56 protein-coding genes, 1 pseudogene and 1 riboswitch (2 of these 58 running past the window's edge) are annotated in these 57671 nt (G+C 44.8%); of the genes and pseudogenes, 29 read left to right on the forward strand and 28 right to left on the reverse strand.

Going from position 1 to position 57671, the window contains the following annotated elements; all coding sequences use genetic code 11:
• Positions 1-503, reverse strand: partial view of an adenosine deaminase gene (locus tag L1D37_RS01610; protein WP_239846638.1) — the beginning only. 511 nt of this gene lie to the left of the window's left edge; only the first 503 of its 1014 coding nucleotides appear in the window; it begins with the start codon at positions 501-503; its stop codon lies off the left edge, out of view.
• 88 nt (positions 504-591) lie between these two features.
• Positions 592-691, reverse strand: a riboswitch (purine riboswitch).
• A gap of 188 nt (positions 692-879) precedes the next feature.
• Between L1D37_RS01610 and L1D37_RS01615 the strand changes: the two genes are divergently transcribed.
• Positions 880-1662 (forward strand): LuxR C-terminal-related transcriptional regulator, encoded by a 783-nt coding sequence (locus L1D37_RS01615; protein WP_239846639.1) that lies wholly within the window; start codon positions 880-882, stop codon positions 1660-1662.
• Positions 1663-1811: 149 nt separating this feature from the next.
• Here L1D37_RS01615 and L1D37_RS01620 read toward each other — a convergent pair whose 3' ends face one another.
• Both L1D37_RS01620 and L1D37_RS01625 read right to left on the reverse strand, forming a co-directional pair.
• Positions 1812-2306, reverse strand: coding sequence for a GNAT family N-acetyltransferase (locus L1D37_RS01620; RefSeq protein WP_239846640.1), 495 nt, complete (start codon positions 2304-2306; stop codon positions 1812-1814).
• Between the two features lie 161 nt (positions 2307-2467).
• The gene (locus L1D37_RS01625; RefSeq protein ID WP_239846641.1) at positions 2468-3460 is read right to left on the reverse strand and encodes a DUF2860 family protein; all 993 of its coding nucleotides are present in this window, start codon (positions 3458-3460) and stop codon (positions 2468-2470) included.
• Positions 3461-3663: 203 nt separating this feature from the next.
• Here L1D37_RS01625 and L1D37_RS01630 point away from each other — a divergent pair, with 203 nt between their 5' ends.
• Positions 3664-4161 carry a fasciclin domain-containing protein gene (locus L1D37_RS01630; RefSeq protein ID WP_176679803.1) on the forward strand — a complete coding sequence of 166 codons (498 nt, stop codon included), beginning with the start codon at positions 3664-3666 and terminating at the stop codon, positions 4159-4161.
• Positions 4162-4290: 129 nt separating this feature from the next.
• Here L1D37_RS01630 and L1D37_RS01635 read toward each other — a convergent pair whose 3' ends face one another.
• The 7 genes from L1D37_RS01635 to L1D37_RS01665 all read right to left on the reverse strand — a co-directional run bounded on the left by L1D37_RS01635 (position 4291) and on the right by L1D37_RS01665 (position 7703).
• Positions 4291-4587 carry a hypothetical protein gene (locus L1D37_RS01635; protein ID WP_239846642.1) on the reverse strand — a complete coding sequence of 99 codons (297 nt, stop codon included), beginning with the start codon at positions 4585-4587 and terminating at the stop codon, positions 4291-4293.
• Positions 4588-4784: 197 nt separating this feature from the next.
• Complete coding sequence (locus tag L1D37_RS01640; protein WP_048660305.1) at positions 4785-4985, reverse strand: hypothetical protein; 201 nt, start codon at positions 4983-4985, stop codon at positions 4785-4787.
• Positions 4986-5078: 93 nt separating this feature from the next.
• Entirely contained in the window at positions 5079-5546 is a 468-nt protein-coding gene (locus tag L1D37_RS01645) for a GNAT family N-acetyltransferase (protein ID WP_239846643.1), read from the reverse strand.
• Positions 5547-5628: 82 nt separating this feature from the next.
• Positions 5629-5847: a hypothetical protein gene (locus tag L1D37_RS01650; RefSeq protein WP_017632721.1), complete on the reverse strand. Its 219-nt coding sequence runs from the start codon at positions 5845-5847 to the stop codon at positions 5629-5631.
• Positions 5848-5914: 67 nt separating this feature from the next.
• On the reverse strand, positions 5915-6229 hold the full coding sequence (locus L1D37_RS01655) for a cupin domain-containing protein (protein WP_239846644.1): 315 nt from the start codon (positions 6227-6229) through the stop codon (positions 5915-5917).
• 66 nt (positions 6230-6295) lie between these two features.
• A complete protein-coding gene (locus L1D37_RS01660) occupies positions 6296-6799 on the reverse strand; it encodes a YgjV family protein (RefSeq protein ID WP_132762861.1) in 504 nt (167 codons plus the stop codon).
• 103 nt (positions 6800-6902) lie between these two features.
• Entirely contained in the window at positions 6903-7703 is an 801-nt protein-coding gene (locus L1D37_RS01665; protein WP_239846645.1) for a PhzF family phenazine biosynthesis protein, read from the reverse strand.
• Between the two features lie 393 nt (positions 7704-8096).
• On the opposite strand from L1D37_RS01665, the gene L1D37_RS01670 reads away from it, so the two are divergent.
• A complete protein-coding gene (locus L1D37_RS01670) occupies positions 8097-9128 on the forward strand; it encodes a spermidine/putrescine ABC transporter substrate-binding protein (protein WP_239846646.1) in 1032 nt (343 codons plus the stop codon).
• A gap of 3 nt (positions 9129-9131) precedes the next feature.
• Positions 9132-11567: a bifunctional diguanylate cyclase/phosphodiesterase gene (locus L1D37_RS01675; protein ID WP_239846647.1), complete on the forward strand. Its 2436-nt coding sequence runs from the start codon at positions 9132-9134 to the stop codon at positions 11565-11567.
• Between the two features lie 385 nt (positions 11568-11952).
• Here the strand turns inward: L1D37_RS01675 and L1D37_RS01680 are convergent, their stop codons facing one another.
• Both L1D37_RS01680 and L1D37_RS01685 read right to left on the reverse strand, forming a co-directional pair.
• Positions 11953-12978, reverse strand: a complete 1026-nt coding sequence (locus tag L1D37_RS01680; RefSeq protein ID WP_239846648.1) for a GGDEF domain-containing protein — start codon at positions 12976-12978, stop codon at positions 11953-11955.
• 9 nt (positions 12979-12987) lie between these two features.
• On the reverse strand, positions 12988-13443 hold the full coding sequence (locus tag L1D37_RS01685) for a hypothetical protein (protein WP_239846649.1): 456 nt from the start codon (positions 13441-13443) through the stop codon (positions 12988-12990).
• Between the two features lie 399 nt (positions 13444-13842).
• On the opposite strand from L1D37_RS01685, the gene L1D37_RS01690 reads away from it, so the two are divergent.
• The 6 genes from L1D37_RS01690 to L1D37_RS01715 all read left to right on the forward strand — a co-directional run bounded on the left by L1D37_RS01690 (position 13843) and on the right by L1D37_RS01715 (position 19380).
• A complete protein-coding gene (locus tag L1D37_RS01690; protein WP_176679814.1) occupies positions 13843-14229 on the forward strand; it encodes a cytochrome c in 387 nt (128 codons plus the stop codon).
• Positions 14230-14272: 43 nt separating this feature from the next.
• Positions 14273-15697, forward strand: coding sequence for a cytochrome-c oxidase, cbb3-type subunit I (ccoN, locus tag L1D37_RS01695; protein WP_239846650.1), 1425 nt, complete (start codon positions 14273-14275; stop codon positions 15695-15697).
• Positions 15698-16312 (forward strand): cbb3-type cytochrome c oxidase subunit II, encoded by a 615-nt coding sequence (locus tag L1D37_RS01700; RefSeq protein WP_239846651.1) that lies wholly within the window; start codon positions 15698-15700, stop codon positions 16310-16312. It abuts the gene before it with no gap.
• Entirely contained in the window at positions 16309-18465 is a 2157-nt protein-coding gene (locus tag L1D37_RS01705; protein WP_239846652.1) for a c-type cytochrome, read from the forward strand. The genes L1D37_RS01700 and L1D37_RS01705 overlap by 4 nt, the downstream gene beginning before the upstream one ends.
• A gap of 221 nt (positions 18466-18686) precedes the next feature.
• Positions 18687-18914, forward strand: coding sequence for a PAS factor family protein (locus L1D37_RS01710; RefSeq protein ID WP_239846653.1), 228 nt, complete (start codon positions 18687-18689; stop codon positions 18912-18914).
• A 283-nt stretch (positions 18915-19197) separates the two neighbouring features.
• The gene (locus tag L1D37_RS01715; RefSeq protein WP_004730424.1) at positions 19198-19380 is read left to right on the forward strand and encodes a hypothetical protein; all 183 of its coding nucleotides are present in this window, start codon (positions 19198-19200) and stop codon (positions 19378-19380) included.
• A gap of 123 nt (positions 19381-19503) precedes the next feature.
• On the opposite strand, the gene L1D37_RS01720 is transcribed toward L1D37_RS01715, so the two are convergent.
• The 7 genes and pseudogenes from L1D37_RS01720 to L1D37_RS01750 all read right to left on the reverse strand — a co-directional run bounded on the left by L1D37_RS01720 (position 19504) and on the right by L1D37_RS01750 (position 29104).
• The gene (locus tag L1D37_RS01720; protein ID WP_239846654.1) at positions 19504-20796 is read right to left on the reverse strand and encodes an alpha/beta fold hydrolase; all 1293 of its coding nucleotides are present in this window, start codon (positions 20794-20796) and stop codon (positions 19504-19506) included.
• A gap of 400 nt (positions 20797-21196) precedes the next feature.
• Positions 21197-21934, reverse strand: a complete 738-nt coding sequence (locus tag L1D37_RS01725) for a DUF3726 domain-containing protein (protein ID WP_048660319.1) — start codon at positions 21932-21934, stop codon at positions 21197-21199.
• Positions 21931-23735: pseudogene (locus L1D37_RS01730) on the reverse strand (hypothetical protein). Before L1D37_RS01730 ends, L1D37_RS01725 begins: the two are co-directional and overlap by 4 nt.
• A 277-nt stretch (positions 23736-24012) precedes the next feature.
• Positions 24013-25608, reverse strand: a complete 1596-nt coding sequence (locus L1D37_RS01735; RefSeq protein ID WP_239846655.1) for a BCCT family transporter — start codon at positions 25606-25608, stop codon at positions 24013-24015.
• 232 nt (positions 25609-25840) lie between these two features.
• A complete protein-coding gene (locus tag L1D37_RS01740; protein WP_239846656.1) occupies positions 25841-26836 on the reverse strand; it encodes a membrane dipeptidase in 996 nt (331 codons plus the stop codon).
• A gap of 210 nt (positions 26837-27046) precedes the next feature.
• On the reverse strand, positions 27047-28507 hold the full coding sequence (locus L1D37_RS01745) for an aldehyde dehydrogenase family protein (protein WP_061017242.1): 1461 nt from the start codon (positions 28505-28507) through the stop codon (positions 27047-27049).
• Positions 28508-28705: 198 nt separating this feature from the next.
• Entirely contained in the window at positions 28706-29104 is a 399-nt protein-coding gene (locus L1D37_RS01750; RefSeq protein WP_004741170.1) for a RidA family protein, read from the reverse strand.
• Positions 29105-29261: 157 nt separating this feature from the next.
• Here L1D37_RS01750 and L1D37_RS01755 point away from each other — a divergent pair, with 157 nt between their 5' ends.
• The 10 genes from L1D37_RS01755 (at position 29262) to L1D37_RS01800 (ending at position 37860) form a co-directional block, all read left to right on the forward strand.
• Positions 29262-30146 carry a LysR family transcriptional regulator gene (locus tag L1D37_RS01755; protein ID WP_017632750.1) on the forward strand — a complete coding sequence of 295 codons (885 nt, stop codon included), beginning with the start codon at positions 29262-29264 and terminating at the stop codon, positions 30144-30146.
• Positions 30147-30962: 816 nt separating this feature from the next.
• Positions 30963-31364: a hypothetical protein gene (locus L1D37_RS01760; protein WP_017632743.1), complete on the forward strand. Its 402-nt coding sequence runs from the start codon at positions 30963-30965 to the stop codon at positions 31362-31364.
• A gap of 1 nt (position 31365) precedes the next feature.
• Positions 31366-32136: a F0F1 ATP synthase subunit A gene (atpB, locus tag L1D37_RS01765; protein WP_017632742.1), complete on the forward strand. Its 771-nt coding sequence runs from the start codon at positions 31366-31368 to the stop codon at positions 32134-32136.
• Positions 32137-32182: 46 nt separating this feature from the next.
• Entirely contained in the window at positions 32183-32419 is a 237-nt protein-coding gene (gene atpE / locus L1D37_RS01770; RefSeq protein ID WP_004730405.1) for a F0F1 ATP synthase subunit C, read from the forward strand.
• Positions 32420-32474: 55 nt separating this feature from the next.
• On the forward strand, positions 32475-32945 hold the full coding sequence (locus tag L1D37_RS01775) for a F0F1 ATP synthase subunit B (protein WP_017632741.1): 471 nt from the start codon (positions 32475-32477) through the stop codon (positions 32943-32945).
• Between the two features lie 11 nt (positions 32946-32956).
• Entirely contained in the window at positions 32957-33505 is a 549-nt protein-coding gene (locus tag L1D37_RS01780; protein ID WP_017632740.1) for a F0F1 ATP synthase subunit delta, read from the forward strand.
• A 9-nt stretch (positions 33506-33514) separates the two neighbouring features.
• Positions 33515-35056 carry a F0F1 ATP synthase subunit alpha gene (gene atpA, locus L1D37_RS01785; RefSeq protein WP_017632739.1) on the forward strand — a complete coding sequence of 514 codons (1542 nt, stop codon included), beginning with the start codon at positions 33515-33517 and terminating at the stop codon, positions 35054-35056.
• 47 nt (positions 35057-35103) lie between these two features.
• Positions 35104-35973, forward strand: a complete 870-nt coding sequence (atpG, locus tag L1D37_RS01790) for a F0F1 ATP synthase subunit gamma (RefSeq protein ID WP_017632738.1) — start codon at positions 35104-35106, stop codon at positions 35971-35973.
• Between the two features lie 43 nt (positions 35974-36016).
• Positions 36017-37402 (forward strand): F0F1 ATP synthase subunit beta, encoded by a 1386-nt coding sequence (gene atpD / locus L1D37_RS01795; protein ID WP_176679823.1) that lies wholly within the window; start codon positions 36017-36019, stop codon positions 37400-37402.
• A 14-nt stretch (positions 37403-37416) separates the two neighbouring features.
• Positions 37417-37860: a F0F1 ATP synthase subunit epsilon gene (locus L1D37_RS01800; protein WP_102290737.1), complete on the forward strand. Its 444-nt coding sequence runs from the start codon at positions 37417-37419 to the stop codon at positions 37858-37860.
• Between the two features lie 157 nt (positions 37861-38017).
• On the opposite strand, the gene L1D37_RS01805 is transcribed toward L1D37_RS01800, so the two are convergent.
• Positions 38018-38980: a nitrilase family protein gene (locus tag L1D37_RS01805; protein WP_239846657.1), complete on the reverse strand. Its 963-nt coding sequence runs from the start codon at positions 38978-38980 to the stop codon at positions 38018-38020.
• 106 nt (positions 38981-39086) lie between these two features.
• On the opposite strand from L1D37_RS01805, the gene L1D37_RS01810 reads away from it, so the two are divergent.
• Positions 39087-39974 carry a LysR family transcriptional regulator gene (locus L1D37_RS01810; protein WP_239846658.1) on the forward strand — a complete coding sequence of 296 codons (888 nt, stop codon included), beginning with the start codon at positions 39087-39089 and terminating at the stop codon, positions 39972-39974.
• 136 nt (positions 39975-40110) lie between these two features.
• Here the strand turns inward: L1D37_RS01810 and L1D37_RS01815 are convergent, their stop codons facing one another.
• From L1D37_RS01815 to hisD, 4 genes are read right to left on the reverse strand one after another with little or no spacing between them, the layout of a single operon-like run.
• Entirely contained in the window at positions 40111-40827 is a 717-nt protein-coding gene (locus L1D37_RS01815) for an alpha/beta hydrolase (protein ID WP_176679826.1), read from the reverse strand.
• On the reverse strand, positions 40827-41831 hold the full coding sequence (locus L1D37_RS01820; protein WP_176679827.1) for a cupin domain-containing protein: 1005 nt from the start codon (positions 41829-41831) through the stop codon (positions 40827-40829). Before L1D37_RS01820 ends, L1D37_RS01815 begins: the two co-directional genes overlap by 1 nt.
• A 17-nt stretch (positions 41832-41848) precedes the next feature.
• The gene (locus L1D37_RS01825) at positions 41849-42580 is read right to left on the reverse strand and encodes an SDR family oxidoreductase (RefSeq protein WP_176679828.1); all 732 of its coding nucleotides are present in this window, start codon (positions 42578-42580) and stop codon (positions 41849-41851) included.
• A gap of 1 nt (position 42581) precedes the next feature.
• Positions 42582-43874: a histidinol dehydrogenase gene (gene hisD / locus L1D37_RS01830; RefSeq protein WP_017631601.1), complete on the reverse strand. Its 1293-nt coding sequence runs from the start codon at positions 43872-43874 to the stop codon at positions 42582-42584.
• Between the two features lie 341 nt (positions 43875-44215).
• Here hisD and L1D37_RS01835 point away from each other — a divergent pair, with 341 nt between their 5' ends.
• The 8 genes from L1D37_RS01835 (at position 44216) to L1D37_RS01870 (ending at position 53622) form a co-directional block, all read left to right on the forward strand.
• Positions 44216-44965, forward strand: a complete 750-nt coding sequence (locus L1D37_RS01835) for an aldolase/citrate lyase family protein (protein WP_239846659.1) — start codon at positions 44216-44218, stop codon at positions 44963-44965.
• Between the two features lie 152 nt (positions 44966-45117).
• Positions 45118-46083, forward strand: coding sequence for a substrate-binding domain-containing protein (locus L1D37_RS01840; RefSeq protein ID WP_239846660.1), 966 nt, complete (start codon positions 45118-45120; stop codon positions 46081-46083).
• Between the two features lie 314 nt (positions 46084-46397).
• Positions 46398-47393, forward strand: coding sequence for a TRAP transporter substrate-binding protein (locus tag L1D37_RS01845; RefSeq protein WP_239846661.1), 996 nt, complete (start codon positions 46398-46400; stop codon positions 47391-47393).
• Positions 47394-47555: 162 nt separating this feature from the next.
• Positions 47556-48119: a TRAP transporter small permease gene (locus tag L1D37_RS01850; RefSeq protein WP_008217103.1), complete on the forward strand. Its 564-nt coding sequence runs from the start codon at positions 47556-47558 to the stop codon at positions 48117-48119.
• Positions 48116-49396 carry a TRAP transporter large permease gene (locus L1D37_RS01855; protein ID WP_239846662.1) on the forward strand — a complete coding sequence of 427 codons (1281 nt, stop codon included), beginning with the start codon at positions 48116-48118 and terminating at the stop codon, positions 49394-49396. The genes L1D37_RS01850 and L1D37_RS01855 overlap by 4 nt, the downstream gene beginning before the upstream one ends.
• 512 nt (positions 49397-49908) lie before the next feature.
• Complete coding sequence (locus L1D37_RS01860) at positions 49909-50883, forward strand: nuclear transport factor 2 family protein (RefSeq protein WP_239846663.1); 975 nt, start codon at positions 49909-49911, stop codon at positions 50881-50883.
• A 17-nt stretch (positions 50884-50900) separates the two neighbouring features.
• Positions 50901-51896 carry an ester cyclase gene (locus L1D37_RS01865; RefSeq protein ID WP_239846664.1) on the forward strand — a complete coding sequence of 332 codons (996 nt, stop codon included), beginning with the start codon at positions 50901-50903 and terminating at the stop codon, positions 51894-51896.
• The gene (locus tag L1D37_RS01870) at positions 51889-53622 is read left to right on the forward strand and encodes a sodium/solute symporter (RefSeq protein WP_176679835.1); all 1734 of its coding nucleotides are present in this window, start codon (positions 51889-51891) and stop codon (positions 53620-53622) included. Before L1D37_RS01865 ends, L1D37_RS01870 begins: the two co-directional genes overlap by 8 nt.
• A 102-nt stretch (positions 53623-53724) precedes the next feature.
• Here the strand turns inward: L1D37_RS01870 and L1D37_RS01875 are convergent, their stop codons facing one another.
• From L1D37_RS01875 to L1D37_RS01890, 4 genes are all read right to left on the reverse strand, one after another.
• Entirely contained in the window at positions 53725-54282 is a 558-nt protein-coding gene (locus tag L1D37_RS01875; RefSeq protein WP_239846665.1) for an RNA-binding S4 domain-containing protein, read from the reverse strand.
• 117 nt (positions 54283-54399) lie between these two features.
• On the reverse strand, positions 54400-56022 hold the full coding sequence (yejF, locus tag L1D37_RS01880) for a microcin C ABC transporter ATP-binding protein YejF (RefSeq protein WP_239846666.1): 1623 nt from the start codon (positions 56020-56022) through the stop codon (positions 54400-54402).
• A 9-nt stretch (positions 56023-56031) separates the two neighbouring features.
• Positions 56032-57054: an ABC transporter permease gene (locus L1D37_RS01885; protein WP_048608646.1), complete on the reverse strand. Its 1023-nt coding sequence runs from the start codon at positions 57052-57054 to the stop codon at positions 56032-56034.
• 31 nt (positions 57055-57085) lie between these two features.
• Positions 57086-57671 carry the 3' portion of a microcin C ABC transporter permease YejB gene (locus tag L1D37_RS01890; RefSeq protein ID WP_239846667.1) on the reverse strand. Its footprint extends 503 nt past the window's final position, so the window shows 586 of its 1089 coding nt (coding positions 504-1089); the start codon falls outside the window, past its right edge — the gene reads right to left on this strand; the stop codon is at positions 57086-57088.

Below are 57671 nucleotides of genomic sequence, written 5' to 3' on the forward strand. Positions count from 1 at the left end.
GAAGAATCGAGTCCAACGCCAATGATTTTATCTTTATGCTTTAACACATCGGCGAACGTTTGAATCGCACTCTCTTCAGACAGGTGACGCAAGAAACAGGCAATAATCTGCGACGTAATACCCAGCTCTTTTTGCCCCCGCTCGAGCGCACGATGAATACCGTTAATGACCGTGTCGAATGCAATACAACGATCGGTATGTGTCTGAGGATCAAAGAAGATTTCGGTGTGTATGACATTATCAGTTTTGCAGCGCTCTAAGTACGCCCATGTTAGGTCATAGAAGTCTTGTTCAGTGCGCAGCGCATCAGCACCTTGATAATAGATATCGAGAAACGACTGCAAGTCATCAAATTCGTACGCGCGCCTTAACTGCTCTGGGGATGAATAAGGCAGCTCAATACCGTTGCGTTGAGCGAGTTGAAAAAGCAACTCAGGTTCGAGTGAACCTTCAATGTGTAAATGTAGCTCTACTTTTGGAAGCCCTTGAATAAATGCGTTCATATTTCACCTACTATGGATTTTAGGTGTGCACTTACTCTGAATAATAGACAGGATGTTTTTGAACGCCATTACAAAGAGTAAGAACACAATCGTGATCTAAACCCTTCGTAATCAGCACTTTGCGGGAGCTGGTAGAGACCCCCAAACCATATCATTGGGGTTATACGAAGCAAACGGTTGCTACTATACACCGTTCAACAGAGCTTTACAGGGTTCGACGGAGAATTACATCGCTCAGCTGGGATTTCACTAACCAATGACTCAATAAAGTCTTGAGGCTACATACCCTGTTTATTCAGAACAACATTCGACGCTTGGGTTGACAGACTTTAGCTGTTACCGCTATTTTTGTCTTAAACCCCCAATGATGGTCAATATGAAAGACAACCAATTCGATAGCTTTGAAGAGCTGCTCTCTCACCAAACCAACATTTTGACCGCTTGCCAGCCCAAAGATTTCGACAGCACTTTTGCCTTGCTGGCAAGAGAAGCGCTGACTTGGTTTAAGCTCGACAGGCTCACCCTATTTCCAAACTCTATGATTCTTTTGGACACAGGTAAGAGCATTTCAGTGTCTAAAACAGATACCCCACCGCTTGAAATGGAACGCTTTCTAAAAGGTAACTATCTTGATTACCTTAAGCTTTTACGTTCAAAAGAGTGTTGGCAATTGTTTCCAGAAGAGACACTTAAGAACCACAAACTCGACCCGTTACGTGTACTTTATGAAGAAGGTGCACATTGGCACGGCATTGTGAGCCTTTCGTTATTTGGACAACAATGGGGCGCTATCGGCTTCTCACGTTTCAACCGCTACGATACACCCATTGAAGCGGCGGATATGAAGCGCATCAAATTGCTCAGTGATATTTGGCTCTGCTTTTGGCAGCATTCTAAAATGACACGCAGTGTCACCAGCGATGAAGAAAACAACATCAATGAAAGTGAAAAGCTGCTGTTACTGACCAAAAAGCAATGTACCGTTCTGACTCAACTAGCCCAAGGCTATACAGCAAAACAATGTGCGGAGATTCTGTTTCTGAGCCCAAGAACCATTGAATCACACAAATACCGCATGTTAGATATTCTCGAGCTCGATAATCACACTGAACTGATTCAATTTGCGCTACGCAACGGTTTTGGGATCGACAATAAATAAGTCTATCATCAAAAACAGCCCTGTCATCCAACGTACCTTCCCCAGCAATAAACGCCCGAGATAACATAAAGCCCTAAACCATGAACAGTTTAGGGCTTTGAACTATTGCTATTCTATTCGCCATTTCAAATCAGACGATTCACTAATAATCAACGGTAGTCAGGTCTGATTCTCGACATCAACAACATATCAATATATTTCCCGCCTTTGAATGTGCTCAGCCTTTTGGTGCCTTCTAATTGAAAGCCAACGCCTTCATAAAGAGCAATCGCACCGTGATTATCGGCATGTACTTCTAATTCAAGTCGGACGAGGTTAAGCCAGTTATCGGCCTGATTGATCGCTTCTTGCATTAACGCCTTACCTACCCCTTGACCGTGGTTGTCTGGGTGAATCGCGATCCCGAGGCCTGCACAGTGTCTGTCTCGAACCTTGGTCGTCATAAATAAGGTAATGTGGCCCACGACTTTACCTGACACTTCAGCGACTAAAGTGAAATGGTCTGAGTGACCAAACAGTCGCTCCACTTGATCAGAGCTGAGGAAAGGTTTTTGTGAAGTGTTTTCTGATACTGATGGATGACGATAAATATCAAAAATATCTTGGTTGTCTGTGAGTTCTAGGTGTCTAATTTGTATTTCCAAAGCGCTTCCTTACTATCTGATCTTTTTAACTGAACGACTTTCATACTACGGATAGCAACGAGCACCTACAACCTTAAAGATTATAAGTGCTCGAAATAATTAAACAGATAATAAACTCAACGAAATCTTAGTGTTATACAACGCTTCGGAATAGCTAACCCTTAGAACTTATAGTCGACACCGACGCTCGCGAGTACCTGCTCAGAATTATAGAAGTCGATATTGGAATCTATCGTTCTTAGACCCAGTAAGGTGATAAACGACCAATCTTCATAACCCATCAATCCGCCAAATTCATACGCTAAGAAGGCGCCGTATTCGTTCTCTTCACGCGTTTTACCATAAATCGGATTGGCTTCATCATACTGACGATCACTGGCATCCAATGTAACAACAAAGCCATGACGGCCAATTCTCTTCGCATAATTCAATTCGATACCGTAGCTATCAAAGCTGAGTGCACCGCCTTCCGCATCTGAATTGAAATACACCATAGAAGGTACTAGCAAGCCGGATTGGTTTGGCAATATAAAGCGATAACCTGCTTTAGCGTACAGATAGCTTCTTTCCCTATCTAACAGCGCTGCGTCTTGTGCCGCTATGGGTTGAGTACCTAGAGTGCCCGATAATTCATCATCAACATCAGATTCACCAATCGCGAAATCCGTTTGAAAGGCCGTTCCGCCAATGTTGGTCAGTTGTAGTCGTCCTACATTACCTTTCACATCGGTTTCGTTTCGATTGACACCAACGGCGTAAGGATCCGACCAAGCCTTACCAGAGATAAGCGTTGGCAACACAGAGACATCTAAGATGGTGCCGCCAGACAGTTGATGTCTGTAACCAATCTCAAACGCTATGGTACCGGTGGCGATATCCTCTCGCGTCGTACCGGCATAAACTTGGTGAGTTAAAGATTCACCAAAGGTGTATTGAACGGTTCCAAGAAAGCCAAGTAAGCCTTGGTTTTCACTGTCTCCTTCCATGGTATTGGTTGCTTGATTCGAGTTTTGCTCGGTACTCAGATTACTGCTGTCTGAATAGAAACCGGCCAAAACACTGAAGTTACCGCTGAAACCTTCACTCGGAGCAAGGCCACTATAAGCAGGCATTGAAGCAAATGCCGAAAACACAACTGGTAAAACAAACCTCATATTCACATCCGTTATTTGAATAATCACCCACTAACTATAAGTATCAAAATTGAATTACAACAAGTATTTAACGTGTATTTTTTATCCATCTGATGACTTTGGCTGTTGAAGTAAGTGTCACCAAGGTGCAATAAGTTGATCTATCGCTTTTAGGCTTTCGTAATACCTCTCGGAAATAACAGACAAACTCAAAGGACTACAATATGTTTAATCATTTAAGCAAGACTCTGTCAGTATTGGTTGCAACTCTTCTTTTCACAGCTTTTGCGCATGCGAATCATCATGGTATGAAGAAAGATATCGTTGATGTGGCAGCAGAAAACGGCTCGTTCACCACACTCGTTGCAGCGGTAAAAGCAGCAGGCTTAGTGGATACATTGAAAGGCGACGGCCCATTTACCGTGTTTGCTCCAACCGATGAGGCTTTTGCAGCATTGCCAGAGGGAACGGTCGACATGCTGTTGAAACCAGAGAATAAAGACAAGTTAGTCGCAGTACTGACTTATCATGTCGTACCCGGGAAAATTATGGCGGCTGAAGTAATGAAACTGAACAGTGCAGTCACAGTCCAAGGCGAAGCTGTAATGGTAGGGATTGATCATGGCAGTGTGATGATCAACAAAGCTAAAGTTGTGATGCCAGACGTTGAAGCAAGCAATGGTGTCATCCACGTGATTGACGCGGTACTACTACCAAAATAACCAATAGTTAAAGTTAGTAGCAAGCCTTCAGAAATTCTTTAAAGGGTGTGACTCGTTCACACCCTTTTCGTGTTTAGAGCTAACTGAGTTTCGTCATCAAAGAAGGCGAACTTTCTTTTGCGTGTACAGCTAGACAAACAAACGTCCGAATATCAAAAAAGCCGCCATCGACACGACCTTGGTAAACACCACTACCCAAATACAGTCACCAATACTCGCGTGCGTTGCCTTCCCGAGAAGGAATACGAAAAGGATCAACCCTAAAGCCCACCCTACAGTTGGAATCAACGACACTAGAGCAACGATAACAGCGATGGTCAGAAGGGATTTAAAATCGGCAACAACAAAAGACATTTTCGAGGCAACGAACATGCAACATGCCGTGATTAAAGCGTCCATTGCAAACGCCAAAGCTTCTATTCCCACTTGGATTCCTTAATTAAACTAAATCAGCCTGCATACTATATGCAACCTGGAAAAAGTTCTTAAGAACATGGTAAAAAAGCCACCAACAAATGTCGCAAATTTGAGAATAATGAGAAATAAAATCCGGTCATTCATGTCGGTTATTTCTTATGTTTTTCAAACCCTCTGGTTAATGCTTCGGGACGAGCTGTATTAGCTTATTGATAGGAATCGGAGACATCTTTCTCTTCTCGACTGATACACAGTAAATACAAATTGATAACGACAGAAAAGAAAGAAATAACGACGACAAAGATCGGGAATAACCCTTCGAAGCCGAACTTCAAAGCCAATATCCCTGCCGCCAATGAGAGAGAGGAAATTAAGACGAGGATCTTATTACTAAGTACAATATTCATGAGCCACACTCCATGTAGTCTTATTAGTTTAGATTAGACCAATAAAGATGCACATAACTCGAAGTCGCCGACACTATTGATGGTTAGCTCAAGCTATTGAACCACTTTCTCCATCACGTAGTTTGTCAGTTTTACGCCTCGCATATCGACTTCTTGCTCATTCACAACCTTGAAGCCAAGGTGTTCATAGAAAGGTCGGGCGGTAATGCTCACCTCTGAAAAGTATCGAGAAACACCGCGCACTCTTCCAACTGAAAATACGTGCTCCATCAAAGCTCTTCCTACGCCTTTGCCTTGATATTCATGATGACAGAAAAAATGGTCAATCAGTCCACTCGGTTGAAGGTCAGTATACCCAACAACGCGCCCGTCTAATTCGGCCACAAAGGGCTGTATGCGACGAAGACATTTCTCCCACAGTTCCGAATCAAAGTCACTTGGCGCCCAAGCTTCGACTTGTTCTTGAGAGTAATCGCGAACGTTAATGTTACGAACGGTATGAAAATAGATCTCCCATAGCGCTTTGCTATCACTAGGTTGGTAATTTCTAATTCTAACCACGACATACTCCTCTCATGTCTTTAGTGTTTTAAATGCATTTACGTATCGAACTGAATTGGTCATTGATAAGTGAATATCGACGCTAAACCACGCGTGTCACTGATGGGTACTTTTCAGAGGCAAACTCATGATAAATATCTGCCAAATAACGCGCGAGCTCTTCCTCAGCTAAGTCCGATGGGATCACCACATCATAAACTCGAGAGCGTATCGACGTATCTGATTCACGATAAAGTAACCACTCTTCGCCTTTCCGTTGTATCGACATACTTTGATGGAAGACCTGAAATTTTAAAAACATGCGTGTTCCTTTGGCCAAAAAGATACATAGCTAGACAGCTAAATAGATTACTGCCTACATTCACTAACTAACGATAAAATACAGCTAGCCAGATAGTAACGGCGTCTTTGTCGGTTCCTTGAACCTTATGCTTTTCTCTTGCAGCGATGTTGATGTAATCCCCTTTAGACAAGGTAACAACACGTCCATCTTCGAACTCTATTACGCCTTGCCCTTCGATCACCATCACCCACTCGTGTTCGTCTTGGTCATACCAACCTTCTTCTGGGGAGCTGTGTCCATGTGACAGAATGCGCTCAATTCGAACATTGTCGTTACTAATGAGATCTGTGAACACCTCATTGGGTAACGATGAAGGGATATTAGCGTGGATATTGGCCATTGAGCTCTCCTCGTTCTTTAATCATTGTCATACGGTGGGTTTGTTGCGTTACAACAGGCTAAAACTCTAAGCTATCGCATTCTTTTTGAAGTAAAAGCGGTAATAGCCGACCAAGTTACTGCAAATAAACAGGGCTTCCATGACCACCGCCGTTGGAGAGCCAACCAGATAGTTATGAATCAACCAAAAGCTGGTTCCGATGATCATTAGCTCTCTTAATCGACGGTCATCCTTATTAAACGCAGCAAAGGTTTGAAACACAGAAGCAAAGCAACTCAGTATGCTGGTCAGCCCAGAGTATGTGACTGCTGTCGCCACCACAGACATCGAACAGAACAAATACTTAAACTTGGACGAGGTAGAAAACACACTCGTCAAATAACGAATCGTGGCAATCGTCATTAAGCTTGCCGCCGTCCATTGCTCCAATAGAATAAAGTGACTTGAAATTAGCACGCCCGCAAAGAACAAACACGTGACGATTTTCTTCCTTTCCTTGAACTGGAATGACAGAAGATCGAAGCAAATCGCAATGGCGACTAAAACTTGAGATAGATAAAACGCTGACACAATGATTCCTTCAATAATAACTCACACCCTAGCAACCTCGTTCAATCATGAATAATCGAACAGACTTGCTTGATGCGCTCAAACAGATACAACCAATAACGCCTTAAACCTTTAACACACCACTGATCACCGTCGTAGCAGAGCCAATCAGCTTTATACGTCCGTTTTCTAGTAGTTCGGTCGACATGTGGCCACCACGGCGTGATGCCTGATATGCACTGAAACTGCGCTTGTTTAACTTCTCAGCCCAATGCTGCGTGAGTGTGCAATGCGCCGAGCCTGTAACCGGATCCTCATTAACACCCACCCAAGGAGCAAAGTAACGAGAAATAAAGTCGATCTCAGGGTCCGACGACAGTGCCGTCACAACAACACCTCGCCCATTCATACCTTTCAAAGCATCAAAGTTGGGTGCCAGCGCCAACAACACGTGTTCGTCAGTCACTTCAATTAACTGCTTAGAATCAAACTCTCTAAACGAAACCACTTGGTCTAGTGATAGGCCAAGATGCTCTAACAATGCGAGGTTAGGTTCAGAGTTCGAAAATAATTGGGTGCTAGGGAAATCAAGCTCAATAGAGGATTCACCAACTGTGGCAGATAACTCTCCAGACAAAGTGTTAAACGCTACACTGTCACCTGTCTTTACCAAGCCCTGCTCTTTCATTACATGGACAGTCGCTAAGGTGCCGTGCCCGCACAGCTTCACCTCCACTTCAGGCGTAAACCACTTAAGTGTCATGCTGTTAAGCGCAAGAAAAGCCGTTTCTGAAACCGCCATCTCTTCTGCAATCGAAAACATTAATGACTCATCCAGTAGCTCAGGAGAAATGCAAACCCCTGCAGGGTTCCCTTTGAACGCTTGAGTTGTAAATGAATCTACTTGGTATATCTCTAAACCCACAATGATTCCTTGTGCTGACAGGACTTATATATTGTTCACCACAATAAGCACAAACACTCTGTGCCACAAGTCATTAGCCGTGACTTTATCGATACTTTTCAATAAAGAACAGATTACTAAACAAATAGTTATAGAACACCTTATGGTTAAAAAGAAAGACAATGAACCAGAGATAAGCTTGAGAAGCATACCAAATGACAAACGCTATCTAACTATTTGTACTGAATTAATAAATCTTGGGTTATGTCTCTTTTATCTCTTAGTCTCAAAGATGAGCACTAGTGATTCGCATGCAATGCATTAGGTTGTACTAAAATAAGAAGCGTAAATTTGAAGCATGTCGCAATTTTTGGGCTACGATTTAGTTAAGCAAGACAGGAAAGGAATCCGTCAGTGAAAGCATTTTATGTTTCAGTTCTAGCGTCATCATCCTTTTTAGCTAGCACCGCCTACAGCCAACAGAATGAAATCTATCTCTACAACTGGGATGAGTTTCTGTCTGACAGTGTGATTGAGAAACTCAACGATACCTACGGGATTTCTCTCAAGCAGCAATATTTTTCTAACGAGTCCATTCGTGATGAAGTGCTATTGAGTGAACGACGAGGTGCGTTTGAATTGGTTGTCATTGAAAGTATGAAACTGAAAGCACTGGCTAAGCAGAACTTATTCCACAACCTGGGTGACTTACAGCAATCCCTTTCAAGTAACTTTGACTCAAGATGGGTGGACGGATGTGGCGAATATGGCATCCCCTACGCTTGGGGGACATCCGGCATCTTATATCGAAGCGGAAAAGTTGAGACGCCCAAGTCTTGGGGTGCCCTTTTAGATCCTGAAACCAAAACCAGCGGTCGAATTAGCATGTATTATGAACCCACTGATTTGGTGAGTGCTGCGCTGCTGATGAATCAATTTGAGCCATTTACCAACAACGAACAAGAACTCCGAGTCGCTTACAAAACGCTACAAGCACAGAAGCCTCACCTTGAAAGTAATGAATACGTTGTCGATTATATTCGTCACCCCGAACACTTAGCCAACATCGACCTCGCCTACGGGTACTCTGGCGACAGCTACATACTGAATGACATCGACCCAGATCCAACATGGGCTTACATCGTTCCTGAAGAAGGGACAACGTTGTGGCTAGAGTGTATTGCGGCAATCAACAACGGTGAATTATCTCAACAAGCCACCACGATTTTATCTTTCTTATCACAGCCTGAAATCGCCGCTCAAAACGCCATGGATTCTTGGTTTGCGACACCCAACTCAAAAGCAAGAGCGCTCACTTCTCAAGAATATCAAAACGATCCTGAGCTTTTTCCTAGCCAAGAGGTACTAGAACGTAGTTATCTATATCAGCCACTTGAACTCAACAGTATTCAAATTCGTAACCGTATCGTCGATAGTTTGAGATAGTCAATGCCAGTACTCAAGAAGCTCTATTTTGTGCTCATGCCAACGCTATTATTTGCATTTACAATAGTGGGGGTTATCACCTACAACTTCGCCTCAAACCATGTGAAGCACATGTATTTAGACGAAGTGCAGTCAGACGTGAATACCGCTTTGGTTGCCGCCGAATATGAACAGCTCGGGCTGTCTCTATTGGTGAAAGATATTGGCTCTTCGCTGCAATTCTTGCGTTATATTCAAAACCCGAGCGACTACACCACCCTATCTTTGTTGGAAAAACGCGTACTTCAGGTTTTAAACCAAAACCTCGTGAATCAATTTGGCCAGCGCAATATTTACATCGTTGACCCTCAGTTCAATCTTACACTCTCGACCTTACGCGCTGACCCATTCGAAGGACTAAAGATCCCCGACAACATCTACGAGCGCGTGTTCGACATTTATACCGCCTTAATCAAACGCGATGGGCTTTCTCATCAGGGCTTCTCTTATGTTTCCATCAGTGGCGAACTCAGATATGCCTATGTCGCGGCTATCGACCCTTATTTACTTCCTCAAGACAAACGCGCGAATGACAGTCAGAATCGATATATGTTGATTGCTGATGGCCCACTTAAACAGCTTTCGAGCTTACTGATCAAGTACAACGATGACGACAACATGCAGCTTTTGATCGAACCAACGGAAGAAGAAGGCAGCATTGAAAGTACCCAGTTCGTTATCAAGTCATTCGAACAAGACAAAGAGAGCATCAAGGTTCAAATGACCAGTCGTCACCTACTCGCTCAGGTCAACATTCGAGAACAGAAATTCAACCAAGAGAAAAACATCATTGCTCAGCAAACCTTCTTTGGCTGTTTAACGACGCTATTTATTATTATGTTGATCGTCCACATGGTCGTTCGCTACCAATTGGTCAGCCCGCTCAAAGATCTATTGCACGAAATCTCCATCGGAGGACTTAAGCTTAGGTACTTCAAGCGCTCATCCGGGCAAAGTGAAATAGATGGCCTTAAGAACGCCTACATCGACTCCTTAACGGAGCTAAAATTCGAAGCCGAATTCGACCAACTGACCAAACTTGCTAACCGACGTTCCTTCATTCGACACCTCGATGTTCGCTTAAAAAGCTCAGTAAGCCCATATTGTTATCTCGTCTGTTGGGACATTATCGACTTTAGAAAAATCAATGACTTGTATGGCGCAAAAGTCGGTGACAATGTTTTGGTCAGCCTAGCTAAAGCCCTGAGAGAGACATTACAAAACCAGCAATCATCTTTAGGGTTTAGTTGCAGTGACTACTCGTTGGCAAGGCTTGGTGGAAACCAATTCATTGCTATCCTAGAAATCGCTCCACACCAATCAATCAACGAAGAAATAGAGAACATTAATAACACCCTGACTGGCACAAACTTCCTTGATTACTATGGTTTCAGGCTCTCTATTGCAACTGGCGTACTGCCTGTCGACACGCCCAAGTTTGAAGAGATCTGGCACCGCTGCATTGATGAAATGCTGATAAATGCCAAGGCGCACAGTGATGGAGAGAGTCGAATCGTTTATGGCGAAGAATTACTGCATACCTTCGAAAGACACGATGCGCTTGAGAAAAGGCTACTGGAATGTTGTGAGAGCGACAATTTTGAGCTGCGCTTTATGCCGATCTTCAACGCTAAGACGCTGCATATTGATGGTGCAGAATGTCTGATTCGTTGTCCTGCCCTGTTTGATATAAACGCAGGGCCTGAAGAGTTCATTCCAGTTGCAGAGAAAAGTAACTTAATCTCTCGAATCGATATGTGGGTAATTGCGACGGCCATCAAGTGCTATAAGGAGCTCTCTGAGATCCACAATTACGAAGGCACCCTATCGATCAATATCTCCGCGATGGAGCTTTATAATCGCAATTTCGCTGACAACATTCGAAAAGTGATCGAGCGGTATCAAGTGCCTGCTGGCAACATCATCATTGAGATCACTGAAACCAGTTATGTGAAAAGCACCAAGCTGACGGTACAGACCATTGAGAGCATCAGAAGCTTGGGTTTAAAGGTATCACTGGACGACTTCGGGACTGGCTATACTGCCTTTAATCAGCTACTTCACTACCCTGTTGATGAGCTTAAAATAGATAAGAGCTTTATCGACAAAATTGTAGACGACAAGGCCGATCGTAGAATGGTCGACTCAATGGTTAACCTTGGGCACTCCTGTAACACCTTGGTGGTCGGCGAAGGTGTCGAATCTATCGAGCAGTACCAGTATTTAAGAGAAGCCAACTGTGACTTGATACAGGGGTATCTGTTCAGCGAACCGTTGACCTACATTCAATTCATTGAGTTCATCCGCGATCACAACCCTCAAACGATTCTGGACCAGACAACATCGCTAAGCGACGATGATTCTGACGAAAGAATAGTGGCTCTAAACCAGAAGAAATAGGCAATATTCTTTGCCTTTCTTTTGACCACTAGCCTCGCTTATGACACTTTACCTATAACTCGTCACCTATCTACGGCTCAACAGCACAAACCCCGATCTCCACGAGTCTCGATGTCCACTGGTCTCGATTTCCATTGGTCTCAATTTCCACAAAACTCAGCAGCTCTTCAACACATCAAGCTTTAATACCCATCAATATATATGTAGGTGGTTCGAAGCCAAATTATACGGAGCTTGTTTGTTGAGAGAGATTACTTGAAGAGAGACCATATAAAGCGAAGGTGTGTTACCATTTAAGTAGGGTTTGGTTGTGAGCATTAAAAATCTGAGGTTAAACGGATTGGAATGAGAGAAGGTTCTAAAGAAAAGCTCGCGAGAGCGAGCCTTAGCCTTGTATCGTAGTAAGTAGCTCCATCATATCCTTTGAGCTTATATTCTTCTTGTGACGTACGACAGCGTCTATCATGAGCTCTAAATTGCCCGCCGAGATGTAATCACTCAACACTTCATTAAACTTCTCATGAATCTCATCACTCGCGTACAAATGCTCGGGGATGAAGAACAAGAATTGGCTACCGCTGCTTCGGAATGAAATCGTGCTATCTGGGATCTTAGACGTGAGCGATTTCGCCGCTGAACTCACCACTAAGTCTCCGTATTCAGGGCCATATTTCTGGTTAATTTCACTTAGATTTCTGATTCGTACAAAGTACAAATCAAAGTTGTTGTCTTTGGGGTAATTGTTTTTCACAAACTTCATTAAAGAAACACGGTTTCGAAAGCCAGTAATGAAGTCTGTCGTGTAAAGCTTTCTTTTGATTGAGAAATCGACGTAAAAAATCGCACCTGTCACAAGCAGTAGCAACACCAGAAATACACTGCTTATCCGATGCATCATCACCAACTTGTCGACCATTGTGGTATTTTCTTCAATAACCGGGCTTTGGAGTCGAAACTTTTCGTTAATAAAATCTACCAGTGTGTTGTAGCAGATATCAATTTTCTTCTGCAGTGATTCTTTAGGCAAGGCGCCTTGATTAACCAACTTAATTGAGGATTCTAACGACTTAAACTTGTCAAATTCAGCCGTAAAATAAGGTTTGAAGTTAGCTGAGCGAATGAAATTGGAAGACTCAGTGCTATTAATCAGAATATCAAATCGGCTCCACGTAATATCATAAGCTAACCACAGTTCGTCATAATTGATCTTATCTGAGCGACTGACCATTAAGAAATTGGCGTACTCCTTTACCAACTGAAAAACAAACCATGTCGCCTCATTTTGACGGCTAGAAAAACTCTTATTGATATCGTTAATTCGGGTAACACTATAAATATTTACGGTCAGAACAATCGCCGCCAAAGCTAGCACGACGACTTTAATCACAGCCAGTGACAACAGCTTTTTCATAGAGAACCTCTATAGGTGGATATCGCGTATCTGCCAGATCATCTTGGCATGAAAGTCTGTGTTATCAATGTCTGGGCGAGTCGACAATGGGTAGATCAACCAATAAGGTCCCTTGTCTCTCACCGACATAAACTCACCATTTTGCTTTATCGCAATAATAGGCTGATAGTCATAAAAATCTTCCTTTGGCACTGCAACTTTATAATCGTTTAACGCGACAAAGGTGACCTGAGCTGACACAGGCAAATCCATGCTTTCAAGTACCGCGAGTAACGTAACCCCGCTATATACAGATTCTCCATCGACCCAAGGTAAGGTGGTGGCGATTTCTTGTTGAGGAAGCGACAACAATTGCTCTCGGCTGAACTCATGCTTTTGCCCTAAATGGTCAAATACCGTTAATTCTGACGCAGCAAAAATAGAAAATGAACAGAATGAAAATATCAAAAGAAGTGCAGTTCTCATTTTTAACTCCGTTTTAAAAAGGTCACTAACTTGAGTCTAGTCCATATTAGCCATTTGACTTGCCTAGGGCGTGTTTATCTTTCGAGCTGATTTTTCAACCACCTCAGCCCCACAATACGCACTCCAAAAATCCATCAATAGAAACATGACAAATAAAAACACCGTGTTTTAAGCACAAGGAGTAATCCAATTCCTCTTGTGAATACGTAGTGACCAATAAAATTGACAATAAAAATGAGTCTGCAAGTAGCGAGATTGCCTGTCGCTGCATAACCTTTAATCGTACGTAAGCGGTTTTAAGCGCTTTTTAAATTGGTATTCATCGTTTTGAAGTCCACCAGCTTACATACGTTGCGCTCTAAGAAAGGTTTACTCACTTCATAATCAAGGGAATCGATAATGAGTTTAAATAAGCGAAGATTTAACCCCATGACGGCACTTTCTACCTTAGTAATGACGCTGGTCATGTTTCCTGTTTCTGCTGAAGTTAACAAAGAGCAATTTGAATTGGGTAAGCAGAAAGCCAAGGTGTGTATGACTTGTCATGGCATTGATGGTATTTCAACACAAGACCCCTACCCGAACCTTCGCGGTCAAAAAGTGGGTTACCTGATCTCTTCACTGAAAGATTATCAGACACGTGAAAGAACCAGTGGCTTGGCGATTCTCATGCAGCAGCAGGCCGACACGCTTTCAGACCAAGATATCCGTGATATTTCCTATTTCTATTCAATGCTGGGCAACGACTCAAGCTCGCTCGGCGATTCAAACGAAGTCAGCGATTAAAATTAAGTCAGCGGTTCAAAACCTCTAGGCAAGGAGCCTTGTTATGGAACAAGTGACAACGCAATACAGCATTAAGGTCGTGAAGTACTTCATCGTCGCATCCTTAGTGTGGGCGATTGTAGGTATGATCATCGGCGTGATTCTCGCCGCGCAACTATATTGGCCAGTCTTAAACTTCGATTCCCAATATTTCCAATTTGGTCGACTGCGCCCGCTACATACCTCTGGTGTGATATACGGCTTCGTCGTGAATATTTTAATGGGTACTTCTTTGTACATAGCCCAGCGAACGGGCCATTGTGACCTATTCAACAAAAGCCTTTCATGGATGGTATTTTGGGGCTGGCAATTCATTCTTTTACTTGCGGTCATTTCCCTACCCGCAGGCCACACCACCTCAAAAGAGTATGCAGAGCTTGAATGGCCAATCGACTTAATGATTGTGCTGGTTTGGGTGCTTTATGCGGTGTTGTTCTTTGGCACGCTTGCCAAGCGGAAGGTCAGCCATATCTTCGTGGCAAACTGGTTCTTTGCTGCTTTCATCATCGTCGTTGCCATGATTTTCATCGTCAACAACCTTGCGATACCAGTGCTAGCGATGAAGTCCTACTCTGTATTTGCAGGCGCTCAAGATGCGATTGTTCAGTGGTGGTGGGGACACAATGCCGTCGGTTTCCTACTGACCGCGGGTATCATTGGTATGAATTACTATTTCATACCCAAAGCGGCGGATCGACCTATCTATTCGTACCGCTTGTCAGTGATCCACTTCTGGGGCTTGGTCGGCTTCTACACATGGGCCGGGACACACCATCTCGTTTACTCTTCCGTTCCCATCTGGATTCAGAACATCGGAATCGTGATGTCATTGATCCTATGGCTCCCTTCTTGGGCTGGTGCGTTCAATAGCGCAATGACCCTTCTACAAAACAAAGAAAAGCTGAAGTCTGACTACATTCTTTTATTCTTTTTCTCAGCGATTCTTTACTACTGTTTGGCGACATTCGAAGGCCCGCTGCTTGCCATTCGCTGGTTCAACATGGTGGCACACAACACCGAATGGATTATCGGTCACGTACATTCCGCAGCACTTGGATGGGTTGGGATGTCAGGGATAGCCGTCTTTTACTACTTCATTCCACGCTTATGGGGCCAAGCCGATCTTTGGTCACCACGACTGATTAAGTGGCACTTCTGGCTCGCCCATGCCGGCGTCGCTCTCTATGCGATAGCACTTTGGGTCGCAGGCATCGGTGAAGGTTATATGTGGCTCGCTCAAAATGAAAACGGCGAACTGATTTACAGTTTTGTAGAGGCAATGGACTTCAAAGCACCTTGGTTGTTCTTACGATTCTTTGGTGGCGCGCTGTTCGTCCTCGGATTGTTCTTAATGGCGTTCAACTTGTACAAAACGGTTCGTATGCCCGCCGTACACGACGCTAAACACACCGTTAATGAGGGGGCTTAAATGATGAGTAAAGACTTTACACATTCAATCGTCATTTTGATTTTGACTACCGTTGTTGTCGCCTCCTTCTCTTTATTGGTTTGGGTAGTGCCAAGTATCGTCCGTGGAGACGATATTGCCAAAGGCAGCTTAGCCATGCCGCTCACACCTATTGAGTTAGCAGGGCGAGACATATACATCAGTGAAGGCTGCCATGTTTGCCACACTCAGATGGTTCGTCCTCTCGAACCAGAAGTGAAACGTAATGGTCGCCCGAATCAAGAAGCAGATGATATTTATGAATTCCCTAACTTGTGGGGTTCAAAACGTACCGGGCCTGACCTAACAAACTTAGGCCGAAAATATTCTGACCAATGGCATGTCATTCACCTCGTGAACCCGCGCAGAGTTGTTCCTACCTCAATCATGCCCTCTTACCCGTGGCTATTTGAGCAAACTTTAACTGGGGATGATATCAGCGCCAAAATGGAAGCCTTACGTACGTTAGGCGTGCCTTATACCGACAAAGAGATTGGCGATGCGAGATTGCAAATAAGAGGTAAAACCAAAGGTGAAGCGCTAATTCGTTACCTGCAAAGCCTTGGTAAAGATACGTCACAGGAGGTATCACAATGAGCACTTTTTGGAATTTATGGGCGGTATTATTAACCTTAATATTCTTTGTTCTGATGGTATCGGTTGTCGTTAAATACTGGCGAAGCAATCACAAGGCCGATCATGACCATACCATTGGTACCTTTGATGGTATTGAAGAAAAAGACGCACCGCCACCTAAACTGCTGTTTGTCAGTTATGCGGTCGCGTTCTTACTCTCTGCAGGCTATTTGGTGCTCTACCCTGGGCTTGGTGAATGGGAAGGCTTAGTCGACTGGGAGCAGAGCGATGATAAGCTGAGTTCACCATCCACCACTCTCAATGAGCAATTTGCACAAACTACTGAAACCACGCTAGAGGGGTTGGCTGCTATTCCTGAGATCGTTAACAGCGGTCAGATTCTGTTCCAAACTCACTGCGCAGCGTGTCACCGAGACAATGCACAAGGCCAGAAGCACTTCCCGAACCTTATCGACCAAGACTGGTTATATGGCGGCAGTGATGAGGCTGTGATCCATTCCATTGCCAAAGGGCGAAATGGTGCAATGCCGGGTTGGAGCGAAATCATGCGTCCTGATGAAGTGGCGAAGGTTTCCTACTACCTAGCGTCTCTTAACCAGCGTCATACCGATGTGCCAGAGGTTAAGGTCGAGCTCGGTAAGACCTTATTCGTCAAATATTGTTCGTCTTGTCATGCCGATGGTACGGTCGCCAACCCAGCGATTGGGGTACCCGACCTGTCCGATGATACTTGGCTGCACGGGGGCAGTATCGAAGAGATCCAACACACCATCAACTATGGTTTGAACAATCTTATGCCCGCATTTGATAGTCAACTGACCGAAAACGAGATACTCGCACTCGGTGCCTACATTCGACATGCAGGTGAAGTTGAACAGCAAAAACTGGCCAGCCTGAAAGCAGAATCTGTTGAACGCGGAGAGTATTTAGCGCATGCCGGTGACTGCGTGGCTTGTCACAGTGCAGAAGGTGGTGAACCCTTTGCTGGCGGCTTACCGTTCGTGACCCCTTTCGGCACCGTGTATTCAACCAATATTACGCCTCATACTACCGAAGGTATCGGGACCTATGACTTTGATGATTTCAGAGCTGCGCTAGTCGATGGTAAAGGTAAGAACGGTTACTTGTACCCTGCAATGCCCTACACCTCTTATCAATATCTGACTGACCAAGACATGGTCGACTTGTGGGAATACATGCAGTCGATTACCGCTGTCCCTCGACGCAATGACGACAACAGCATGATGTTCCCATCGAATATTCGCCTAGGGCTGCTTGGCTGGAATATTGTGTTCATGGACACCGACCCAGTCGATTATCAAGTGCCAGAGGAACTCACAGACAAGGTCGATAATGTTGAGAAATGGCAACAAGGTAAATACTGGGTTGCGGGTCTTGGTCACTGTTCTGAGTGCCACACACCACGAAATATTGCCCAAGCCCTGATACCAGAACGTATTTTCCAAGGTAACTTAATTGATGGTTGGAATGCGCCTGATATCACAGCCAATGAGCTTTATATCGATGGTTGGGATGAAGCAACACTCACCGATTTCTTACACACAGGTCACTCAGACAAAGGCACCGCTTTTGCAGGGATGGCAGACGTAGTGAAAAACAGTCTAAGTTTGATGACACGTGAAGATATTGAGTCGATGTCCTACTACTTGCTGAGCGGTGACATCAACAACACCATTAGCAGCGATGCCGTGCCGTTGCAGCCTAAAGGATTTGATGAAGAGTCTTATGCGGCAGAAATCTACACCACTTATCGCCAGACGTGTGGAGCATGTCATGGAGACGACGGTAAAGGACGCGATCCTATCGCCCCTACTCTGTTGAATAACGGCATCATCATGCACAGTGACCCGTTCAACACCATTGCGGTAACGGTGCGCGGCCTACAACCGACCTATCTCGACAAGGATAGAAACTTCATGCCAATGGCAAGCTTTGAAGATGTCCTATCGGATCAGAGATTGGCTGAGTTGATCACCTTCGTGCGATTGCACCTTGGAGACAGGCAAGAGCCGGTAACCGCGGAGCATGTTCGTGAAGTAAGAGAGACGCTTGAAGCAGCTGGTTACGCAGGTGGTTTACATACCACACCGGACATGTATGACCGCAGAGATAACACCATCAACATCCGATAGCGGACATATCAGTGAGACCGTGAATTACAATAAACTAAAGGAGGCCAAAGTGCCTCCTTTCTTTTTCGACCGTCATTTCCACCCTTGCTCATACAACACAATTATAACTAACTGATTACACAATTAAGCAGATCTGCACATAATGCGATCAATCTCGCAGAACAAAGATGACACCAAGTGCATAATGTGCAAAATTTTTCAAAGATGTACGAAGGACAGATATGGATACAACTACACTCATCTACGATACGTTGGAAGGCCTGACGAGCGCAAAGCCACAGCAACACGCTCAAATCCGCCAGAATCTATATAACCAATTAGATTTATCATTTGAGAAGCAGTTGGCTTTGTATTCATCAGTTCTTGGTCCAGCAAGTGCTGGTAGATTGACCGATTTGGATAGTGCAGTCATGTCTGCACGCAAGATTGTTGGTTTAGAAAACAGCTAATCTAGCTTCAACCTATCTCCATTTTAACGCTGCCATTGTGCAGCGTTTTTTTGTGCGAGCTATTTACGATAAGTACGGCTATTAACGATAAGTACGTCTATTCACGATAAATACAGCCGTTTGCGATAGGTATGACTCTTTACGATAAGTGCAAGTTGCTGCAATTTTCAAGTTGCGGCCGTTCTCATTTGGTTAATCTTATGTTCCATTTTTAACAGGTGTGTAACCTCAACAATGGCGCTAATGTTAGTAGCACGTTAACCACACATCGGATGGAAGAATCATGAGAGTACTTATTGAATATACACAGACAGGCAAATATCGTGACCATGCGTGGGAAGCACTAACGATTCGTTCAAAAGGCGAAATTCAAGCTGTGACTCCCTCTTATGCGGCCCAGCTTATCGAACAAAACCGCGCCAGCTTATCGACCACTGAAAATCAAGATATCGTCATCCAACCTTAATGGCTTCAAGGGCTACCCCTCCTAGTTCCTTAAATCGAATAGTTCGATGACATAAAAAAACGCTGCACGGATGCAGCGTTTTCTTGTTTCTAGCCTATCTTGCTTTTAACGTAAATAGCTTGATTACTTTGGCAGATTTTCTAACGCTTCAACCATCGTCATTAGCTTATCGACAATTCTTTCGCCGTCTACTCGCAAGCCATTGTGTTCATATTCATTGGTGATCCACGCTTTCGAGTTTGGAATGTTCGCCAATGTTTCACGGCTGTAATCCAACTCAACGTACATGTCATCGGCGTAAACTGCACACGCCATTGGAACTCTATTCTTGCTCAACTGCTCTGCGTTGTACAAAGTGCCCCAGTCCGATTTTTCTGCCAACATGTTCGCCGCTTCACGCAGTGGCTTCAGCGTTTCTAGTTGATCGAACATCCATGGATACACCATTTCGCCAGTAAACCAGAACTCACTACCCGATTGGTAGTTAAAATGCGGGTACTGCTCACGTACTCGGTGTGCCGACCAATTAGACGCTGTACCTTGGCAGTAAATCGATTCATGCAGAATCGCGTAGATAGGATTGGTTAGGTAGCCCTGCTCTTGTTGCATTTGATTTAGGAAGCTGTAGCTCAACTGCTTGTTACCGTTCACTTCAACAAACGCACTCTCTAGTGTGAAGTACATAGGAAGGTTTGCTTCACCACCACCAAGGTTAATACCAATCAATTGGAACTGTTCAACCGTAAATACTTGACCATTTGGCAGTCTCACGTCGTTGTTAAGCAGATAATCAGAGATCTCACGACACATAGCTTGCGCTTGTGGGAACTGAGCAAAGAAGGCTTTGTTTTTGTCTTCTACACGCTTGTAGGTTGCTCGATAAACATCGTCTGCTTCGCGCTCGATAGAAGGAATACCGCCTGTGACATAGCAGCGCTGTAAGCTTTGTGGGAACAGCGACAAATAACTCAAGGTACAGAAGCCACCAAAACTCTGGCCAATCGTCGACCATTGCTTAACACCGAACTGCTCACGAATCGCTTCCGCGTCACGTACGATGTTGTCTGCTCTGAAATGCGTTAGATATTCAACTTGTTGTTTAGGAGACAAATGCGCCAAAGTTTCATGGCTGATCACCGTGCTGTTGCCTGTACCACGTTGATCAAGAAGCAGAACGCGGTAGTTTTGCAGTGCACGCTTTAGCCAACCTGATTGGCCGCTCACTCGTGGAGAAGGAAAACCTGGGCCGCCCTGAAAGTAGATCAACCACGGCAGTTCTTGGGCATCTTTAGCGAGATCAACCAGCTCACGTGCGAAGACTTGGATCTGTTGTCCATCTTTTGCTTGGTAATCGAGTGGCAACTCAAAAGAGTGCTGACGATACAGGGTGGTTCCATCAATAAAGTTAGCTTGCACGCTTCATTCCTTTTTATCTGATTCTTATGTCATCGGTACGAATAAAAATGGCGCCCGTTGGCACCTTTAGTTAGCAAGATACGCATAGTGGCTTGTAAAAGAAACCGTTTGTTTAACATGAATGTGAAGGTGCTTCATCTAATTGCTTAATTTACCTTCAACGCGTAACAACTTGTGTCAAAACAGACAGTTTAAGATGTGATCTATTGAGAGGAAGAATAAAAGTGCGGCACAAATAAAAAGAGCTTAACGAGGTGAGGATACGTTAAGCTCTTTGGTTTTATCTGTTGTAGATGATGCTTATAAGTAAGTTCAATAAGCTCAGGCTTTATAGGCTCAGTTTCTATAAGCTAAAGATCTAAAAACTAGTTTGCATAACTTATGGCTCTATAAAACAAAGCTAAGAAGCTTCTAGCTCACCTGCACCTTGAATTGAACGTTGGCTGTTTTCAACAAGGATAGCCGTCGCCGTCTCTTTCAACGCGCCCCACTCTCCATCGTCAACTTCAATGCCCTCGTTCCACGCCTTCTCTTGAGTTTTAAAAAGCGCTTCCGATTCAATGTGTGTTTGGTAGCCATCTGACAAACGTTCGATATCGAAATCCTGGACGGAAAGCTCGATGGTCATATTGTGGATATGATCGTCCGATGCCAGAGGCAAATCTGATAAAAACAGTTCTGGTGCAACGCAACCACGGTTAAGCACATACAAAGTACTCTTAGGGTTGGAGCCATTGTCCCAACGTGCAGTACACGCGATGCCTTTCGCGGCAAGTTTCACAAGCTCGCTATACGCTAGCCAGCGGTTATGACAGTTGTTGAGCTCAATTTTCAACGTCTTCTTACCGACCATTTTTTCAATCGCGTAATCCATCACCACTGGAAGGTGGCACGCCAAACTCGCTTTATGTAGGTCAACTTCAACCGTGTTGTCACTAAGCACTTGAATGTCCACTGGGCAATCGTCTTCTAGCCCAATGAAGTTGCTCGCATTGTTAAAATGACGAACACCATCCAAACCCACCATTTGTAAATCTGCCACCATGTTCGCTATCACATCGGCTTCACCACATGTACGACGCATACCCAGAAAGGCTTTATTGACGGCCGCTACCAGTTCATTGTGAGAAACGATCATAACGATTTACCTCCATGTTGAGCGTTGATATGTGTAGTCGTTTTTTGAGAGTCAGCGAGCTCCGCTTCACTTGGTAACACTGGGAACACCCATTCGTCCTGATGAATTTCATCAAGCAGTGGCGCACCTTGGAAAAACGTCACTCGTACCCAGCGATCTGAGCGAGGATCAAACTTAGTCGCACCAAACATCGCAAGCTTGCAACGCAGTAAGTGCATTGGTGGCGAATCTTGGTGCAGCACATTCATTTGAATGTCGCCCATCGCTTTGTTGCCTAGCGTCCAAACACGACGTGCAATAGCACGATGCTGTGGCTGCTTAACAAGGAACTCAGCCAATGAAAGCTCTCGCGCAAACTGCAATAAAGCATGGTACAAACGGTAAGCTTGACGGCCTATATCCAACGGCAGTTCACGTTCTTCACCTAGCTCCTCACCTCGCACTCCAAGCCTTGGTTCTTCTTTGTCTTGAGAGCGATACCAGAACCAGTAGTTGTTCTCTGCTTTGGTAAAGTCGGTCGTGATCGCCCAACGGTACTTTTCTTCTAATACAACCAACAGATCTTGAATCTTTTTGCCACTAGGAAGCGACAGTGTTTCGCTGCAATTCATTTGCTCTTGATGGGCGTCCACTAATTCTGGGTACAATTCCATCAAGCATGAGATAAGGATTTCTTGGGCTTCCATACTCATGTGCTTAGATTGTTCAACTAACTGCGCCCATGTATCACATTGGCTGACAGACTCTTCTAGCGATTGCTCTGCGTGTTTCAACTCATCCACAGCGGCTTTGTTCAGATCCTGCTGGTTTTCATTGATGGTAACGGCCTGTTCTAAATGACAAATCGCTTTTTTAACTAATGTACGTAGTGGCTCAATCAATGCCGTATCCGTGTCATTAGCCAACACGTCAGCTAATGCATGTTCACGAGTCGTCATCCATTGATCGACAATACTTGGGTGGTTAATCAGATATGGCGCCATGCCTAAACCTGTGGCATTACCCACACCTAGGTAGCGTTGTAAGCCTCTGTGCAAGGTAATCGCTTGTTCACCGCCTTGTTGCTCCGCTAAGTAATGAACCCAATCTAGACTGAACTCACGCAGCATATACACGGCACACATTTGAGCACTGAACGACTGATTAAAATCTGGATTCTTCTCCAAGATTTTAAAGTCAGCAATACCAAACTTACCATTACCATAAACCGCTGTAGTTCGTAGGATGTAGCCAACTTCCGCTAGCTCTTTTGGCGTTGGTTGAACACCTTTAGCCAAGTGACTAACAATATGTTCAAACACACGTACACTTTTGTTGGCACGCGCTAAAACAAGCACATTGTTAGGGTTACGGCCTGCTTCTTGTAGCGGTACATTCGCACGAAGTCTCTCAAGTAGGGTGACATCAACATCACCAAGAACAAGAGCAAACGTTACGTCCCACTTTTCAGCAATTACACGGTCATTTCGTTCGTCGTCTGCAATCTCATCGCAGAAAACAACCAAATGATAAACATGATTTGGCGTCTCTAGCTTATAGATAACATGACCAAAACCTTGAGCGTCTAGTTGCCACTCATGCTTAGTTACTTTCCATTGCTGTTGTGCCATTTTACGAATCAGAGTTCTTACGAAGCTGATGCGTGTTTGGTGCATAGCACCCAGTCTTTCCGGTGCCATGACGACCGTTGCGTCACGTAGTGCTGATTCAGTGTAGGTAGAACGATGTGCATCCATTTTGCTCACCACCTTTGTAGTTATAAGGGTTTTGCTAGCCATTCAGAACCGATCGTTGCCGTCATTTGAAGCATTGTTGCGACAGTATGTTGGTTAGCTTTCACGTTTCTAATCGTTATTGATGTTATCGAGGCAAGCGAGCTCGCCCCTTATTATTTGTCCTGACTAGGTCTCTTCACCTAAATAGTTGCCGTCCGATGTATCTTCATCAGTACGGTTTTTGCTCTTCCTTTCGGAGTTTTTGCGTCAGCCTTCTTTCGAAGGCTGATTTGTTGCTTATTAAATCAATGTCTTTACAGCGCTTTCTCTTCATAGAGCTCGTTCTGTCAGAGAAGTTGCTCTTTAAAAACCCTGCTCTTTCGCCATCTTGATTGCGATTTGAGGCGCATTCCAAAGTGATGGCAGCAAGATTAAGGACACCGGTACCGCTGTGATAACAATGAAGGATTGCAGCGCTGAAATACCGCCAGAACCTAGGGAAATCAGAATTAACGCTGTTACCCCCATCATCACACCCCAGAAGGTACGAATAATTGCATTTGGCTCTGTCTCACCACTGATCACCACACTGATGGTGTAAGTCATTGAGTCACCGGTCGTTACGATGAAGATCGTGGTTAAGATCAAGAACAGAATAGAGATAAGCATTGGCAGTGGTAGCTGTTGCGTTACCGCCAGTAGCGCGCCTGGTAAGTTAAAGCCTTCAAATGCTTTACTTACGCTGCCTGGATCTGCGATTTCGAACGCAAGGCCAGAGCCACCAACAATCGTGAACCAGAAGCAAGTAACAAACGGTGCGATAAGGCTAATGGTTGATACCAATTGGCGAATACTACGGCCACGTGAGATACGAGCGATGAAGATAGCCATCATTGGGCCGTAACCTAAGAACCAACCCCAGAAGAATACTGTCCACCAGCTCAACCAACCTTCGTCACCACGGTAAGTCGCCATTGGGATGAAGTTATCAATCATGCTGCCTACACCTTGAATGTAGCCATTGAAGATGAAGTTTGTTGGGCCGAAGATCAGGATGTAGACCATCAATGCCATCGCCAAAATTACGTTGTAACGGCTTAGCATTTGCATTCCGCGGTTAAGACCACTTAATGCCGATAATGTGTATAGAACGATAGCGAACAGGATGATGATAAGTTGCGTTGTGAACCCATCTGGAATATCAAACAGTGCGTTCAGTGCGTAGCTCACTTGCAAGCCTAAGAAGCCGATAGGACCAATGGTGCCCGCCGCTACTGCGACAATACAACATGCATCAATCAGTGCGCCGGTGTGACCTTTCAGTGCACGCTCGCCCAACACTGGGTAAAGTAAAATACGAGGTTTAAGGGGTAAGCCTTTGTCGTAATGAAGGTGCATAACCACGATAGACGTTAAACTGCCCACAATCGCCCATGCTAGGAAACCCCAGTGCATGAAGGATTGCGATAACGCATTCACTGCACCTTGCTGTGCGTTTTCTTGTGCGCCGTACAATGGTGGTGGGCTAACGTAGTGAGCAATAGGCTCTGCTGCGGCCCAAAATACACCGCCACCTGCCAGTAGCGTACAGAAGATGATCGCCATCCAACGGAAGCCGTCCATTTCAGGTTTAGCGATGCCACCTAGGATAACCTTGCCTGTTCGCCCTGCCGCAAGGCCAAGACCAATAAGAAAAGTCAGAAGAAGAAGCATTTGCCAGTAAGGACCGAATACTTTTACAGACCATGCAAAGCCCGTATTTACTAGGCTTGATAACAGCTCGCCATCAAATAGAGCCAGTGCCACGAACAGAGCGATAAAACCGCCGCTGTACCAAAGAGCTGGGTTGGATAGTCCTAATTTGTCTGACGTAGACTCAGACTCGTTTTTGTTGCTTGCTGTGTGTGCTTGACCCGCATTTAAGCTAGAAGATTTCACGCTATTGGTTAAATCAGACATACTCTGACTCCAGAGGTTTCTTTGCAGCTGTCATTTGAATGATGACTACAAGGGTGTATTTAACACCTGCCCTATTGTTTTTTGTGTTGGGCAGGCTAATCCATGTTTGGGTTACCGCGTTGCGAAATAGACCGTTGTTCCTTTTGAATAATGAAGTTGATTAAAGCAGTACTCGCTAAGTGAACGTGTTTAGAAGACTGCTCATTAGATGCTTATTAGTAAGAAGCGCAGCTTAACTTTGGCTTTGAGGCTCTAGACCATCTTTCAAGAAGTTAAACCAGTTTTCTCCCAAGACTTGCCCAGCTTCAGACTCGCTGAAACCATGACGCATCAATCCGTTATATATGTTTTCCATACCCGCACTACCACAGAACCAAGGCAACGCATCTGGCCAACCTGAGTTGTTCGCAGAGCCTTCGCCGTAGTCCATTGCTTTAGACCAACGACCATTTCTCATCCATTCAAGAACGGCTTGAGGTTGGTTTAAGCATAGGTCACTACCAATACCGAGGTGCTCTACGCCGACCATGTCAGCGGTAGTCGCAACCATTTGGCAGAAGTCTTCCAAGGTACATTGGCTGCCGTTTGGTAGGTGGAATGGGTATAAGCTGAATCCGATTAAGCCGCCGCGTGCGGTTAGGGCTTTAATCACATCGTTTGATTTATTTCGTAGTGCATCATGAGCAAACGTTGGGTTCGCATGGCTGATACAAATAGGACGAGAAGACAAGTCGATTGCTTCAAGTGTTGAGCGCTCGGCACTGTGAGACATATCGATGATCATGCCCACTCGGTTCATCTCTTCGATGGCTTGTTTACCAAAGCGAGTAATACCGGTATCGTTCTTCTCGTAGCAACCCGTCGCCAATAAGCTCTGGTTGTTGTAGGTCAGTTGCATGATCAAAAGACCTTGCTTACGCATCACTTCGATAAGACCGATCTCATCGTCGATTGGAGAACAGTTTTGAGCACCAAGGAAAATGCCGACTTTACCAGTCACTTTTGCAGTCTCTACATCAGCCATTGAGTGAATCGGCATGATTAGGTCTGCGTTCTGCTCGAATCTTAAGTTCCACTCTGCAAAGCGAGATAAGGTTTCACGAGCTGTCTCGTGGTAAACCGCGGTAGCGTGAACTGCTGTAATGCCGCTCGCCTTTAGTGTTTGGAAATATTCTCTGTTCCAATTACAGTATTGCAATCCATCTATAACAATCCGTTGCTGGTACATAACCACTCCTATTGAAAGCTCAGTGTTCTAGCTCGGTTTTGAAAACACGCTCAAATAACATGTTTTCAAAAATGGGTTAAATCACTTATCTAAGTTCGTTTGCTGCTTTGGTTTGAATGTTGGCCTGACTCTGTGAATCAGGCCAATTCGATAGCTGGATAGCTAGGAAGTTAATATCTTCAGCTATCCAATTCTTATTTAGAAAGTGGATTAGTAAGGACGCTGGTAAGCCGTCTTAACCACTGTGTAGAACTCTTTCGCGTATTGACCTTGCTCACGAGGACCGAAGCTAGACTCTTTACGGCCACCAAACGGTACGTGGTAATCCGTGCCTGCTGTTGGTAGGTTGACCATCACACAACCTGTTTGCGCTTGTTGCTTGAACATCGCGCTAGTGCGTAGGCTTTGGGTAATGATGCCGCCCGTTAGACCGAAGCGAGTATCGTTAGTTGTCGCAATCGCTTCTTCTAAGTCAGCGACACGAATCACGCTTGCCATTGGTGCGAACACTTCTTCTTGGTTCACTTCCCAATCGTTTTTAGTGTTCAAGAACAGCGTTGGAGACATGTAGAAACCTTCGTGCTTCATGCTCAAGCGTTCACCACCAAATGCCAGCTCACCGCCGCTTTGACGTGCTTTCTCAACCCAACCTAGGTTTGCTTCAAGTTGGTTTCCGTCCACAACAGGACCCATGAACACGCCCTCTTCCAGTGCGTGACCTACTTTCAGCTCACTCATACGCTTAATCAGTGCTTCAACGTATTGGTCGTGAATGCTATCCATAACCACAAGGCGAGAAGACGCTGTACATTTTTGACCAGCACCCGAGAACGAACCTGCAATCGTTGCATCAACCGCAGTTTGGATATCAGCATCGTCTGCGATAACAAGTGCGTTCTTACTGCCCATTTCCAGTTGGCAACGAACGAAGTTTGGTGCGGTAGCAGCAGCAACCTTACGACCCGTATCAACAGAACCGGTAAAGCTCACACCGTTCACTTCTTTAGAGTTGATCAGTGCATCACCTACCGTTGAACCGCTACCTAGTACAAGGTTAAACGTACCTGCAGGGATACCTTGACGGTGGATGATCTCAGTTAGTGCAACCGCACTTGCTGGTGTTAGGTTTGCTGGTTTCCAGATAACGCTGTTACCGAAAGCCAATGCTGGAGCAATTTTCCAAGCAGCAGTTGCTGTCGGGAAGTTCCAAGGAGAGATGATGCCGATAACGCCTACCGCTTCACGAGTCACTTCAACAGAAACGCCTGGGCGTACTGAGTCCGCGTTGTCGCCAATTTGACGAAGCACTTCAGCCGCGAAGTATTGGAAGAACTGACCAGCACGGTAAATCTCACCACGACCTTCCGCAAAAGGCTTACCTTCTTCACGAGAAAGAAGCGTGCCTAGCTCATCACAACGTGCAATCAGCTCATCACCAATCGCTTGAAGAACCGCTTGCTTGCGTTCAATTGGCGTTTTTTCCCACTCTGGTTGAGCGTGCTTCGCCGCTGAAATCGCTTGTTGAACTTGTTCCGCACTTGCTTGTGCAAAGTTACCGATGTTTTCAGAAATATCTGATGGGTTAATGTTCGCTACGGTGCTTACACCCGCTTGCCATTCGCCGCCAATGTAAAGTGCGTTTTCTGCTTGAACATTCTGTAATTGAGTCATCATTCTGTCCTTGTAACGGTTAGGTTGCGGTGAGTCTGGCAACCATCTGGTTAATTAATAAACTGTTAATATTCAGGTAATTAATTGCTAAAATAAGTCGTACATTTTGTATCTAAAGTGAACCCGATCGCTTGTATCAATAAACCGCTTTAATTCAAAAGAGTTTTGATCCGCAAAGAGCCTTAGTTCACAGTCGAATTATTCAGGTTGAGACGCCGATGCATAAACCACGAACTCGACCAGCATCTCTTCTCTTGCTAACCCTGCAACTACGACCGCTGCACGGTTTGGATAAGGTGCATTGAAGTATTCTCCGTATACGCTGTTTACCGTTTTTAGGTATTCACGGTCTGTCACGTAAATCAGAACTTGCAGTACGGAATCCATAGATTCGCCTGCGCACTCCAACGTATGAACAAGGTTGTTAAAAGTCTGACGCGTTTGCGCTTCGATACCGCCTTCTACTACTGCGCCCGTTTCATCAATTGGAATCTGCGCGGTGTATAGAGTGCCGTTATTTACGATTGCCCACTCTAGTGGTGCTTTTGAAGCAAAAAGAGCGGTTTTTACTGGGTGTTTTTTAGTTTGTGCGTTCACGATTCCATCCAACTTTGTAACAACTATGTTTCAAGATGGTTAAATACTGCACCTTGACGACTGATAAATCTAACGGTAAATTTTGTGCATTTGATAAATAAAACCTATCACCTTTCAAAAAGTAAGGTATAGCAAGGGCTAGAGAAGGATCAGTGCCATGAGTATTAAGCTACAACAGTTAAAACATTTTGTTTTAGTGGTCGAAGAAGGCGGATTTCGAGCAGCATCTCACCGAGCAAATCGCTCGCAAGCGGCACTTTCTACATCGATAAAAGAGTTGGAAAAAATACTCGGCCAACCACTGTTTGAAACAGGCAACAAATCAACACTGACTCCCTTCGGAGAAATATGTCTTCCAAAAATCATTCAGTTCCTTAATGTTTACAAAGCGTTAGACAATGACCTGCGCGCAGCCGCGGCAGGACAACAAGGAAGAGTTCGAATAGCGAGCGTGCCATCGGTCGCGGCAAAATTAATCCCTAGTGTTTTAGGGGCTTTTTGTGAGCAGTACCCAAATGTTGAAGTGAGTTTGATTGATGACAATGCGGCTGGTGTGGAAGCAAGATTACTCTCAGGAGAAGTGGATGTTGCCCTCGGAAACAGCTCCCATTTAGAAGAAGAGAGCATCGATTTCACGCCATTACTCTCCGATCCTATTGGTGTGGTCTGCCTCAGAGACAACCCCATCGCCTCTCAGTTAGAAGGAATCGAATGGCAAACTTTGTTAAAACAACCCTTCATTCGCAACGGGACTTGTACCCTACTTGACCCAACACCCGCACGAATGCTCAGCGAACAAGCGCTCTATTCCGTGGAGAACATCACTTCGCTGTTTTCTGTATTAGAACTTGGCATAGGCGTAACCACGCTGCCAAAGCTGGCCTTCCCAACCAATGAGACTCGCTTAGTGTGGATTCCGTTGATTGACCCGCCGTTACAGCGTCAGATCGGTATCTTTAGATTGTCTGATCGTACGATTTCGCCACAAGCTCAAGCCTTCCACGATCTATGTATCCAATATCTGAGCTATGAAGAAGAGTAATAGAGGGAATGTAACGGTGTTCTCTTTCTTATAAAGCCGTTGATAGAGTCGCCAACAGAACCGTTAACAGAAGAGCACATCAAGAAATTCCGCGTCTAACCCCAATAATTTGACCTTATATTCAGAGCTTTTTGCCCTAACCTTCAGATTTTTCCAAGCCCTCCAGCTCTTTACATCCATGTTTAGGGCTGAATTACTCCCATAATATTCATCTTAAGCGCCGATTTATTCGTTCCGTAATGCCTGAAAGACGTCAAAAATGACATCGTGACAAACTATTTTTAAAAATAATCACTTCCAGATAGAGAACGCCGTATAGATAAATCACTCAACAAACGAGTACCTTTATCATTAACTAAAACTGCCTTTCTCCCCTTGTCGGAAGGCGTTAAACAATTAACTTAGAAATGAAGCTAAGTGTTTGAATAGTCTTAATTGATAAGATCGTAACTTGCCAAATTAACGTCTTTAATTTTTATAAAAAACATCCATTTTTACTGAAAATAAAGCATCTAAAATTTTCATGAATAAAGTTATTGAATTATTACTTTCATAAATGAAAAACACATCTTTCAAAAATGGAATTATTGATGTCGATATTTGTCGTTTTGATCACATAATTTTAGGCGTAATTTATATTTTGTCGAAACGATAACGAATTAGTTTATGTCCGTTTCATTTCGTCAGGGAGATATAAAACCAGCAAGGGTTTTTCTTAAAAGCAAATCAAGTGTTATTAACAAGTGAAATGTAGTAACAAGTTAAATTTAAACTGTGTTTTATATTAACTTACACTGTTTAACATAAGGTTTTATTATGAGGCTTAATGGGATAAGTAGCGACATCCTTGTTGCCGCTAAAAGAGTTGTTCTCTGCCAAATAGTATTAGCCATCGGTGTAGTTTTATATGAAGTGTTTTTTGGTAATAAAGTAGATATGGAATCTTCAGCTTTGGGCATCGGAATTGCGATGTTACCTCCGCTGTTTGGATTTATATATGCAAGCCTAAAGGTGCGTAAGAATCCTAATTATAGTTTACGTGACTTAATGCAAATGAGTCGTGTCGTGAAAATAACTTATACGTTCTTAATGTTTATATTGGCGTTCCAATTTTTCAAATTGGATAACCCAGTAATATTATACGCGTACATTTTCACAATGATTGGGTACTTCTTAACACCATTTATTACTGCCTCTAATAGATCGGAGTACGCGTAGTATGGATCAAGTAACTACCGCTCACGAATACATAGAGCATCACTTAACCTTCTTAACTACAGGTGATGGTTTCTGGGCGTTCAACATTGACTCGATGTTGGTATCTTGGATTACAGGTTTACTGTTCATTGGGGCGTTTCGATATGTCGTGACCAAAGGCACTAGCGGTGTTCCAGGTCGTTTTCAATGTTTTATCGAACTCATCTTTGATTTTGTTAACAACCTAGTCAAAGAGATTTTTCAAGCGGAAGATAAATTAATAGGGCCACTGGCATTAACCACTTTTGTTTGGGTGTTGTTAATGAACGCGGTTGATTTATTACCTATTGATTTAATACCAGGGTTAACTCGAGTAATCGGCCTTGAACACTTTAGAGACCTACCGACAGCGGACGTAAATATCCCAATGTCGATGGCACTCGGTGTGTTTATTTTACTGTTAACCTATACGTTAAAAAATAAAGGTTTGAAAGGCTTTATCAAAGAGCTTACTACTCAGCCATTTGATAACCCCCTTTTATATCCTGTTAACTTTGTTCTTGAATTAATTACATTAATTTCAAAACCAATATCACTAGGCTTACGATTATTCGGAAACATGTATGCAGGCGAGATGATATTCATCCTTATTGCATTAATGCCATGGTGGATGCAATGGGCACTGAGTGTTCCATGGGCTTTATTCCACATATTAATCGTATTCTTACAAGCATTTATATTTATGGTACTGACCGTTGTTTATTTAGCAATGGCAACAGAAGAACACCATTAATTAATAACTAAAAAATTAACTAACAAATTATTTATCGGAGATACAAATGGATATCGTAAGCGCAGTTTTATATGTAGCAGGTGCATTACTGATCGGTTTAGGTGCAGCGGGTGCGGCATCTGGTATTGGTAACTTAGCAGGTAAATACCTTGAAGGTGTTGCTCGTCAACCGGATCTTACTCCAATGCTTCGTACTCAATTCTTCATCATGATGGGTCTTGTGGATGCTGTACCGATGATCGGTGTTGGTATCGGTCTATACATCATCTTTGCCGTGGCTTAATTAAATAGCTTTGAAAAGATCGATTTGTAAATAATCAAGATTTAGCGAGGAAGGTATGAACTTAAATGCAAGCATGTTTGGACAAGCAATATCATTCGTGATTTTTGTTTGGCTGTGCATGAAATATGTATGGCCCCCTCTCACCGCGATGTTAGACGAGCGCCAAAAAGAGATCGCTGATGGTTTACGCCACTCAGAGAATGCCGCGAAAGAGCTAGAACTAGCGAAATCGAATGGCGCACAACTCGTCGAAGATGCAAAAAGAAACGTGACTGAACTGATTGAACAAGGCAAAAAACGCCGTAATGAAATCATCAGCTTAGCTCACGAAGAAGCCGAGCAAGAGAAGGCACGCATCTTAGAACAAGGTAGAGCTGAACTCGAAGGCGAACGTCAAAAGTTACGCCGTGAGCTTCAGGCGGACATGGCAGACGCTGTTATTCAAAGTGCACAAAAACTGATTAGCAAAAACCTAGATTCTGAAACGAACCGAGCGTTAGTTGATCAATTGATTAGCGAACTCTAAACGGAGGCAATATGTCAGATTACACCAATATTGCTCATCCCTACGCCAAGGCATCGTTCGACTTTGCTTTAGGTGAAAACAAGTTGCAAGAGTGGCACTCAATGCTGTCGATTCTTGTAACGGTAGCGGAAGAAGAAACGATCGCTAAGCAGATCTCTTCAGCAGAAGGTTCTCGCACTGACTCTGAAGAATTGGCCAATCTCTTCATTCATATTTGCCAAGGGCTCGTTGATGACCACGTCATTAATCTCGTTCGAGTCTTGGCTGAGAATGGCCGTCTTGCAGTGATAAGAGACCTGTTTAACTTGTTCAGCGATCTAAAGGACGAACATGAACGTGTAATTCCTGTCACTGTCACCAGTTCAGAATTGCTTACACAAGATCAGGTTATCTCCCTAACGGCTGCACTTGAGAAGAAATTAGAGCGTCAAGTTGAAATGGAACAGGTTATTGATGACACGCTGGTTGGCGGGATTGTTATCAAGGCGGGTGAAACCGTTATCGATGGTTCTTTAAATACATCAATTAACCGATTAGCTAATCAGCTTCACGCGAGATAGGTAACAATTATGCAATTAAATTCTAATGAAATCAGCGATCTAATCAAAAATCGCATCGCGAAGTTTAATGTGAGCACCGAAGCTCGCAATGAAGGCACCATCGTATCGGTTCGTGACGGTATCATCACCATTAATGGCCTAGCGGATGTGATGCAAGGTGAGATGATTGAGCTACCGGGTGCCAAGTATGCACTCGCACTTAACCTAGATACCCATTCCGTCGGCGCCGTTGTTATGGGCCCCTACACCGACCTATCTGAAGGTATGAAAGTAAAAGGTACAGGTCGTATCTTGGAAGTACCGGTAGGTAACGGCCTACTTGGTCGTGTTGTGAACACACTCGGCGAACCTATTGATGGAAAAGGCCCAGTAAGCTGTGACCGTCTTGACCCAGTAGAAGTGATTGCACCGGGTGTAATCGAGCGTAAGTCAGTCGATCAGCCAATTCAAACGGGCTACAAAGCAGTAGACACCATGGTGCCTATCGGTCGTGGTCAACGTGAACTTATCATCGGTGACCGTCAGACGGGTAAAACAGCGCTCGCTATCGATGCGATCATCAACCAAAAAGACTCTGGCATCAAATGTGTTTATGTTGCGATTGGCCAAAAAGCGTCAACCATCGCTAACGTGGTTCGTAAACTTGAAGACCACGATGCACTTAAAAATACCATTGTTGTTGTGGCATCAGCATCAGAATCAGCAGCGCTTCAATACCTTGCGCCTTATGCGGGTTGCACCATGGGTGAATACTTCCGTGACCGCGGTGAAGACGCACTGATCATCTACGATGACCTATCAAAACAAGCGGTTGCTTACCGTCAAATCTCATTGCTATTGAAACGCCCACCGGGTCGTGAAGCCTTCCCTGGCGACGTATTTTACCTTCACTCACGCCTTCTAGAACGTGCAGCACGAGTGAATGCAGAGTATGTAGAGAAGTTCACGAATGGTGAAGTGAAAGGCCAAACAGGCTCATTAACCGCGCTTCCTATCATTGAAACTCAAGCAGGTGACGTGTCTGCGTTTGTACCAACCAACGTAATCTCAATCACCGATGGTCAGGTTTTCCTTCAAACCCAACTATTCAACTCAGGCTTACGTCCTGCAGTTGACCCAGGTATCTCGGTATCTCGTGTGGGTGGTGCAGCACAGTGCAAAATCATCAAGAAATTGTCGGGCGGTATCCGTACTTCATTGGCTCAATACCGTGAGCTAGCCGCGTTTGCTCAGTTCTCTTCTGACCTAGATGAGATGACACGTAAACAGCTTGACCATGGTGAACGTGTAACTGAACTGATGAAGCAAAAACAATACTCTCCGATGTCTGTCGCAGAACAAGCAACGGTTATCTACGCAGCAGAAAAAGGCTATTTGGCTGACGTTGAGTTGCACAAAGTGGCGCGTTTCGAAGAAGAGTTAATTGCTTACGCACAAGCTCAGAACCCAGAGTTGTTCGACACCATCAATGCGAACGGTGACTACAACGATGAGATCGACCGTGCACTTGCAAAACTGCTTGGTGACTTTGTAGCGTTGAAAGCTTGGTAAACGCTCCGGTTTGTTGGCTGGAAATCAAAACAAATTAGGAGCAGATAATGGCAAATACTAAAGAAATTCGCACCAAGATAGGCAGTGTTAGTAACACTCAGAAAATCACCAGTGCAATGGAGATGGTTGCGGCAAGTAAGATGCGTAAGGTTCAGGACAACATGACGTTAACGCGTCCCTATGCCGAGAACATGCGCAAAGTTATCTCTCACGTCGCATCGGGGTCACTGGAATACCAGCACCCCTATCTTCAACAGCGTGAACCAAAACGCGTTGCTTACATCATTATTTCGTCTGACAGAGGCTTATGTGGTGGCTTGAACTCAAACCTGTTCAAGAAAGTGTTGGAAGAGATGGAGCAATGGCAAGCCAAGGGTGTTGAGGTAGAAACCACCCTAATCGGCTCGAAAGCTATCTCGTTTTTCCAACGCAGCGGCAATGTTATCGCGCAAACGTCAGGCCTTGGTGACGCGCCTAAATTGGAAGACATCTTAGGCACAGTAAATGCGATGCTGGAGCATTACGACGAAGAAAAGATCGACAGTTTATTTCTCGTTTACAACCAGTTCGTGAACACCATGGTTCAAGCACCAACGGCTTTGCAGTTGCTACCCCACCCTTCTGACACAGAGGCTGATGGTGAAGCAAGAAAAGCGCGTCGTTGGGACTACATCTATGAACAAGCGCCAAGAGACATCCTCTCTGAGCTGCTACATCGATACATTGAATCGCAAGTGTACCAAGGCATCGTAGAGAGCATTGCCTGTGAGCAAGCAGCCCGAATGGTAGCCATGAAAGCGGCGACCGATAACGCAGGCCAACTCATTGATGATTTGCAGTTGGTGTACAACAAAGCGAGACAGGCTGCCATTACCCAAGAACTGAGTGAAATAGTCTCAGGCGCTCAAGCTGTCTAAGGGCAGCAAAGAGTGGGTCAGAACAGAATTTGAGGATTTAGAGATGAGTGTTGGAAAAATAGTAAAAGTAATCGGCGCGGTAGTTGACGTCGAATTCAGCGGCGGCAACAGCCCTCGCGTTTATGATGCATTGAAAGTAACCAGCGACGAAGCAAGCTCGCTAGTATTGGAAGTTCAGCAACAACTTGGCGGCAACATCGTGCGTTGTATTGCAATGGGTACATCTGATGGCTTGCGCCGCGGTCTAACTGTTGAAAATACAGGTTCTCCGATCACAGTCCCTGTAGGTGAAGAAACACTAGGCCGTATCATGAACGTGCTTGGTCAACCTATCGATGAGTGTGGTGAGATCGGCCAGAAAGAGAGCTACGAAATTCACCGCGAAGCGCCCTCTTATGAAGAGCAAGCCAACAGCACTGAACTTCTAGAAACTGGTGTTAAGGTTATCGACCTTATTTGTCCGTTCGCTAAGGGTGGTAAAATCGGTCTGTTCGGTGGTGCGGGTGTAGGTAAAACCGTCAACATGATGGAGCTAATCAACAACATCGCTAAAGCTCACTCAGGTCTTTCTGTATTTACCGGTGTTGGTGAACGTACTCGTGAAGGTAACGATTTCTACTACGAAATGAAAGAAGCTGGCGTATTAGACAAAGTTGCCATGGTTTACGGCCAAATGAACGAGCCACCAGGAAACCGTCTTCGTGTTGCACTGACTGGCCTTACTATGGCTGAACGCTTCCGTGATGAAGGCCGTGACGTACTGTTGTTCATTGATAACATCTACCGTTACACACTTGCAGGTACTGAGGTATCAGCACTGTTAGGTCGTATGCCTTCAGCAGTAGGTTATCAACCAACGCTTGCCGAAGAGATGGGTGTTCTGCAAGAACGAATCACATCAACCCGACAAGGTTCTATTACGTCTATCCAAGCGGTATATGTGCCTGCGGATGACTTGACGGATCCATCGCCAGCAACAACCTTTGCTCACTTAGATGCGACTGTTGTACTGTCTCGTAACATCGCTGCATTGGGTCTATACCCTGCGATTGACCCATTGGATTCGACCTCTCGTCAACTGGATCCTCTCGTGGTTGGTCAAGAGCACTACGACATTGCACAAACGGTTCAAACCACGCTGCAACGTTACAAAGAGCTTAAAGACATTATCGCGATTCTTGGTATGGATGAGCTTTCAACCGAAGATAAACAGATTGTATCTCGCGCTCGTAAGATTGAACGTTTCTTAACTCAGCCTTACCACGTAGCGGAAGTATTTACAGGTCAGAAAGGTGTGTTTGTACCGCTAAGCGAAACGCTGCGAGGCTTTAAAGGCCTACTAAACGGCGAATATGACGACATCCCAGAGCAAGCATTCTTGTACTGTGGCTCTATCGACGAAGTGCTTAACAAAGCGAAATCACTCTAAAAGGTAGGTGCATCATGGCTATTGGAGTTACAGACAATACATTTCAACTTAATATCGTAAGTGCGGAAGGTACACTGTTTTCAGGGCCGGCACATGCCCTAGCGATTTCTGGAGCAGACGGTGAACTGGGGATTCGCCCAGGTCACTCCCCTCTTCTGAGTAAGATAAAACCGGGCGTGTCTGTGTTCGTTACCGACCTTAAAGCCGAGGAGCAAGTGCTGTACATCTCTGGTGGTATGGTCGAAGTGCAACCGGATGTGGTCACCGTGTTAGCCGATACGGCCTTGCATGGTAAAGACATTGACCGCGCTCGTGCAGAAGAAGCGAAATACGCTGCCCTAGAGAACATCAACAAGGGCAATGTCGACATCAATTTTGCACAAGCTCAGCTAGAGCTGGCAAAAGCCGTCGCTCAGCTTCGTGCATCAGAACTGACGTCTTCTCGCACTCGTCACTGAGAATAGAGCTTAGAGGCTTAATGCTTAGTGCTTAATGTGTAAATAGTCTACCCACTTAAAAACCGTTTAAGTGGGTAGACTACATCCGATGTTATTGAATCAACCCCCTTCCCTGCCGACTCCTTATTCGCTCGCCTTATCCACCAGCATCTTCACATCACTTCTCTGCAAAACGTGCTTGGTGCGGATCAAGTTCATGACCAAGAGGTTGTGTGAGTGAATGATATAGCTCCGGCTTACGACCTCGAATCCAACGCCTTCCGGTACACATCTCCAACTCTTCGGCTTTTAGCTCTGCAATTACCATGTCGTTATCAACGCTGTCCGTCTCTGTGATGATTTCACCATAAGGGCTTAGGATCATCGCATTACCTGTTCTAACTTCATCCATATCCACCCCAACGCCATTGCTGAACACCACAAACATACCATTGTCGTGCGCTCTCGCAGGCAGCCAACGCATTAGCCACTCGCGACCATTCTTGCCCTGCATCTCAGCACGAATCGCTTCCGGGTTTTCATCTCGGTTAAACCATAATTCTGGGTCAATTCGCTTCATCGCGTTCGGGCTACGTGATTGGCAACCGCCCGTCTGATGTGGCGCAATCAATATGTCAGCCCCTTTCAAAGCGGTAATTCGGACGTTCTCGACCAAGTTGTTATCCCAACAAATCAAGATGCCGACTTTGCAGCCATGCGGCGTATCGAACACCGTGTATTGGTCTCCACTGCTCATGTAAGGGCTAACAAAGGTGTGCAGTTTTCGATGTTTCTGCACCTCGCCATTGGGCATGGCGAATACGTAGGTGTTGTATAACTCGCCATCGGTACCTTGCTCTATCAAACCCGCGCCAACACTCATGCCAAATTGTGTTGCTAGCGAAACAAGCTTTTGAGTCGACTCGCCGCTCGGTACTGGTTCAGCGAGTGCTTCTATCTTGCCTCGCGATAATGTAGAGACATGCCAATACCCTGTGATGCACATCTCTGGGAAGCTAATGATCTCCACGTCGCTCTCCGCAGCTTGTTGAACGTATTGCTCAATCACCGACAAGTTATACGCCTTGTCGCCTGCATGGTGGTTGAATTGAACCGACGCTACTTTGATGTCTCTTTTCATGATTCGTCCTCAAATTCCGCTTTATCTGATTTGGTATAAACTCAGTATAAAAAATCGATTCAATTCCATATAATGAAAAATATTCTTGGTTCAATGAGTATTTGGAATGGAATTTGATTTACTGAAGGCATTTTGTCAGCTGTCTAAATCGGGCAATTATCGCATGGCATCAGAGCAGCTTTATATCACTCAATCGGCGCTCACCAAAAAGATTCAGCGATTAGAATCCAATATAGGAGCAAGTCTGTTTTCTCGTGGCAGGAACGGCGCAGAACTGACGCACGCAGGTAAAACCTTACTACCGGAAGCCCAACGTTTGGTTCATTCAATGCAAGCGTTTGAGCAGCTTTCAGGCTCAGTAGTGAATGGAACTCAGGGACATTTGAACATTGGTTTTGGCGTATCTACTTATCACGAAGTACCTAAGCTGATTGCCGCTTATAAACAACAGCAGCCAGACGTTCACATCACCTTAAATGACACTCCCTCAAAACAGCAAACAGACGAGCTGTTGAGCCACGAACTCGATCTCAGCTTCAATCGAATCCCAGATTCTTCCGATTTAGAAAGTCTAACCCTATTCAATGACTCTCTTGTAATAGCGATACACAAGGATCTTCTCAAGCAAGCGGCAAATAAAGATCAGATTATCTCTGAGTTAGCCAAGTGGCCTTACCTAAAGCTCGCCCAACATCGTGGCCCCGGACTAGACAAGCAAATCCAGCAATATTGCATCGCCAATAATATCGACCTATCCAGGACACAAGAAGCCGACGACATTCTTACCCTGCTGGCGTTAGTGTCAGCCAATATCGGCTTCACCATAGTACCAAGCAGCGCACAGCAGATAAGCAACACTGAGGTTGAATTCATTGCATTGCAAGGTGAGCACGCCACTTGGCCTGTGGGATTAATATGGAATGGAGAAAGTGAAAATCCACTCAGGGATAGGTTCGTAGAATTTGTGGCGAAACAGATAGAAAGCAGCTTATAGATTAGCAATGGCTTTTAATGCTGAAGTAAAGTGGCAAGTGCAGTACTAGTGCAGTGACAAGGGCAATATAAAGCGCACTGCACTTTATATTGCATACTCGACATGAAAAGCGACTTCGGCAGATCACTATTAAAAATTACAGCTGACTGGTCTCAAACCAATTACGAATATGCTGCGCAACAATCTTAGGCTGCTCCATTGTCGATAAATGCCCGCAATCAGGAATCACGTGAAGCGATACCTGCTTGATGTGTTTTGCCATTAGCAGGTGATTGTCGATTGGACATAACAGGTCATCTTTCCCAGTAATGATTAATGTAGGAACTTGAATGTCGGCCAGCAGCGGTCTCGCGTCAGGGCGAGTCGCCAATGCTTGAGCGTGAGCCTCAAACTTTTCAACGCCGATATTGTTCGCCATTTGCGTGATTCTTTGAGTCAGCTCTTGATTCGCTAGTTGATTAGGATGAATAAGCACTGGCATCAAGATATCAGGCGTTATTGACTCAAACTCCCCTGATTTAGCTTTATCAACCAAGGCGTTTCTCTTCTCTGACACTTCTGGCTTTTCATCTGCAGAATTGGTGTCCATTAAGATCAAGCCTTTCACACGTTGTGGCGCTTGTCGAAAGACTTCAAACGCGAGAATGCCGCCCATAGATAAGCCGCCAAGCACGAAACTTTCCGGGGCGTTATCTAGCACTTTACTCGCCAAGGCTTGCATGGATGTGTCGGCTCCCAAGTCACAAGTAAAAGGAGCCACCCAATCGGGCAGCTCTTTATTGACGTCTTGAAACAACGCTTCATCACATAACAAACCAGGTAACCATAGCAGTGGTACTTCTGGTTTCATCATTAATTGTCCTGCAGTGTTTGTGGTTGGTCAGAACCCAATACCACGTAAGTGAAGCTGGTGCCTCTTAGGTTCTCAAGGCTGTACGATGCGCCTGCGGGTACACTAAATACGTCGCCAGTGGTCAGGACGACTTGCGCTTGCTCGCCGTCTTGAACGATGTTTAATAATGTATCGCCTTCGAAGTTAATCAACACCTGCTTTTCGTCACGTTGATGAACAGGGATGCTCGCACCTTCCGTTAACTCGTACGCCATGATACTCACGTCATCAACGCTTTTAACTTGGAAGTCGTAGCTCGCAGATGGGTGACCCGTTAATGCAAACTGTTTAACGCCAGGCTTGTCAAAATCACCTGAGATTTCTCGGTAATCCTTTTTCAATGCGACGAAAGGCATCATCTGCTCAGCCGTATACGTATCGAACTTGCTCAGCTCTTCTTCCGATAACAGTGGCATCAGATCAGATTGATTTGGCACTGCATCGCCGTCAATCGTATCAACCAATGTGCCGTCTGCTTTTAGGTATAAACCATAGCCTTGGCTGTCTGTAATCACGCTAGGGTGCCAAACCACGCCACCGCCAGAGTTATCACCACCTAACACGGAGTACATAAAGCCGTAATCACGCCCTACAACCTCAAAACCTCGGAACAGGTTAGTAGGAATCGAGATAACATCGCCGTGCGACAACACTGCTTCGTGTTCACCTTCGTTACCCCAATAGAATCTAAACTGACCTTTGAAGACGACGAATAGCTCAGCAGTATGGTGAGAGTGCAGAGAGTTCTTGATCCCTGGAGGCTGACCAGCTGCACCAATGTTAAAACCAGCAGTTTCACGGATATGAACATGTTGGCGGCTGCTTTCAGCGACACCAGCACCAATGATGCAGAAGTTGTCTTTTAGATCGCTTCCTGGCGTACGTGCATCAATGAAAGCACTCGTTCCGGGGATAAGCTCCATGTAACGAACGAGATTGTTATTTATTTTATTTTGTAGGGTCATTCTAAATTCCTTCTTACCTAACCTAGCGGTCTTCCACCATCGACGGCGATGGTAGTTCCGGTTGAAAATGTTAGTAGATCAGCGGCTGCATAAACGGCGTTGGCAACCTCTTCGTCACTCGCTAATCGTTTAAGCGGAGTCGACTGCTCTTGTGCGTTACGCCATTCATCATCTAACCCTTTGACAAATTCGGTATCCACTAAGCCAGGTGCTACAGCGAGCACTCGGATATCTGGAGATAAAGCACGGCCTAATGAGCGCGTCATGTTTTCAACCGCCGACTTACTCGCACAGTACGCCACGTTGCTACCCATTGCGGTTTGCGCTGCAATCGAGGTAATGTTTACGACGCAACCTTTAGCGCTACGAAGTAAAGGCTCAAACGCGCGAACCATCGCAAATGGAGCGCGAACATTGACGCGGAAGATCTTGTCTATCAGATCGTCGCTTAAGGACTCTAAATCACTGTGCGCGACAAACTTTGTCATACCAGCACAGTTGACTAGCAAGTCTACTGAATCCGACGATTCTTTAACTTGTTCAGCCAAAGCGCCAATCGCAGAGCTGTCTTCAACATTAAGTTGATACATGGCATGACCTGAACCTTGTAAGCTGTCCAAGATCTGTTGAGCTGCAACCTCATTACTGTTGTAGGTAAACACAACGCGATAGCCAGATTGCGCTAATTTGTGACATATGGCGGCACCGATGCCGCCACTGCCGCCTGTAACTAAGGCGAGTTTTGTCATGTTATGCCTCTACCGATTTTTCTTTGTAGCGACGAACACGAATGTCTGCTTGCTCTTTGTGGCCAGCGAAACCTTCTAGTGCACATAGACGTGAACAGTACTCACCGACTTTTAGCGAAGCCGCTTCAGTTACGCGCTGGTAAGTACATGTTTTAATGAATTTACCAACCCACAGACCACCGGTGTAGCGTGCTGCTTTGTTTGTTGGCAGTGTATGGTTAGTACCGATACATTTATCGCCGTAAGAAACGTTCGTCTCACGACCTAAGAACAATGCGCCGTAGTTAGTCATGTTATCTAGGAAGTACTTAGGATCTTTTGTCATTACTTGGACGTGTTCAGAAGCAATGTCATCTGCTACTTCAACCATCTCTTCGTAGCTATCACAAACAATAACCTGGCCGTAGTTTTCCCAAGCTTTACCAGCTACTTCAGCAGTAGGAAGAATCGTTAGCTGACGCTCAATTTCTTTTACTGTCTCTTTAGCAAAAGTTTCGCTATTGGTTAGCAGTACCGCAGGAGAGTTGTAACCGTGCTCAGCTTGACCAAGTAAGTCCGCTGCGGCTAATTCAGGATCACATCCCTCTTCGTCTGCAATCACAAGCGTCTCTGTTGGGCCAGCAAACAAATCGATACCAACACGACCAAACAGCTGACGTTTTGCCTCTGCAACAAATGCGTTACCCGGGCCAACGATCATATCTACTGGAGCAATCGTTTCTGTACCAAGCGCCATCGCACCCACCGCTTGTACGCCACCAAAACAGTAAATCTCATCCGCACCCGCCATCGCCATTGCCGCTACAATCGCCACATTTGGTTGGCCATTAAAAGGAGGAGCACAAGCAATAACACGCTTCACGCCAGCCACTTTCGCAGTAAGAACACTCATGTGCGCTGATGCAACCAATGGGTATTTACCACCTGGGATGTAACAACCAACACTGTTTACTGGCACGTTTTTGTGGCCCAGAACAACACCTGGCATAGTTTCTACTTCTACATCATGCATTGAGTCACGTTGGATCTGAGCGAAGTTGCGAACTTGTGTTTGTGCAAATTCAATGTCGTGCTTAGTAGATTCGTCCAATGCGTCCACACATGCCTGAATTTGGTCATCTGTTAAGCGAAACTGCTCCGGAGACCAGTTATCAAATTTTTCTGAAAGCTCACGTACTGCACTGTCACCTTTCTTTTCGATGTCAGAAAGAATGTTCTCAACCGTTTGACGTACTTGCGCGTTGTTTGATGCTGATGCTTCTTCAGTGATTCCGTGTTTTAGAATGCGAGCCATGCTTAATTCTCCTTGTGGCGTATGCCTAGTGTTTGCTTATGTGTAGTTTTAACAGAGTTTATTTTTTGTTTTGTATACTTTTGGATACGAATGCAAAATAAACATAAACATTTTTTTAACACTTGGCAAATTCATTTCTCGACTTGAAAAATCAAATACAACTTATTGTTTTAAATATAAAAATTATTCACAAACGGCCAGATACGATACCTGGCGGATTAAAATACAATCAATTTATGTTGCATTGATCACATTGTTTTCACTCTTTTTTTACAACAACACATGTTAAGTTTTGCATACCTTTGCAAAAGCGAACGAAAAGTAATGGAGAATAAAAAGTAATGGATAACTTTAAGAACACACTGAACAACACCGAGCTACTTGGGACTTTTGTAAAAACCCCTCACCCACACATCATTGAAGTGCTTGCGTTGGCGGAACTCCCTTTCATTGTGCTAGACGCAGAACACGCCCCTTTTGATAGATCGACACTGGATAGCTGTATTCTTGCTGCGCGCGCGAATCAACTCCCTTGCGTGGTTCGAGTTCAAGATAGCCAGCCGTCGACCATTTTGAATGCGTTAGATTGCGGTGCGACAGGAATCCAGATCCCTCACGTATGCAGCGCCGATCAAGCAGAAAAACTGGTGAAGATGTCCCATTATGGTGAAGGTGGCCGAGGCTATGCAGGCTCAAGCCGCGCAGCAAAATACGCAACCAAACCAATGGCAAGTCACTTGAAAGACAGCAAAAGCGACACAGTCGTAATTGCGCAAATTGAAGACCCAGAAGGTGTGGTAAATGCTGAATCAATCGCAAAAGTGGAAGGCATTAATGCCCTGTTCATTGGCCAAGTAGATTTAGCTGTGTCTTACGGTGCTGAAAGTGTGAATGATGAATGCGTGCGAGAAGCGAGCATAAAAATAATCAAAGCAGCTCAACAGGTTAACAAGCCTGTGGGAATGTTTGTCGCAAATGCTCAAGCGGCTCGTCACTGGAAAGAGCTCGGCGTTAACTTCTTTTGCGTCGGTTCTGAACACAAAATGATCATTGATGGCTTTCGAAATGAGCAAGCCGTCATGAAATCATAATTTTTCTTTGTGATTTCAAATGTTACACGTATTGTAATTATCAAACCTTGCTCATTAGGGTCTGTTGACCTAATCAAGGTGGCGCTTGGATTTATCGCGATATAAGGAGATTCACCATAAAAGCGAAAGTTACCTCTATTGATGTTGCCAAAATGCTTGGCGTTTCTCAGTCTACTGTTTCTCGGGCATTCAGTCCGACAGCGAGCATTAGTGAGAAGAAGCGTAAAATGGTTATGGATGCCGCGACCAAGCTTGGCTACACGCCAAATGCGATCGCCCGCAGTCTTATTTCCAATCGTTCAGGGTTAGTGGCTATCGCACTTGATAGCGAATCAAACCCAATGTACGACTTGCAATCTCGAGCACTCGCGATGGAAATTCAAAAGCGCGGCGGTCAAGTTGTCCTTTGCCCTATCGACAAAGACGACTTGGATCTCGCCATTTCACGTGCAATTGAGTATCAGGTTGATGGCTTGATCATCGCCACCAGCCGCCTGACCTCTCGTGCGTTTGCACAATGTGAAAAGTTTGGTGTTCACTTAAGCCTCATCAACCGCTATACCGAAGGTATCAATGCCAACAGCGCTGGCCTAGACAACCAGCAAGCTGGCACGCAAGCAGCAGATTATTTACTTGATAAAGGCTACAAACAGCTGGCTTATGTCAGTGGTGACGCAGGCTCCATGACTAGTGACAAGCGTTGGTTAGGCTTCTCTGAAACCGTAAAAACACGTGAAGCAGCTTCCCCTATCTTCATCAATGCAAAATACAGTTTTGAGGCTGGATTAGAGGCAGCAAAAGAGCTGATGGAACACACATCAAAACCTGACGCCGTTTTCTGTGCCAATGATATCCTTGCCATGGGTGTCATGGACGGCCTGCGAAAGCTTGGTTGCCATATCCCGAAAGACTTTGCCGTCATGGGCGTGGATGATATCCCAATGGCCTCTTGGCCGAGTTACGATCTTACGACTATTGCGCAACCAGTAGACAAGATAGTACAGAGTGCTGTGGGAGACTTGATGCAACGTATCAATGAAAATACCGATGCCAAGGGGACTTACTTATTAGAACCCGGAATTATAGTGGAACGAGGCAGTACATCAGTAAGTTCATAAAAGGTTTGGCCAACTTAGTCCCATTTCCAACTTATTAGATTCGCTGTTTTTTCCCATCAACAAAACGTCATTCAGTTTAGAGTAGAAGCCCTAATATCATGTTAGGGCTTCTTTCTGTGACCTCGCCTAAAATTTCGTCTATTCGAATTAACTTCTTTATCACTTTTATGGATTTGTTATTGACTTGTTAGTTGTGTGTTTATATTTTGGATTCGTATGCAAAATAAGGATATGAAGTGCGGAATAAAAACCCACTGACCAACATGACTCTAATGAATGCACATAAAAAGTCATGTGATGAAAAAGGAAGAACAATGAAACGCGCAATCTTTACCTCGATAACTGCCCTCGGCTTAACCCTATCTAGCATGAATACGTTTGCAAGCAATGTGATTCGTCTTGCTCACGATAGCCAAGAAACTTCACCCGTACATAAAGCAATGTTGCACTTTGAACAAGAGCTTGAAGCTCGCTCTAATGGCGAACTTGAAGTGGAGATCTACCCAGCTCGACAGCTCGGTGATGTTCGTGAAACCACAGAGCTTGTCCAGCAAGGCAACTTACAGATGACCTTTGGTGCATCGGTGTTGCTGTCACCTTACGTACCTGAGTTCAACGTACTTGATGTTTTCTACCTATTTGAAGATGAAGCACAAGCACACAAGGCATTGGACAGCGACAAGATCGGCAAACCACTTCTTACGTCAATGGAGTCGAAAGGCTTCCACGGCTTAGGTTTCATGGAGGTTGGTTTTCGTAGTATCACTAACAACAAGCAACCTATCGAAAGTATTGAAGATCTTAATAGTTTAAAAATTCGTTCAGCGTCAAACCCTACGCAAATCAGTGCTTGGAAGTCAGTGGGCACAGCGCCTACACCACTCTCTTGGGGTGAGATCTTCACTTCGCTACAGCAAGGCTTAATCAATTCACAAGAAAGTGCAGTTTACTCCATCTATGCAGAGCGTTTTTACGAAGCTCAAGAGTACCTGTCGCTCACCAATCACATCTACACCAACTACGTGTTGTTCATGAATAAAGAGTTCTGGGACTCTCTACCAAGCGATCAACAAGCGCTTATCAATCAAGTAAGCCAAGAAACCATCGCGGTACAGCGTGATCTCGCGGCAAAGCAGAACCAAGAAGTCATTAAAGAACTTGAAGCAAAAGGCATGACAGTGAACGTCGTACCTACTGACGTTCGTGCTCAGATGAAAGAGAAAATGAATGCAGCGGTTTACCAAGAACTGCGCAGTAAAACCGGTGAAGCGCTATTCGACAGCGTGATTACAGAGATCGAACATCTGTAGTTCGTACCTTTGTCATCTATCACCTTTTACCGACAAACCGTTTTAACGATCTAACAATCGTTACCTCAGATCTCAGGGCACTCTACAAACAATGCCCTAGGTCTGAGCTGTCGTGTATTCATCGGCATTCAATGCCCTTTTCAACACTCTTTGGAGTTACGTATGAAATGGTTTCGCCTGTTCGACCGATACTTCGAACCAACACTGATCGTACTTTCTATCTCGCTGATGACTGCTCTACTCTGTTTACAGATAGCATTGCGTCTATTCGATGCCTCAATCGCTTGGGCTGAAGAACTCGCCCGCTACCTTTTCGTTTGGGCGATGTACTTGAGCATCAGCTATTGCATTCGCGATGACCGACATATTCGTATTCGTCTGTTCATCGACAAACTACCTGGAAATCTCACTCACTACAGTTTGATTCTCTCTGATCTTATCTACCTTGCCTTCAGCTGCACCGTAGCTTGGTTTGGCTTCAAAGTGATTGGTCGAAGCTTGAAACTGGGTCAAATCGCTCCAGCGATGGAAATCCCTATTGCTTGCTTGTATGCATCTGTTCTGGTGTGTGCGGTATTAAGTTCCATACGCTTGGTAGTCAGCATCAACAAACGTATCTCAGTCATTGCTTATTCACCAAAACCTGTTCGACTCACGCAACACCGTTACCGCCATTTGAAGGCAAAACACCGCACATCTAACCGTTTGTTGGAGCTAAGCTTATGACCTCTGCTTTGTTATTTGGTAGTTTCGGATTACTGCTTCTCATTGGTGTTCCCGTTGGTATTGCCCTCGCTGGCGCCAGCATGCTCGCTATATTGAGTTTGCCTTTTTTAAACGTTGAGTTTTTAGTACAGGGCTTAGTGACAGGCCTGGACTCTTTCCCTCTATTGGCTGTTGTACTCTTCACATTGGCCGGTAACCTAATGAGCCAAGGCGGTATATCAAAACGCCTTTTGCATGTTGCTGAAGTCTTCTTTGGACACTTCACTGGTGGCTTAGGGATTGTGGCGATCGTTGCATGTATGTTCTTTGCTTCCATCTCTGGTACTGGTTCTGCAACCGTTGCGGCGATTGGCTTAACCATGATCCCGTCTATGGTTAAAAAAGGCTACGACCGAAGCTTTGCCGGTGCACTGATCGCTTCTTCTGGCGGTATCGGGGTAATTATTCCACCGTCTGTTGTGATGATCGTGTACGCCATTACTGCCGAAGTCTCCGTAACTAAAATGTTCATGGCAGGTATCGTACCTGGACTTGTAGTTGGCTTGGTACTTATAGGTTATTGCTTGATCGTATCTAAAATCCGCGGCTACAAAGGTAACGATAAGAAAGCAACATGGCCTGAACGACTGGCAGCACTCAAAGAAGCAATTTGGGCAATGCTATTACCCGTAATCATTCTTGGTGGTATCTACTCTGGTATATTCACGCCAACTGAATCTGCTGCGATTGGTGTGTTATACGGCTTGTTTTTCGGTATGTTTGTCTACAAAGAGCTGGATTACAAAAAGGTCGTGAAGATCATTTTAGAATCTTCGTTATTGGTAGGTGCTGTACTTGTGATTGTCGGCGCTTCGGTCACCTTTGGTCGAATCCTAACGCTTGAACGCCTGCCAACGGAAATCGCACAGTTCATTCTCTCTATTACGGAAAATAAACTGCTCATCTTGCTATGTATCACTGCGCTCCTGCTCATCGTCGGTACATTCATGGAGACATTAGCGGCGATTGTTATCTTAACTCCAATCCTGCTGCCTATCGTGACCGCATTAGGAATGGACCCAATTCACTTCGGCATCGTGATGATAGTGAACCTAGCCATCGGGTTTGTTACTCCCCCACTCGGCGCCAACTTATTTATGGCCAGTCAGGTGGGTAATGTGCCGATTGAATCCTTATCTCGAGAGATTCTAGGCTGGATTGGTGCCATGCTCGTCGCTTTGATGATCATTACCTTTGTGCCAGCGATATCATTGTATCTTCCAGAGTTATTGTCTTAAGCGTCCCCATGAACAAAGCCACTCAATATTCATCTTTGAGTGGCTTTTTCAATCCAACCATTCCCAAATTTATCGTTGCATGCGAATCCATTTCCAATTAAACAAATACAAACAAAAAATTAACAATCTGAGTGAAATCCCATCGTATAAGAATCATTACTCTAAATTTTTTCTCATCATGACTTCGATATAACAAATCGTCACAGAGTATTCTCCGATTTAAAACCCACCTCACCAAACTACCTGCAATATCTATAAATACAATAACTTATGTGCATTTTCACTACATTCAAACCTAATCATCTTGTTCATATACACTCGAAAAACACTGAACCATCACTCAATTATCTTACAGAGAACCGCATTTTGAGAGTTGTTAAAAAACAGATCAAACCCACAATAAAGAAACATATACAAAACACCTCATTGACACATCGATAACAAAAGGCAATATTGGATACGTAACCAAAAAAATCCAATAACTAATTTTATGACGCATCAGGAGGTGATTAATGGCTATGGTTGGCTTTGATTCTAAATGGCAAGATTTTCCAGATTACATATTAGGTATCACTAAAGAAATTTGGGAAGATCGAGGTCTGAGTACCCTACATAACTATTACTCACCTGACATTATCGTCCGTACACCACTCTCCATCACAAAGGGTAACAAAAAGGTCATCAGCGCGACCATGGGTACGCTAGCCGAGTTTCCGAACCGTACCTTATTGGGTGAAGACGTCATTTGGTCAGGGACTCCTGAACAAGGCATGCTTTCATCGCATCGAATCATTTCTACAGCCACTCACACTAATGATGGTGTATTTGGTAAAGCAACGAACAAAACGCTTAAGTTTCGAATTATCGCTGACTGCCATGCCATTAATAACCAAATTGATGACGAGTGGATGATCCGAGACATCGCTGCGATTTCAAACCAACTAGGTATGACGTCAGAAGAGTACGCTCGTCAACAAATTGAAATGGAAGGTGGCGTAGAACAATGCCCCTTCCCTTTTACTCCCCAAGTCGACACACAAGGCCCTTACCTTGGTGTAGGAAACGACAATGAATACGGTCAGCGCTATGAAGACATACTGCGCCGCGTGATGAGTGCTGAGTTCTCAGTAATACCAAAAGAATATGACCGGGCTTGTATCGGTGAATATACGGGTGGTCAAACTGCGCTCTCTCATAACGAGATCGACCAGTTTTGGATGTCACTGCGCTCTTCATTTCCGAACGCAGAATTCAAAATTCACCACCGTATTGGTCGCAATGACGAAATGATGTCACCACGTGCGGCTATTCGCTGGTCGCTACAAGGCAAGCATGAAGGCTACGGTATGTTTGGCAAGCCTACAGGAAAAGGCGTTTACATCATGGGAATCAGCCATGCAGAGTTTGGACCTTGGGGTCTACGCAGAGAGTTTACGCTACTTGATGAAAGTGCTGTCTGGAAACAGATTCTCATCCAAATCGGTTAACTATATAAGGAAGTATTATGTTGAACAGCTTGATAGAAAATTTCTACAAATCCTATTTTAACGCTCACTCATCCGAACGGACTCAAGTAGTCCACGAGATGCTAAATGCTGACGTTAAATGGTGTGTCGCTCATCCGATTAACGACGTCTCTGGTGTCGATGCGACTGAGCAAGTGTTTCTATTGCCGCTAATAAACTCGCTACCTGATGTTGAACGACGTCCTTCAATCATTATGCAAGGTGAATACGAAGGCCGCACTTGGGTAAACTCTACGGGTTATTTTGTCGGCACATTTGCAAAACCGTTGTTTGGTATCCCAGCAACAGGAAAAACACTCTACTTGCGCTACACCGAAATGGTTTGCACCCAAGATGGTCAAATTATTGAATCCTATCTAATCCCTGATTTTGTTGATGTAATGAACCAGGCTGGCGTAAATCCGTTACGCAAGAGCCTAGGCCATGCTGGATTAGTCCCTGCCCCGGCGACTCAAGACGGAATACAGACAGGTAGCATCGCAGCGGAAGAGAGCGAGAAAAGCCAAAAGCTAGTGCTAGACATGTTGGGTTGCTTAGGTCGATTTGATGGTAAACGCCTTGATTCAATGGTTCTAGAAAACTACTGGCATGATGACTTTATGTGGTACGGACCGGCTGGTATTGGTACGACTCGTGGTATCCAAGGCTTCCGCGACCACCATCAAGGACCATTTGTCTTTGCCTTCCCTGATCGAAGTGTCGATATAGAGCTCAATATTTTGTCCAAAAATGACTACGTATCCACAGGCGGTTGGCCACACATGCACGGTACACATACTGGCACCAGTGGCTGGTTAGGATTAGCACCTACTGGCAAGCACATCGAGCTTCGCGTTATGGATATCTGGCGACGAGAAGGCGAACTACTCAAGGAGAACTGGGTCGCTATCGATATCGCACACATCTTAAAACAGCTTGGCTACGATCTGTTTGAGCAAATGGAAGAACAATTAAAAGGACGTGAGCATGTATGAGTTTGGCGCTTTAAACTGGACAATTCTTGGTACCTATATCGTCCTGACTTTAGTTATGGGTGCACTGGTTGGTAGACGTGTGACTTCCGCTAACCAATTTGCGTTAGGTGATAGAAATATTCCATGGTGGGCCATTGGTATCTCTGTTGTGTGTACCTATGTCAGTGCGATGTCTTTCTTGGGTGGGCCGGCTTGGTCTTACAAAGAAGGCTTGTCGGTGATCGCTATCCACCTAAACTACCCTTTGGTTATTTTCTTTATCGTTGCTGTGTTTATGCCGTTTTTCTATAACAACGGTCTAACCTCAATTTATGAATATCAAGAACGACGCTTTGGTAAAGCCTCGCGTATCACTCTGTCTTTGATTTTCTTGATTAAACAGGCGATAAGCTCAGCTGCAGTCTTATATGCGACCTCGTTAATCCTCGAGTTCATTACCGGTATCGACGTTACCTACTGCATCGTCATTGTCACTGTTATTGCGCTGATCTATACGGTAATGGGAGGAATTGCCGCCGTTATTTGGACAGATGTTATTCAAGCGGTCATTCTGTTTCTTGGTGCATTTATCATCATCGAAGCCGTTTGGAATGGCATGCCACAACCAATGACTGAAGTGATGCAAGATCTTAAGTCACAAGGCATGACCAATGCGTTGCAAACCAATTTAGATTTAAGCCAAGTGACCACCGTATGGGCTGGCGTTATCGCAATGACAATGTTCCACACTACGGTGTATGGCGGTAACCAAATGATGGTTCAACGCTGCATGGCGGCGAAAAGCATGGGTGATGCGAAAAAAGCGATGCTAATGATGGGTTACGTTGCTTTCTTCATCTACTTCGTATTCATTCTGTTGGGCGTGTTATTTAACGCTTACTACGATGGTAAAGAGTTTGAGAATGGCAACACCATTATCCTTCACTATGCCAGCGAATATGGTATGCCAGGGCTGATGGGAATCATCGCCGCAGCTATTCTTGCTGCAAGTATGTCGAGCCTAGACTCCGCTTTTAACTCTATGGCTACCGTCTCTGTTACTGACTTCTATAAACGCTTCTACAAGAAAAACGAGTCAGAGGAGCATTACCTCAAAGTATCGCGTTTCTTCACGGTTATGTGGGCGCTATGTATCATCATTCCTGCCTTCATGTTTGCAACCAGCACAGGCTCAGTTTTAGAAATATTGAGTAAAGCGGGTTCCTATTTTGTAGGTGCAAACTTCTGTATGTTCGTGCTTGGTTTCTACTCTAAACATATTACAGAAAAGGGACTGTTAATTGGTGTCGCAGCAAGCTTCGTTGCGATTTGGTATGTTGCGGTTGCGACTGATATTGCTTGGCCTTGGTACTGTGTCATCGGTGTTTTCGTCAATGCGATTGTCGCCTACGCTGCAAGCTTGCTGCTAACTGGCAAACAAACAGAAATGCACCTTTATACAGTCAAAGGTCAGCAAGCAGAATATGCACGCTTGAACAAGCCGATCAAAGAAGATGGTTGGTATGTTGTTCCGGGTAAAGTCGATGCGCCTTGTTGGGGACTACTCGTCATGTTTGTATTCTCGCTCGTTCTACTTTGGGGAATTAACGAGTTCATTGAGAACGCACCAATGTTGATTAACTTTATTCGTGTCTGTTCGGTTATTGTTGCTGCAAGTATCATTGGTTATATGATTTACTCATTCAAGCGATCTAAGACGTCAAATGAAGTAGAACAAACCAGCTAGAGTTATCCTCAAATTAAGCTAGCTCCAACAAAAAAGGCTCACTAAATAGTGAGCCTTTTGATGTATATTCAAAGTAAACCAAGATCTAACGTTGCTTCAGTCTTAGAAGAATTCGATAGAGTTACGGCCGCTTTTATCATCACGGGTTGGCTTAGGCGTATCCGCTTTCTTTTTCGGCTTGTTTTCTTTCTTCTTCTCTTTTTTCTCTTTTTTCTCTTTCTTAGGTTCAGCTTTAGCGCTTAGCATATCTGCAGTGCTGCGCTGTGATTCTTTCTTACTTGAACCCTTTTTAGATTGGCCTTTCTTCGCCTTGTTATTTTGTTTAGGCGCTTCTTTCTTTTTCGGATTTTCTGATTCTTCTTGTACTGGCTGATCACACACCACTACATAGTATTCTTGGTTGAATTCGAAAAAATCACCATCGTACATCTTGCGGCGCTTACGCGTTTCTAGCTCACCATTTACCGCTACGTAGCCTTCCGAAATAATGTGCTTAGCTTCACCGCCACCGCTTACTAGGTTAGCAATCTTAAACACTTTGTAGAGCTCGATTGGCTGAGAAGAAACATCGATACCAATGGCTTCGATTTCAATCTCTTCGCCTTCTTCACCGTGCTCATAACCTTCATAATCAGCGTCTTCGTAATGTTCTTGGTCCATGGTGACCTCTACTTAAATATGTACTTCTGAAATATTGGGCGCAGTGTAATCGTAAAACAAGTAAATGACCATGTTGAATTCAACCAGAGCCCATTTGTTTTAAATAAACTCTCTGCGTTATAAAGCTCCACCAACATTCGATAGGCTAACCAGTTGTTTAGTGTATTCATGCTGCGGATTACCAAACAAAGTTTCAGTATCGCCCTTCTCTATCACCTCTCCTGCTTTCATCACGATGGTGTAATGACACAGCGACTTCACGACGTTCAAATCATGGCTAATGAACAGATACGTCAGGTCGTACTTTTCTTGGAGTGACTTCAGTAAATCCAACACCTGCGCTTGTACCGTTCTGTCTAACGAAGACGTCGGTTCATCGAGTAAGATAAACTCTGGCTTAAGAATCAGAGCACGTGCAATAGCGATACGCTGCCTTTGTCCGCCAGAAAATTCGTTGGGGTAACGGTGGCGAGTTTCAGGGTCTAGGTCGACCTCTTTCATAACGTCACAGATGCGTTGGTCTAGTTCAAGCTCATCCAATTGTTGATGAACCAGTAAACCTTCACCGATCACTTGCGCGACCGACATCCTTGGGTTCAATGCCGAGAACGGGTCTTGAAAGACAACTTGCATACGGCTTCGAAACGGCAACATCTGTTGGCGGTTTAAGCCTTGAAGCTGTTCACTCGAATAAGTAATCGAACCTTCACTCTCCACCAGCTTCAAAATCGCCATACCCGTTGTCGATTTACCCGAACCACTCTCACCGACTAGGCCGATAGAGTGCCCCTTCTTCAAGGTAAACTCCATATCGGTGACGGCTTTAACATGCGAAATAGTACGCTTGAATAAGCCACCAGTAATCGGGAACCAAACACGCAGTTGGTTCACATCAAGCAGAGGTTTGCTTTCTGGTGATACGGGAACAGGCAAACCTTTTGGATCGGAATTGATGAGTTTCTGAGTGTAAGGGTGAGCAGGCGCGTTAAACAGCGTTTTGCAGTCGTTGCTTTCAACCAAGCGGCCGTCTTTCATTACCGCCACTCTGTCAGCAATCTTACGAACGATGCTTAAGTCATGGGTGATAAACAGCATCGCCATGCCCAGCTCTTGTTGCAGATCTTTTAGAAGATCAAGGATCTGCGCTTGTACCGATACATCTAATGCGGTTGTCGGCTCATCAGCAATAAGTAGCTCTGGTTCATTGATAAGTGCCATCGCAATCATCACACGCTGACGTTCGCCACCAGATAACTCATGTGGGTACGCTGAAATCTTTTGCTCGGGGTAGCGAATACCCACCTTTGAAAGCCACTCTATCGCCAAGGCTCGCGCTTTGTTGGTTCGCATACCTCGGTGAATCGCGAGGGTTTCAACAAGCTGTTTGCCAATTCGATGAAGCGGATTCAGCGAAACCATAGGCTCTTGGAAGATCATGCCGATACGGCCGCCACGAATCCCACGCAGTTGCCTTTCAGAACAACTCAGAATATCGGTGCCAGAGAAATTGATCTTACCGTTTAAGTAATGAGACGAGCCTTTCGGTAACAGTTTTAAAATCGAGTTAGCCGTGACCGATTTACCGGAACCACTCTCGCCTACCAGCGCGAGCGTTTCGCCTTTGTATATTTCTAAAGAGACATCTTGTGTCACTTGTTCTATCGAGTTTTTTCGCCCGAAACCGACAGACAATTTATCTATGGTCAAAACTGGAGAAGCAGGCGTTGTATTTGAAGTCATAACCTATCCTTACTTCTGTTGATGTGGGTCGAAGGCATCACGTACCGCTTCACCAACGAAGACAAGTAACGTAAGCATCAGTGAAAGCACGACGAAAGCAGAGATACCAAGCCAAGGCGCTTGTAAGTTTGCTTTACCTTGCGCCAACAGTTCGCCTAACGAAGGCGAGCCTGCGGGAAGACCAAAGCCCAAGAAGTCTAATGAAGTTAACGTGGTCACTGAGCCAGAAAGAATAAACGGCATCATGGTTAGTGATGCAACCATCGCGTTGGGTAGCATGTGACGAAGCATAATGCGTTTATCATCAACACCCATGGCCTGCGCGGCGCGCACATAATCGAAGTTTCGACAGCGTAAGAATTCCGCTCGCACGATGCCGACTAAACTCATCCAACTGAATAGCACCATAATTCCGAGCAGCCACCAGAAGTTCGGCTCTATAAAACTCGACAGAATGATCAACAAAAACAGGGTCGGCATACCAGACCACACCTCAATGAAGCGTTGTCCGAACAAATCAACCCAGCCACCGTAGTAGCCTTGTGTTGCCCCGACGACGACCCCGATCACGCTCGATACAATCGTCAGAATAAAACCAAATAGAACGGAAATACGGAACCCATAAATGATACGAGCTAATACATCTCGCCCTTTATCATCGGTTCCGAGCCAATTCACAGAATCAGGTTCAGATGGCACCGCACCTGAAATATCGAAGTTTATCGTGTCGTAGCTAAACGGAATGATTGGCCACACGATGTAACCGCTGTCTTCGATGAGCTCAATAACATACGGGTCTTTGTAATCGGCTTCAGTTTCAAACTCACCACCAAATTCGGTCTCGGCGTATTCATTGATAACAGGCACAAACCACTGATTATCATAAGAAACCAAGAGTGGCTTATCGTTGGCAATGATTTCAGCGAACAGGCTCAAGCCAAACAAGATGGTAAATATCCAAAGAGAGATAAAACCACGCTTGTTTGCTTTAAAACGTAACCAACGAGCTTCAGCTAAAGGGTTGTTAAACATTTATTATCAATACCTTGTTATTCGTTCGCCATTAACGCGCTTCAAAATCAATTCGAGGATCAACCCAGGTATACGTCAGGTCGGAGATAATGCTCAGCACCAAGCCAAGCAAGGTCATGATATAGAGAGAGCTGAACACCACGGGATAGTCACGTTGAATGGTCGATTCAAAGCCAAGTAGACCAATACCTTCGAGTGAAAACATCACTTCAATCAACATAGAACCCGTGAAGAAAATACTAATAAATGCGCTTGGGAAACCGGCAATAATGATCAGCATGGCGTTACGGAAAACGTGCTTATAAAGAATACTGCTCTCGTCCAAGCCTTTCGCTCTCGCCGTCACCACATATTGCTTATTGATTTCATCAAGGAAGGAGTTTTTGGTCAGCATGCTGAGCGTGGCGAATCCACCGATAACCATAGCAAAAATAGGCAACGCTAAGTGCCAGAAGTAGTCGCCAACTTGCTGATACCAATTGAGCTGGTCGAAGTTACTCGACACTAACCCACGCAATGGGAACCAACTGAAGTAGTTACCACTCGCGAACAAAATAATCAGGATAATCGCAAACAGGAAGCCCGGCACCGCATAGCCAACAATCACCACCGCGCTC

The sequence above is a fragment of the Vibrio sp. Isolate33 genome, assembly GCF_022397895.1.
GTDB classification, from domain to species: domain Bacteria; phylum Pseudomonadota; class Gammaproteobacteria; order Enterobacterales; family Vibrionaceae; genus Vibrio; species Vibrio pomeroyi.

Bases quoted from the DNA above. Each gene is read 5' to 3' on its own strand.
- L1D37_RS01780 (WP_017632740.1), top strand. From the start codon at position 32,957: ATGTCAGATTACACCAATATTGCTCATCCCTACGCCAAGGCATCGTTC.
- L1D37_RS01680 (WP_239846648.1), bottom strand. From the start codon at position 12,978: ATGAAAAAGCTGTTGTCACTGGCTGTGATTAAAGTCGTCGTGCTAGCT.
- L1D37_RS01800 (WP_102290737.1), top strand. From the start codon at position 37,417: ATGGCTATTGGAGTTACAGACAATACATTTCAACTTAATATCGTAAGT.
- L1D37_RS01760 (WP_017632743.1), top strand. From the start codon at position 30,963: ATGAGGCTTAATGGGATAAGTAGCGACATCCTTGTTGCCGCTAAAAGA.
- hisD (WP_017631601.1), bottom strand. From the start codon at position 43,874: ATGGCTCGCATTCTAAAACACGGAATCACTGAAGAAGCATCAGCATCA.
- ccoN (WP_239846650.1), top strand. From the start codon at position 14,273: ATGGAACAAGTGACAACGCAATACAGCATTAAGGTCGTGAAGTACTTC.
- L1D37_RS01870 (WP_176679835.1), top strand. From the start codon at position 51,889: ATGTATGAGTTTGGCGCTTTAAACTGGACAATTCTTGGTACCTATATC.
- L1D37_RS01655 (WP_239846644.1), bottom strand. From the start codon at position 6,229: ATGGCCAATATCCACGCTAATATCCCTTCATCGTTACCCAATGAGGTG.
- L1D37_RS01625 (WP_239846641.1), bottom strand. From the start codon at position 3,460: ATGAGGTTTGTTTTACCAGTTGTGTTTTCGGCATTTGCTTCAATGCCT.
- atpG (WP_017632738.1), top strand. From the start codon at position 35,104: ATGGCAAATACTAAAGAAATTCGCACCAAGATAGGCAGTGTTAGTAAC.
- atpD (WP_176679823.1), top strand. From the start codon at position 36,017: ATGAGTGTTGGAAAAATAGTAAAAGTAATCGGCGCGGTAGTTGACGTC.
- L1D37_RS01755 (WP_017632750.1), top strand. From the start codon at position 29,262: ATGAGTATTAAGCTACAACAGTTAAAACATTTTGTTTTAGTGGTCGAA.
- L1D37_RS01715 (WP_004730424.1), top strand. From the start codon at position 19,198: ATGAGAGTACTTATTGAATATACACAGACAGGCAAATATCGTGACCAT.
- L1D37_RS01630 (WP_176679803.1), top strand. From the start codon at position 3,664: ATGTTTAATCATTTAAGCAAGACTCTGTCAGTATTGGTTGCAACTCTT.
- L1D37_RS01850 (WP_008217103.1), top strand. From the start codon at position 47,556: ATGAAATGGTTTCGCCTGTTCGACCGATACTTCGAACCAACACTGATC.
- L1D37_RS01685 (WP_239846649.1), bottom strand. From the start codon at position 13,443: ATGAGAACTGCACTTCTTTTGATATTTTCATTCTGTTCATTTTCTATT.
- L1D37_RS01740 (WP_239846656.1), bottom strand. From the start codon at position 26,836: ATGTACCAGCAACGGATTGTTATAGATGGATTGCAATACTGTAATTGG.
- L1D37_RS01855 (WP_239846662.1), top strand. From the start codon at position 48,116: ATGACCTCTGCTTTGTTATTTGGTAGTTTCGGATTACTGCTTCTCATT.
- L1D37_RS01875 (WP_239846665.1), bottom strand. From the start codon at position 54,282: ATGGACCAAGAACATTACGAAGACGCTGATTATGAAGGTTATGAGCAC.
- L1D37_RS01700 (WP_239846651.1), top strand. From the start codon at position 15,698: ATGATGAGTAAAGACTTTACACATTCAATCGTCATTTTGATTTTGACT.
- L1D37_RS01650 (WP_017632721.1), bottom strand. From the start codon at position 5,847: ATGTTTTTAAAATTTCAGGTCTTCCATCAAAGTATGTCGATACAACGG.
- L1D37_RS01705 (WP_239846652.1), top strand. From the start codon at position 16,309: ATGAGCACTTTTTGGAATTTATGGGCGGTATTATTAACCTTAATATTC.
- yejF (WP_239846666.1), bottom strand. From the start codon at position 56,022: ATGACTTCAAATACAACGCCTGCTTCTCCAGTTTTGACCATAGATAAA.
- L1D37_RS01745 (WP_061017242.1), bottom strand. From the start codon at position 28,507: ATGACTCAATTACAGAATGTTCAAGCAGAAAACGCACTTTACATTGGC.
- L1D37_RS01820 (WP_176679827.1), bottom strand. From the start codon at position 41,831: ATGACCCTACAAAATAAAATAAATAACAATCTCGTTCGTTACATGGAG.
- L1D37_RS01860 (WP_239846663.1), top strand. From the start codon at position 49,909: ATGGCTATGGTTGGCTTTGATTCTAAATGGCAAGATTTTCCAGATTAC.
- L1D37_RS01690 (WP_176679814.1), top strand. From the start codon at position 13,843: ATGAGTTTAAATAAGCGAAGATTTAACCCCATGACGGCACTTTCTACC.
- L1D37_RS01675 (WP_239846647.1), top strand. From the start codon at position 9,132: ATGCCAGTACTCAAGAAGCTCTATTTTGTGCTCATGCCAACGCTATTA.
- L1D37_RS01725 (WP_048660319.1), bottom strand. From the start codon at position 21,934: ATGATCGTTTCTCACAATGAACTGGTAGCGGCCGTCAATAAAGCCTTT.
- L1D37_RS01835 (WP_239846659.1), top strand. From the start codon at position 44,216: ATGGATAACTTTAAGAACACACTGAACAACACCGAGCTACTTGGGACT.
- atpE (WP_004730405.1), top strand. From the start codon at position 32,183: ATGGATATCGTAAGCGCAGTTTTATATGTAGCAGGTGCATTACTGATC.
- L1D37_RS01865 (WP_239846664.1), top strand. From the start codon at position 50,901: ATGTTGAACAGCTTGATAGAAAATTTCTACAAATCCTATTTTAACGCT.
- L1D37_RS01815 (WP_176679826.1), bottom strand. From the start codon at position 40,827: ATGATGAAACCAGAAGTACCACTGCTATGGTTACCTGGTTTGTTATGT.
- L1D37_RS01885 (WP_048608646.1), bottom strand. From the start codon at position 57,054: ATGTTTAACAACCCTTTAGCTGAAGCTCGTTGGTTACGTTTTAAAGCA.
- L1D37_RS01640 (WP_048660305.1), bottom strand. From the start codon at position 4,985: ATGAATATTGTACTTAGTAATAAGATCCTCGTCTTAATTTCCTCTCTC.
- L1D37_RS01710 (WP_239846653.1), top strand. From the start codon at position 18,687: ATGGATACAACTACACTCATCTACGATACGTTGGAAGGCCTGACGAGC.
- atpA (WP_017632739.1), top strand. From the start codon at position 33,515: ATGCAATTAAATTCTAATGAAATCAGCGATCTAATCAAAAATCGCATC.
- L1D37_RS01735 (WP_239846655.1), bottom strand. From the start codon at position 25,608: ATGTCTGATTTAACCAATAGCGTGAAATCTTCTAGCTTAAATGCGGGT.
- L1D37_RS01805 (WP_239846657.1), bottom strand. From the start codon at position 38,980: ATGAAAAGAGACATCAAAGTAGCGTCGGTTCAATTCAACCACCATGCA.
- atpB (WP_017632742.1), top strand. From the start codon at position 31,366: ATGGATCAAGTAACTACCGCTCACGAATACATAGAGCATCACTTAACC.
- L1D37_RS01825 (WP_176679828.1), bottom strand. From the start codon at position 42,580: ATGACAAAACTCGCCTTAGTTACAGGCGGCAGTGGCGGCATCGGTGCC.
- L1D37_RS01615 (WP_239846639.1), top strand. From the start codon at position 880: ATGAAAGACAACCAATTCGATAGCTTTGAAGAGCTGCTCTCTCACCAA.
- L1D37_RS01775 (WP_017632741.1), top strand. From the start codon at position 32,475: ATGAACTTAAATGCAAGCATGTTTGGACAAGCAATATCATTCGTGATT.
- L1D37_RS01845 (WP_239846661.1), top strand. From the start codon at position 46,398: ATGAAACGCGCAATCTTTACCTCGATAACTGCCCTCGGCTTAACCCTA.
- L1D37_RS01810 (WP_239846658.1), top strand. From the start codon at position 39,087: ATGGAATTTGATTTACTGAAGGCATTTTGTCAGCTGTCTAAATCGGGC.
- L1D37_RS01840 (WP_239846660.1), top strand. From the start codon at position 45,118: ATGCTTGGCGTTTCTCAGTCTACTGTTTCTCGGGCATTCAGTCCGACA.